Here is a 54,693-nt window from a genome sequence, read left to right on the forward strand (position 1 = left end):
TCGACACCCTCCCCAAACGACGTCGGCTCCCAAGACCACAACCGGGTCTTGGGAGCCGACGTCACGCGAGGGCCCGAATTAACCAACAGCATCCCTCGGGGTACCGGGCCCTCACGAAGCTCAGTACGTGTAGAAGCCCGAGCCGCTCTTGCGGCCCAGCCGGCCCGCGTCGACCATGCGCTGGAGCAGCGGGGGAGCGGCGTACAGCGGCTCCTTGTACTCCTCGTACATCGAGTACGCCACCGAGGCCACCGTGTCCAGGCCGATCAGGTCGGACAGCTTCAGCGGGCCCATCGGGTGGGCGCAGCCCATCTCCATGCCGTTGTCGATGTCCTCGCGGCTGGCGATGCCCGACTCGAACATCCGGATCGCGGAGAGCAGGTACGGGATCAGCAGCGCGTTCACCACGAAACCGGAGCGGTCCTGGGCGCGGATCGCGTGCTTGCCCAGCAGCTTCTCGGTGAAGGCCTGGGCGCGGCTCAGCGTGCCCTCGGAGGTGGTGAGCGCCGGGATCAGCTCGACCAGCTTCTGCACCGGGGCCGGGTTGAAGAAGTGGATGCCGATGACGTGGTCGGGCCGCGAGGTGGCGACCGCCAGCTTCACCAGCGGGATGGAGGAGGTGTTGGAGGCCAGGATCGCGTCCGGCCGGGTCACCACCTGGTCCAGGACCTGGAAGATCTCGGTCTTGACCTGCTCGTTCTCGACCACGGCCTCGATCACCAGATCACGGTCGGCGAACTCGCCGAGGTCCGTGGTGAAGCTCAGCCGGGCCTGCGTGGACTCCAGCTCCTCCGCGGAGATCTTGCCGCGCTCGGCCGCCTTCGACAGGGAGTTGAACAGCCGGGTGCGGCCGATCTCCAGGGCCTCGCCGGTGGTCTCGGCGACCTTGACGTCCAGTCCGGCACGGGCGCACACCTCGGCGATCCCCGCACCCATCTGACCGCAGCCCACCACTCCGACGCGTTCGATGTCGGTCACATCGGTCCTTTCGCTCCTGCTTATGGCCGTGGCAGGTCGCCGGGTCGCGGGTCCTGCTCCGTCCGTGCACGTTACTCCGAAGTATCGATGATCGATCGCGGGGGTGGGGCATCCTGGCCGCAGGACCGTATCCGACCAGGGGGTCGTCGGTGTTCCAGGGGAGGGCGCGATGGGGCGGGTGTCACGCAGGATGTTCGCGACGGCGGCGCTGGCCGCGCTGGCGACGGTGCCGCGGGCGTCCGCCGCGCCGCGGCCACGCGCGGCACCGTCCGCGGCGGCAGGTGAGATGCGGGGCATGTGGGTGGCCACCGTCACCAACCGGGACTGGCCCTCCCGGCCGGGGCTGAGCGCCGCGCGGCAGCGCGCCGAACTGCTCGACCACCTCGACACGGCCGTCCGTAACCGCCTCAACACGGTGATCTTCCAGGTACGGCCCACCGCCGACGCGCTGTGGCCCTCGCCGTACGAGCCGTGGTCGCAGTACCTCACCGGCACCCAGGGCACCCATCCCGGCTGGGACCCGCTCGGCACGGCCGTCGCGGAGGCCCACGCCCGGGGTCTGGAGCTGCACGCCTGGTTCAACCCGTACCGGGTGGCCCTGCACACCGACCCCGCCCGGCTCACCGCCTCCCACCCCGCCCGCCGGAACCCCGGCTGGACCGTCCCGTACGGCGGCAAGCTCTACTACAACCCTGGTCTGCCCGAGGTCCGCGCCTTCGTGCGGGAGGCGATGCTCGACGCGGTGCGCCGCTACCCCGTCGACGCGGTCCACTTCGACGACTACTTCTATCCGTATCCGGTGGCCGGGCAGACCTTCGACGACGACCTCGCCCACGACACCCACGGCGGGGACTTCCCGGACCGGGCGGCCTGGCGGCGGGACAACGTCGACCGGCTGGTGCGCGAGACGGCCGCCGGAATCAAGGAGATCCGCCCCGGCACCCGCTTCGGCATCAGCCCCTTCGGCGTGTGGCGCAACGCCGACGCGGACGAGCGGGGCTCCGACACGCACGCGGGCGTGCAGACGTACGACGATCTGCACGCCGACACCCGCCGGTGGGCGCGGGAGAACTGGATCGACTACGTCTGCCCGCAGCTCTACTGGAACATCGGCTTCGCCGCCGCCGACTACGCCGAGCTGCTGCGCTGGTGGGCCGAGGTCGTCCGGGACTCCGGGACCCGGCTGTACGCGGGGGAGGCCCTCTACAAGGCGGGCGACCCGGCCCAGCCCGCGGCCTGGCGGGACCCGGCCGAACTCTCCCGCCACCTCACGCTGGCCGCCGAGCACCCCGAGGTGCGCGGGCACGTCTTCTTCGCCGCCCGCGAGGTGGCGGCCGATCCGGTCGGGGCGATGGCGCGGGTGGTCGCCGACCACTACCGGCGGCCGGTCGCACCTCCGCGCTGACCGCAGGGGGTGCCGTCCGGACCTCGCCGAGCCGGGCGGAGCCCGGCGCGCACTCCCTCAGCGCCCCCGCTCGGCTCGACCGCATGGCGCCACCGATCCGAACGACGCCTCCTACCGCTGTCGCGTCGCCCTGTGCCGGATCTCGGTGTCGGGGCCGGGTGAGCACACGCCCTCGTGTCCGTCCTGGAAGCGGACGCGGTAGGGCGGGTTCCCTTCCTGGCCCATCACTTCGACGATCTCTCCGACCTTGTCGTGCTGGCCGACCACCCTGCCGTGCTGGACAAGCTGGTCACCCTCGGTTGCGCGCATCGGGGCCTCCTCTCAACCGCGTGCCCGCTGGGTGACGGCGATGCACACGAGCACAGCCGCAGCCGTCAGCGGAGCGGCCACCGTCAGCTGCTCGCTCAGCAGCAGCACCGACCACACCAGTGTGAGCAGCGGCTGGGCCAGCTGCAACTGGCTGGCCTTGGGGATGCCGATGGCCGCCATGCCCCGGTACCAGACGATCAGCCCGAGGAACTGCGAACCCGCCGCCACCCACAGCAGGCCGGCCACGCTGTGGGCGGTCGGTGTCACCGGCTCGACGGTCAGCGCGACCGCGGCGACGGGCAGGGTGAGCGGCAGGCACAGCATCAGCGCCCAGCCGATCACCTGCCAGCCCGGAATCGCCCGGGCCAGCCTGCCGCCCTCGGTGTAGCCGGCCGCGCACACCAGGAGCGCGGCGAAGAGGTACAGGTCGGCCGTGGTCAGCGCGCCGCCGCTCTGCTGCACGGTGAACGCCAGCACCGCCGCCGCGCCCGCGAGGGCCGCCGTCCAGAAGGTGCGTGAGGGGCGGGAGCCGACGCGCAGGGCGGACAGCAGTGCCGTGGTCAGCGGGAGCAGGCCGACCACGACGGCCGCGTGCGCGGTGGTCGAGGTCTGCAGGGCGAGGGTGGTCAGCATCGGGAAGCCGAGCACCACTCCGGCGCCGACCACCGCGAGTCCGGGCCAGTGCTTCCGGTCCGGCGGCGGCACGCGCAGCGCCAGCAGACAACCGCCGGCGACGAACGCCGCGAGCACACTGCGCACGGCCACCAGCGACCAGGGCCCGAACCCTTCGAGACCCCAGGCGGTGGCCGGGAAGGTGAGGGAGAAGGCGATCACGCCGAGGGCGGCCTGGAGGGTGCCGAAGCCGCGGCGGTCGCGGGGGGCGGTGACCGCTATCGGCGATGCGGCAGTAGCGCTACTCTGTGCTCTCATGCATGAGCGTAGCAGTGTCGGTGAACTGGCGGAGCATCTGCGAAGGGAGCTGGACCGCTACTCTCCCGGTGGAAAACTCCCGTCCAGCCGGGCCCTGGTGGAGCGGTACCGGGTGAGTCCGGTGACCGTCTCCCGGGCGCTGGCACAGCTCGCCGCCGAGGGACTGGTGGTCACCCGGCCCGGCGCCGGCGCCTTCCGCGCACAGCCCCGGGCCACGGCCGCGCCCGCCGGGGACACCTCCTGGCAGGAGGTCGCCCTCAGCGCCGACGGCGCCGCCGACCTCGTACCGCGCTCGGTGGACGCCTCCGGGGTGCTGGTCTCGCTGGCCGCGCCACCGCCCGGCGTGATCGAGTTCAACGGCGGCTATCTGCACCCCTCCCTGCAACCGGAGCGGGCCATGGCGGCGGCACTGTCCCGCGCCGGACGCAGACCGGGCGCCTGGGGACGGCCGCCCATGGAAGGGCTGCCCGAGCTGCGCGAGTGGTTCGCGCGCAGCATCGGCGGGCCGGTGACGGCGGCGGGCGTGCTGGTCACCTCGGGCGGGCAGTCCGCGCTGACCACCGCTCTGCGCGCACTCGCCCCGCCGGGCGCCCCCGTCCTCGTCGAGTCGCCCACCTACCCCGGCATGCTCGCCATCGCCCGCGCCGCCGGACTGCGCCCCGTGCCCGTCCCGGTGGACGCGGACGGCGTACGGCCCGCACTGCTCGCGGACGCGTTCCGCGCGACCGGCGCCCGCGTCTTCGTCTGCCAGCCGCTGTTCCAGAACCCCACCGGCGCCGTGCTCGCCCCCGGCCGGCGCGGCGAGGTGCTGCGCATCGCCCGCGAGGCGGGCGCCTTCGTGGTCGAGGACGACTTCGTACGGCGGCTGGTGCACGAGGACGCGGGCCCGCTGCCGCGCCCGCTGGCCGCCGACGACCCCGACGGGGTGGTGGTGCACGTCTGCTCGCTGACCAAGGCGACCTCGCCCAGCTTCCGGGTGAGCGCGCTCGCCGCGCACGGCCCGGTCCTGGAACGGCTGCGGGCCATCCAGATCGTCGACACCTTCTTCGTGCCCCGGCCCCTCCAGGAGGCCACGCTGGAACTCGTCGGCTCGCCCGCCTGGCCGCGCCATCTGCGCGCGATCTCGGCCGCGCTGCGGGCCCGCCGGGACGCGATGACCGCCGCGCTCCGCCTCCACCTGCCCGAACTCGCCCTGCCGCACATCCCGTCCGGCGGCTACCACCTGTGGCCGCGACTGCCCGCCGGCGCGGCGGAGTCCGCCCTGACCGCCGCCGCCCTGCGCGCCGGCGTCGCCGTCACCCCCGGCCGGCCCTACTTCAGCGCCGAACCCCCGGCCGGCCACCTCCGTCTGAGCTTCGCGGCGGTGGCCGGCACCGAGGAGATCACCGAGGGCGTACGGCGTCTGCGCACCGCCTGCGACGAGGTGCTGGGATAAGGGTTCGACGCCGTACGGCCCGACCTGCGAGCATCCGGCCATGACCGACTCCCCGCGCCTGCCCGAGGGCTACGAGATCACCACCGACCCCGCCCGCATCGACGCCGAGCGCGTGCACCGGTGGCTGTCCACCGACGCCTACTGGGCCCTGGGCCGCTCCCGTGAGAAGCAGGACCGGGCGATCGAGGGCTCGCTCAACTTCGGCGTCCACGACACCCTCTCGGGGGAGCAGGTGGCGTACGCCCGGGTCATCACCGACCGGGCGACCTTCGCCTGGCTGTGCGATGTGTACGTGGACCCGTCGGTGCGCGGCAAGGGCGTCGGTACGGCCCTGGTGGCGGCCGTGCGGGAGGAGCTGCGGCCCTGCGGGGTGAAGCGGATCATGCTGGCCACGCACGACGCGCACGAGGTCTACGCCAGGCTCGGGTTCCGGCCACTGGAGCGGCCCGACCAGTGGATGGCGCTCACCGAAGGATGACGGAGCTTTTCGGGGCACTTGTCCGCCCCGTCCTTACCAGCCAGTAAAGCCGGATGTACCTTGAGTGACGGCTCGGTGACACCTCTTGACCCGCGCACCCCGGCGACTCACGATCGCCGCATGGCACTTCGGGTCACGTTCGTCGCCGCCGCGGGGAGCTCCTCGGTGCTCGCCGAACGCTTCGAGGACGACCGGCCGCTGGACCAGGCCGGCTGGGGCGAGGTGCGACGGGTCGCGCACGAGCTGCTGCCGCTCGCCGCGGCCGATCTGCGCTACTGCTCCCCGGCCCCGCGCAGTCGCGCCACGGGGGAGGGTCTCGGATACGCGCCGCTGGTGCAACTCGCCCTGCGCGACTGTGACATGGGCCGCTGGCGGGGGCTGACGCTGGGGGAGGCGATGGCCCGGGAACCGGGGGCCGTGGACGCCTGGCTCGCCGACCCGCGGTCCACCCCGCACGGCGGGGAGTCACTGCTCGACTTCATCGGCCGCGTCGGCGGCTGGCTCGACACCCGGCCGGTCGAGGACGGCTGCCGGGTCGTCGCGGTGGCCGAGCCGTCGGTGATCCGCGCGGCCCTGGTGTACGTGCTCAAGGCCCCGCCGGCCACGTACTGGAACATCGACGTCCGCTCGCTGTCGGCGATCGGTGTCGCCGGCCGGGCGGGCCGCTGGAACCTGCGCCTCGAAGGGGTGCCGGCTCAGCCCACGCGCGCGTAGCCGGTGGTGAGCTCCAGGTCCTTGGCGGGACCGCGCACCCGCCAGACCGTCCGCCAGTGGTCCGCGTCCCGGACGGTGAACTCGCCCCGGTAGAGGTCGGCCGAGCAGGGGTGGTCGGCGACGTACCGTCCCGCGGTGAGGTCCAGGTCGTGGAAGGGGCGCCCGTCCGCGAACCGTACGTCCGCCGTGCCGCCCGGTCCGGGCAGGAAGCGCAGGGTCCGCTCGGCGGGCCGGGTGACGCCCCGCCAGGTGAAGTCGCCGGACTCGCTCTGCAGCAGACCGCCGCCCTCCAGCGGGCCGAAAACGACCGTCCCCTCGAAGCGCCCCTCCTCGCCGCTCACCAGATCCCGCACGGTCCGTTCCGCCCGCCAGTGGCCGCTCAGGTAGCCCAGTGCGTCGGGCACTGGCCAGAACTCGCCCATCCCGCCTCGTTCCCGCGTGGTGTCCGTTGCCGCACGCCCCATTGACGTGCTCCTGTCTCCTCCCTATCTTGCCGTTCGAAGTGCTGACCAATGGTCGATATATCGAACACTTCCTAGAGCCGCCCACTCCTAGAGAGAGCCGCCGAGTGTCCATGCCACGCACAGCACGCCACCGCGCCCGCCTCGGACTCGGACTCACCGCCACCGCGCTCCTGACGGCCACCGCCCTCGTCCCGGCCCCCGCGCACGCCGAGGCCGCCGCCGACTACACGATCACCGTCGACCCGGAGGCCGAGGGCGCGGAGATCGACGACACGATGTACGGCGTCTTCTTCGAGGACATCAACCGGGCCGCCGACGGCGGTCTGTACGCCGAACTCGTGCAGAACCGGTCCTTCGAGTACTCCACCGCCGACAACGGCTCCTACACACCCCTGACCTCCTGGTCGGTGGGCGGTACGGCCGAGGTGGTGAACGACTCCGGCAGGCTCAACGAGCGCAACCGCAACTACCTCTCCCTGACGGCCGGTTCGTCGGTCACGAACTCCGGCTACAACACCGGCATCCGGGTCGAGGAGGGCGAGCGGTACGACTTCTCGGTGTGGGCCCGCGCCGAGAGCGCCACCACCCTCACCGTCACGCTGAAGGACGCCGCCGGTGAGCTCGCGAGGGCCCGCAGGGTGGCCGTCGAGGGCGGCTGGGCGAAGTACGAGGTCACCTTCAAGGCGTCCCGCACCAGCAACCGCGGCCGGCTCGCCGTCGCCACCACGGACGCGGCGGCCCTCGACATGGTGTCGCTCTTCCCGCGCGACACCTACAGGAACCAGTCCAACGGCCTGCGCAAGGACCTCGCCGAGAAGATCGCCGCCCTGGAACCGGGCTTCGTCCGCTTCCCCGGCGGCTGCCTGGTCAACACCGGCTCCATGGAGGACTACAGCGAGGCCTCCGGCTGGCAGCGCAAGCGCTCCTACCAGTGGAAGGACACCGTAGGCCCGGTCGAGGAGCGCGCCACCAACGCCAACTTCTGGGGTTACAACCAGAGTTACGGTCTCGGTTACTACGAGTACTTCCGCTTCGCCGAGGACGTCGGCGCCATGCCGCTGCCCGTCGTCCCCGCCCTGGTCACCGGCTGCGGCCAGAACAAGGCCACCGACGACGAGGCGCTGCTGAAGCGGCACATCCAGGACACCCTCGACCTGATCGAGTTCGCCAACGGCCCGGCGGACTCCACCTGGGGCAAGGTGCGCGCCGGGATGGGACACCGGGAGCCCTTCGGCCTCACCCACATCGGGGTCGGCAACGAGGAGAACCTGCCGCGCGAGTTCTTCGCCCGCTTCCAGCAGTTCCGGGCCGCCGTCGAGGCGGAGTACCCGGACATCACCGTCGTCTCCAACTCCGGCCCCGACGACTCCGGCACGACCTTCGACACCGCCTGGCAGCTCAACCGCGAGGGCGAGGTCGACATGGTCGACGAGCACTACTACAACAGCCCGCAGTGGTTCCTGCAGAACAACGACCGCTACGACTCCTACGACCGGGGCGGCCCCAAGGTCTTCCTCGGTGAGTACGCCTCCCAGGGCAACGCCTGGAAGAACGGCCTCGCCGAAGCCGCCTTCATGACCGGCCTGGAGCGCAACGCCGACATCGTCAAGCTGGCCTCGTACGCGCCGCTGCTCGCCAACGAGGACTACGTCCAGTGGTCGCCGGACATGATCTGGTTCAACAACCACGCCTCCTGGGGCTCGGCCGACTACGAGGTCCAGAAGCTGTTCATGAACAACGTCGGCGACCGCGTGGTCCCGTCGGAGGCGAGCACCACCCCGGACGTCAGCGGCCCCATCACCGGAGCCGTCGGCCTGTCGACGTGGGCGACGAGCGCGGCGTACGACGACGTGAAGGTGACCTCCGCCGACGGCGGCACCCTGCTGAGCGACGACTTCTCGGGTGACGCCGCGCAGTGGACCCACAGCGGCGGCGGCAGCTGGAGCGTCCAGGACGGGCAGTACGCGCAGACCGACGAGGCAGCCGAGAACACCCTGGTCACGGCCGGTGACCCGGCCTGGCACGACTACGACCTGCATGTGAAGGCCACCAAGAAGGCCGGCAAGGAGGGCTTCCTCGTCGCCTTCGGCGTCAAGGACACCGGCAACTACTACTGGTGGAACCTCGGCGGCTGGAACAACACCCGGTCCGCCGTCGAGCGGGCCTCGGACGGCGGCAAGTCGACGCTGATCTCCAAGGCCGGCTCGATCGAGACGGGCCGCGCCTACGACATCGACGTCAAGGTGCGGGGCCGCCAGGTGACCCTCTACCTCGACGGCCAGGAGTGGGGAAGCTTCACCGACGACAAGCCGGCCGAGCCGTTCCGCCAGGTGGTCACCGAGGACGCCCGCACCGGCGACCTGATCGTCAAGGTCGTCAACGCCCGGCCGTCCGAGGCCCGCACGGCGATCGACCTCGGCGGCGCGAAGGTCTCCTCCAAGGCCCGTGTGACCACCCTGGCCGCCGACGCGGACGCGGTCAACACCGAGACGGACGCCCCGGTCACCCCGGTGACCTCCACCTTCAGGGGCGTCGACAGCGAGTTCACGTACACCTTCCCGGCGAACTCGGTGACGTTCCTGCGGATCGGGCAGCGGTGACCCCGGCCCGCCGGGAGACCGGCGGGCTAGGCTCTCGTACTCATGAGCGTCGTGAGGGTCTGGAAGGGGGTGCGGCGGGCCGACAGGTCCGTCGCACCCTTCGTCGTGGCGGGGAACGTCCTGGTGGGCGGTGTGCTCCTGTGGCTGGCGATCGGCGGGATCGGGAGCCCCGCCACCCGCGAGGAGGAGACCGCCGCACAGGACCTGGCGCTGCGGATCTTCGGCTGCTGGCTGCTGGGCGGAGTGGCGCTGTTCGCCGTGCTCGGCATGGTCCGCTCCCTGCTCGGCCACCTCGCCGCCCTGCTCCTCACCCCCCTCGTGATCGCCGTTGCCCTGATGGCCCTGGCCTGACCCCGCCGCCGACGGCCGCGGGACCGTTCCGGGACCGCATTGCATAAACGTGCATGGAAACGTATAGTCATGCCATCCAGGAGGAGGGTTTTCCATGGTGGTACGTGCTGCGGTGGCCGGAGCGAGCGGGTATGCGGGCGGTGAGCTGCTGCGTCTGCTCCTCGCGCACCCCGAGGTCGAGATCGGTGCCCTGACCGGCAACTCCAACGCCGGGCAGCGGCTGGGCGCGCTCCAGCCGCATCTGCTGCCGCTGGCCGACCGCGTACTGGAGCCGACCACGCCCGAGGTGCTCGCCGGGCACGACGTCGTCTTCCTCGCGCTGCCGCACGGCCAGTCCGCCGCCGTCGCCGAGCAGCTCGGCGAGGAGGTGCTCGTGGTCGACATGGGCGCCGACTTCCGGCTGCGGGACGCCGCCGACTGGGAGGCGTTCTACGGCTCCCCGCACGCCGGTACCTGGCCCTACGGCCTGCCCGAACTGCCGGGTGCCCGCGCCGCGCTGGAGGGGTCCAAGCGCGTCGCGGTGCCCGGCTGCTACCCGACCGCCGTCTCCCTCGCCCTCTTCCCGGCGTACGCCGCCGGTCTCGCCGAGCCCGAGGCGGTGATCGTCGCCGCCTCCGGCACCTCCGGCGCGGGCAAGGCGCCCAAGCCGCACCTGCTGGGCAGCGAGGTCATGGGCTCCATGTCGCCGTACGGCGTGGGCGGCGGGCACCGGCACACCCCCGAGATGATCCAGAACCTCGGCGCGGCGGCGGGCGAGCGGGTCTCCGTCTCCTTCACGCCGACCCTCGCGCCGATGCCCCGCGGCATCCTCGCCACCTGCACCGCGAAGGCGAAGCCCGGCGTCACCGCAGAGTCCGTGCGCGCCGCCTACGAGAAGGCCTTCGCCGACGAGCCCTTCGTCCACCTGCTGCCCGAGGGCCGGTGGCCCGCGACCGCGTCCGTCCACGGTTCCAACGCCGTTCAGATCCAGGTCGCGTACGACACCGCCGCCGGCCGGATCATCGCGATCAGCGCCATCGACAACCTGACCAAGGGCACCGCGGGCGGTGCCGTCCAGAGCATGAACATCGCCCTGGGCCTCGACGAGGCCACCGGGCTGACGACGATCGGAGTTGCGCCGTGAGTGTGACGGCAGCGAAGGGATTCACGGCGGCGGGCATCGCCGCCGGGATCAAGGAGAACGGCAACCCCGACCTGGCCCTCGTGGTCAACAACGGCCCCCGCCGCGCCGCCGCCGGCGTCTTCACCTCCAACCGCGTCAAGGCGGCGCCCGTGCTCTGGTCCGAGCAGGTGCTGAAGAGCGGGCAGTTGTCCGCCGTCGTCCTCAACTCCGGTGGCGCCAACGCCTGTACGGGACCGAAGGGCTTCCAGGACACCCACGCCACCGCCGAGAAGGCGGCCGAGGTGCTCGGCACCGGCGCGGGCGAGATCGCCGTCTGCTCGACGGGACTCATCGGCGTACTGCTCCCCATGGACAAGCTGCTCCCCGGCGTCGAGACCGCCGCCGGCCTGCTCTCCGAGCACGGCGGTGAGAAGGCCGCCATCGCCATCAAGACCACCGACACCGTCCACAAGACCTCCGTCGTCACCAAGGACGGCTGGACCGTCGGCGGCATGGCCAAGGGCGCCGGCATGCTCGCCCCCGGCCTCGCCACCATGCTCGTCGTCCTCACCACCGACGCCGACCTCGGCCCCGAGGTGCTCGACAAGGCCCTGCGGGACGCGACCCGGGTCACCTTCGACCGGGTCGACTCCGACGGCTGCATGTCCACCAACGACACCGTGCTGCTGCTCGCCTCCGGTGCCTCCGGGGCCACGCCCGGGTACGAGGAGTTCGCCGAGGCCGTACGGGCCGTCTGCGACGACCTCGGTCAGCAGCTCATCCGCGACGCCGAGGGCGCCAGCAAGGACATCAAGGTCGAGGTGATCAACGCGGCGACCGAGGACGACGCCGTCGAGGTGGGCCGCTCCATCGCCCGCAACAACCTCCTCAAGTGCGCCCTCCACGGCGAGGACCCCAACTGGGGCCGCGTCCTCTCCGCGATCGGCACCACGAAGGCCGCCTTCGAGCCCGACGAGCTCAACGTCGCCATCAACGGTGTCTGGGTCTGCAGGAACGGCGGCGTCGGCGAGGACCGCGACCAGGTCGACATGCGCTACCGCGAGGTCCACATCGTCGCCGACCTCGCCGCCGGGGACGCCACCGCCACCATCTGGACCAACGACCTCACCGCCGACTACGTCCACGAGAACAGCGCGTATTCCTCATGACCAACACCCGTAAGCACACCGCGCTGCCCAAGGCGCAGATCCTCATCGAGGCGCTGCCCTGGCTCACCCGCCACCACGGCAAGACGGTCGTCATCAAGTTCGGCGGCAACGCCATGGTCGACGAGGACCTGAAGGCCGCCTTCGCCCAGGACGTCGTCTTCCTGCGCCATGCCGGTCTCAAGCCCGTCGTCGTGCACGGCGGCGGCCCCCAGATCAGCCGCGCGCTCGACCGGCACGGCATCGTCAGCGAGTTCAAGGCCGGCCTGCGCGTCACCACCGAGGACGCCATGGACGTCGTACGCATGGTGCTCGCCGGACAGGTGCAGCGCGAGCTGGTCGGTCTGCTCAACCGGCACGGCCCGTTCGCCGTCGGCCTCACCGGCGAGGACGCGCACACCCTCACCGCCACCAAGCACCGGCCCGAGATCGACGGCGAGCTCGTCGACATCGGACGGGTCGGCGAGATCACCGACATCGACACCGGCGCGATCGAGGCCCTGCTCGCCGACGGCCGCATCCCGGTCGTCTCGTCGATCGCCCGCAGCCAGGACGACCACCATGTCTACAACGTCAATGCTGATACGGCGGCTGCGGCACTCGCTGCTGCACTGGGCGCCGAGACCCTCATGGTCCTCACGGACGTCGAAGGACTCTACGAGGACTGGCCGAACAGCGACGAGGTGATCAGCCGCCTCACCGCGTCCCAGCTCGAGAAACTCCTGCCGGAGCTGTCCTCCGGCATGGTGCCGAAGATGGAGGGCTGTCTGCACGCCGTACGCAACGGCGTGACCACCGCCCGCGTCATCGACGGCCGGGTCCAGCACTCGATCCTGCTGGAGATCTTCACGGACGAGGGCATCGGCACGATGGTCGTGCCCGACGAACAGGGGGAGTCGTGACCAACGCAGAACTCACCGCACGGTGGCAGGGCGCGCTGATGAACAACTACGGCACGCCGCGCCTGCCCCTCGTACGCGGCGAGGGCCCGAAGGTCTGGGACGCCGAGGGCACGGAGTACCTCGACTTCGTCGGCGGCATCGCGACCAACGCCCTCGGCCACGCCCACCCGGCGATCGTCGGGGCCGTCAGCCGGCAGATCGGCTCCCTCGGCCACATCTCCAACTTCTTCATGGCCGAGCCGACCGTCGCCCTCGCCGAGCGGCTCCTCCGGCTCTTCGGCCGGGACGGCAGGGTCTTCTTCTGCAACTCCGGCGCCGAGGCCAACGAGGCCGCCTTCAAGATCGGCCGGCTCACCGGGCGGACCCACGTCGTCGCCACCGAGGGCGCCTTCCACGGCCGTACGATGGGCGCCCTCGCGCTCACCGGACAGCCCGGCAAGCGGGAGCCGTTCCAGCCGCTGCCCGCCGACGTCACCCACGTGCCCTTCGGCGACGCGCAGGCACTGGCCGCCGCGGTCACCGAGGAGACGGCCCTGGTGATCATCGAGCCCATCCAGGGCGAACTCGGTGTCGTCGTCCCGCCCGCCGGCTACCTGAAGGCGGCCCGCGCCATCACCGCCGCCACCGGCGCGCTGCTCGTCCTCGACGAGGTGCAGACCGGCATCGGCCGTACCGGGCACTGGTTCGAGTACCAGGCCCACGAGGGCGTCCTGCCGGACGTCGTCACCCTCGCCAAGCAACTCGGCGGCGGCCTGCCGCTCGGCGCCACCGTCGCCTTCGGCCGCGCCGCCGACCTGCTCCGGCCCGGCCACCACGGCACGACCTTCGGCGGCAACCCGGTCGCCTGCGCCGCCGGACTCGCCGTTCTCGACACCATCGAGGACGAGGGACTGCTGGAGAACGTCAAGCGGCAGGGCGAGAAACTCCGCGACGGGATCGAGGGGTCCGGCCACGCCTTGATCGACCATGTCCGGGGCTCGGGCCTCCTCCTGGGTATCGTGCTCACCGAGCCGCTCGCGCCCCAGGTGCAACAGGCGGCTCAGGACGCCGGATTCCTCGTGAACGCGCCCGCCCCCGATGTCGTACGGCTGATGCCGCCGCTGAACCTCGGCGACGACGCGGTGGACGCCTTCCTCGGGGCGCTGCCCGGCATCCTGGACCAGGCCGGTACGGCGGGCGGGGAAGGACGATCCGGGGAATGAGACGACGATGAGCCAGGAGCAGGACCAGGGGCAGCAGGCCGGGCCCGCCGTGCCGCAGACGCGCACCGCACGCCACCGCCGGATCGTGGACATCCTCAACCGGCAGCCGGTGCGGTCGCAGAGCCAGCTCGCGAAGCTGCTCGCGGACGACGGGCTGAGCGTCACCCAGGCGACGCTGTCGCGGGACCTGGACGAGCTGAACGCGGTGAAGATCCGCAACAACGACGGTGACCTGATCTACGCGGTGCCGAGCGAGGGGGGGTTCCGCACCCCCCGGGCGCCGCTGGGGGAGTCCGCCAAGGAGGAGCGGATGCGGAGGCTGTCGCAGGAGCTGCTGATCTCCGCGGAGGCCTCCGCGAACCTGGTCGTCCTGCGGACCCCGCCCGGTGCGGCCCAGTTCCTGGCGTCGGCCATCGACCAGGCGGAACTCCACGACATCCTCGGCACGATCGCCGGCGACGACACGCTGCTGCTGATCAGCCGGGAACCGACGGGAGGTCAGGCCCTGGCGGACCACTTGCTCCGCCTGGCCCAGAACGGCCACTGATCGCTCCGCGGGTTTCCGGTACGCCCCCTGCGGGCCGTCTGCGGCCGGTCGCGCAGTTCCCCGCGCCCCTGGGGGAACTGCAGTACTCCCGACTGAGGGGCCCCGCAGCCACGTCCCCACCCCGCAGCCTCCGCCCCGTAGCCACGGCCCCGTGCCGTAGCCACGTCCCCACCCCGCAGCCACGGCCCCGTGCCGCAGCCGCGGGCAGTCGTGCCGCTGGGGCGGCACGGGTGGGCGCGGCGGCACCTCGCGAACGCGGTGAGTGAAACCGTTGCCTCAGCCGCAGCGCCGCTCACTCAGGAGCGCCGCTCACCCCAGCCACCCCGCCAGCCCCCCGGTGCACCGCACCTCGTCGCCCGCCGTGATCAGCAGCGCCTCGACGCCCGGGAGGGACTCCAGCCACCGCAGCCCCTCCCGCGACCCCATCGCGAACGCCGCCGTGGCCCAGCAGTCCGCCCACGTCAGGCGAGGGGCCACGACCGTCACCGCGACCAGGTCGGTCACCGCGGAGCGACCCGTGCGCGGGTCGACGATGTGATCGCCCCGCTCGGCCGTGCCGGACGTCGCCACAGCCAGTTCCGAGGCCCCGGCCGCGGAGACGACGGCGGCGAGACCGCCCGGACGCAACGGGTCCGACACCCCCACCCGCCACGGCCGCCCCGCCCCCGGCGCCCCCAGCAACTGGACGTCCCCGCCCCCGTTGACACTCACCCCCGTCACCCCCGCGACAGCGAGCCGCCGCGCCGCCCGCTCCGTGGCCCAGCCCTTCACCACGCCCGTCGGATCGAGCCGCCCCCGGTAACGCGGACTGAACCAGCCCTCACTCACCCGCTCCGCCTCCGCCGCCAGCTCCAGCACCTCGGCGACCTCGGCATCGCACTCCCCGACGCTCAGCTCACCCCGCGCCAGCCGGGAGACCTGGCTGTCGTCGCGGTACGTGCTGAACACCTCGTCGACCCGGTGCAGCCCCGCGACCGCCTCCTCCAGCGCCGCGCGCACCGCAGCGGGTTCCCCGCCGCGGACGTCGAGGGAGAAGACGGTCCCCATCGTCTCCTCCGCGTGACGCACCGCGGCGGGAGCCCCGGCCGGCTCGGCCACCGTGTCAGCCACCGGCCTTGTCCAGCGCCGACTGAAGCGACTGTTTGTACCCCGCGCTCGTGTACGTGGCCCCCGACACCGCGTCGATCCCCGCGTCGCCGGCCGCCACCGCCGCCTGGTTGAGCTTCGGCACCGCGTCGGAGTTGACCTGGTCGCTCTGCCCGCCCTCGGGCCTCCGCACCGCCTCCGCCTTGGTGATCTTCCCGCCGCTGACGGTGATCCGCACCTGTACCGGCCCGTACTGCGTCTGCGCCACGTCCCCGGTGACGGTCCGCGCCTGCGCGCTCCCGGCACCGTCCGATCCGGAAGACCCCGAGGACCCCGGGGACCCGGCCGCCCGCGCCTTGTCCAGCGCCGACTGCAACGACTTCTTGTACCCGGAACTCGTATAGGTCGCCCCCGACACCGCGTCGATCTCCGCGCTCTGCGCCGCGACGGCCGCCTGGTTGAGCCTGGGCACGGCGTTGGAGGTGATCTGGTCGCTCCGCCCGCCCTCGGGCGCCTGCACCGCCTCGGCCTTGGTGATCTTCCCGCCGCTCACCGTCAGCCGGACCTGCACCGCGCCGTACCGGGTCCGCGCCGCGTCACCGGTGACGGTGCCGTTCCCGATGGGCTGGGCGGCTCCGCCCTGCGGCGACTGGGCCGCCGCGGGCGGGACCGCGCCGCCGGCCGCGGCGGCCGAGCCGGGGTCGGACGCCGGCTTCAGCGACAGCAGCAGCACGATGCCGGACACGGTGGCGGCGGTCGCGAGCACGGCACGCCGGACGGGGTGACTCTTCTTCACCTGGAACCTCCGAGGAAGCCCTGGGCTTCAGCCCGGGGGTGATGCGGACGTCGGGTGAGCAGACCGAGGCGTGCGATTTCGCCCGGAAGGCGACAGACCGTCCTCAGGCCCGGGCAGGATGACTGTCGTGCGGTGCGAGAACCAGGCACACGCAACTCCTTTGTCTTAACGGGCAACCGGGCAGGTTCCGTCCCGGCTGGTGCCGAGAGCGTCAGACTCTTTCGTTCGCTGAGCGGATGAGCTGCTTGAGCCAGGAATCCCCTGCTCCGACTGGGGAGGGTTCAAATCTCGAACGACTCGTGATGGATACGCCGGGCGGGGACTCCCGCCTCGCGCAGCGCTTCGTACACCGACTGCGCGAACCCGGGCGGACCGCACATGAACACGTCGTGGCGGTCGACGTCCGGGATCTTCCGCCGCAGGCTCTCCGCCGAGATGTCCGGGCGCTCCCCGTCAGGGCTGTTCACCGCGTACATCAGCCGGGCGCCCCGCTCGTCGGCGATCTTCGCCAGCTCGCCCCACAGCGCCAGGTCCTGCGTGCTGTTGGCCCGGTACAGCAGCGTGATGTCACCGGAGGCGCCGGGCAGCGTCTCGAACAGCGCCCGCATCGGGGTGATCCCCACTCCGCCCGCCACCAGCAGCACCTTGCCCCGGCTGCGGCGCTGCGCGGTCAGCGCCCCGTAGGGGCCCTCCGCCCACACCTTCGTGCCGGGCTCCAGCTCACGCAGCCGTGAGGTGTGGTCGCCGATCGCCTTGACCGTGATCCGCAGCATGTCCGGGCGGGGCGCCGCCGACAGCGAGTACGGGTGGGAGCTGAACCGCATGCCCGGCGCCTTGAACCGCCAGCGGAAGAACTGCCCGGCCTCCGCGCCCATCCGGTGCAGCCTGCGCCCGCCGATCAGCACGGACACGATGCCCGGCGTCTCCTCGACGACCGCCTCGACCCGCATCCGGTGCCGCATGTTCAGCCGTACCGGGGTGATGATCCGGTACCACAGGACCAGCGCGGTCACGACGCCGTACAGCCCGTACCAGAAGGTCTTCGCGGTCGGCTCGACGGCGAACTCGTTGCCGGTGGTGATCTGGTGCCAGAACGTCAGGAAGACCGACGCGTACGTCAGCAGGTGCACGTGGTACCAGCCGTCGTACGGCAGCCGGCGCCGGACCGGGCCGATGGAGAGGAAGGCGATGACGAACAGCAGACCGGTGCCGATGGCGGCCTTGCCCATGTCCGGCAGCGTGTTGATGGAGGTGATGGTCTGCTGCACGATGTCGCCGAGGCTCCTGCCCGCCTGGCGGGCGTAGCCCCACATGATCAGGAAGACGTGCGCGATCACCAGGCTGACGGTGTAGCGGCCGCTCATCGCGTGCCAGCGGGCGACCCGGTCCGAACCCACCCGGCGCTCCAGCGCGGGCACCCGCGCCATCTGGAGCACCACCAGGGCCATCAGATAGCCGGCGAGCAGACCGGTGATCCGGCCCGCGGCGACGATCTTCCCGGTGGTGTCCGCGATGGACGGCGTGCTGGTCCACCACAACCACAGCACGGCCACCGCGCCCGCGCCGACGGCGAGCAGCAACGGCACGGCGGGGGAGCGGCGCGGACGGATGCGCCGCATCGTCTGGCGGCGGGCGGCACGGCCGCCGGCGAGCGTGGTGGTCACGGTTCCTCCGTGGGACTTGGCCCTTGGCCCACAGATACGTGCCGTCACGCAGGAGTGTTCAGAGGGAATTCGCGGTTCAGCAGCGGCGGTTCAGTAGCGAGTGATCGCCGTGCGCCCGCTCTCCGTCCCGATCGCGATGTGCGGTCCCCGCGCGGGATCGGCCCAGCGCAGGATCTTCCGCATCGCCGTCCTCGGCACGGACACGCATCCCGCCGTCGCCCCGCGCCCGTTGACGTGCAGGAAGATCCCGGCGCCCCGGCCGCGCACCGGGCGGTGGTAGTTGAAGCCGACGACGAGGGCATGGGCGTACTGCGCGCGGTAGCCGATCAGGTGCTCGGCCCGGGCGGCCCGGCAGTCGGCCGCGCGGGGTTCGGTCCAGCGGTTGTAGGAGCGCGAGTCGTTGTCCTGGCACCACCAGGAGTTCCGCCGCACCGGACGGTACGTGTACGCCGTCCCGCGCGGCGCCGCCTCGATGCCGAAGGCGTACGGCATCCCGTACAGCCCGGTCGGTGTCGTGTCCGTGCCCTGCCGCCGGGCTGTGCCCTCGGTGAGCCCGTTCGCCCCGAAGCGGGCCGGCGCGGAACCGGCCGCCACCCAGCGGCCGTCCTCGCGGTCCCACCAGGTGACCGTGCCGGTCGTGGAGCCGGTGCCCGGTGCCACCGCGGTGATCAGCTGGGTGCCGCCCCCGGTGTCCGCCATCCGGTCCGGCAGCGGCGCGGACGGCCGGCCGGCGCCGAGCAGGAGCAGGGACAGGGAGACGAGTACGGCGGCGGGGACGGCACCTGGGCGCATGGCTCAGACGGTAGAGGGGGGCAGCGGCAACGGCAGCCCGGGGAGTCCGTCCAGGCTGGTCGCGATGTACTCCTTCTTGGTGAAGTACGCGTCGAGCGAGGCGTCGTCCTCCCGCGCGAACCGCTTCGCGTGCAGGTCCCGTTCGCTCTCGTACGCCATGAAGGGCACCCCGTATCCGCAGGTGTCCCGGATCAGTTCGGCCGTCACGACGACGACGGCACGCAGGCCGTGGAGCGAGGGGTCGATGCCGGGGAAACGGGTGAGCAGTTCCCCGAAGCGGGGGTCGTCCCGGAAGACGGGCTCCCCGCGCCCGTGCACGCGCACGATGTTCGGCGGCCCCTGGAACGCGCACCACATCAGGGTGATCCGGCCGTTCTCCCGCAGATGGGCGATGGTCTCGGCGTTGGAGCCGGCGAAGTCGAGGTAGGCGACGGTGAGTTCGTCGAGGATCGCGAAGGACCCCTTGAGCCCCTTGGGCGAGAGGTTGACCGTGCCGTCGGCGGACAGGGGGGCGGTGGCGGTGAAGAAGACCGGCTGTTCCTCGATGAAGGTGCGGAGGCGGCCGTCTATGCGCTCATAGGTCTTTCCCATGTCCACCGATTATGGGACCAGATCTTTCGTTTGTCTAAGCAATTGGCGGCCGGCCGGGGAAATACCGTGGCCGCCCCGGCCGGCGCTTGTACGGGGCGGCCACAGCGCCTGTCACCTCACTCGGTGAGTGTGCAGGCGGCCAGGGAGTCCAGCCCGGAGGGGCGTTCGGCGGTGCGGCCGATGGCGGTGGCGATGCGGTTGATGGCGGCGACGCGCTTGTCCTCGAGGGGGCCGAGGATGGCGTTCCGGACGAAGTCGGGTCCGCCCTGTCCGACGGTGTCGACGAGGCGCTGGTCGGCTTCGGCGATCTGCTTGTCGAGGTCGCCGAGGTTGCGGTCGACCTCGGCCTGCGCGGAGGCGGGGATCGCGGGCAGTTCGGGGGCCACGTCCGGGCAGGAGATCGTGCCCGGTCCCGCCAGCGTCCGGGCGTCCGCGTCGCCGCCGTCCCCGGACGACTCACCGGCGAGTGCGGAGCCGGCGATCACCGCGCCGGACAGCGCCAGCGCGGCGGCGCCGCCGATGAAGCCGACGCGGCGCTTGTTGTACTTCGGAAGGGCCCTGGACATGCGGATGCCTCACTCGGGTCGGGGTGTCACGGGTGTCTGTCGTGCTGTCTCGATCGGTCCGACGCGGCGCCTGCGTCCGGCGACAAGTACGCGAAAGCGGTTTCCGATGTTCAACCCGGCCCCGGATTCGCGAGCAGATTGACGATTCATGCGGACTACTGCATACTCATGCATGTCAGCGAATGCACTGTAAGGAGAAACCCGTGACCGAGCGCGTCGTACTCGCCTACTCGGGCGGTCTGGACACCTCCGTCGCCATCGGCTGGATCGCCGAGGAGACGGGCGCCGAGGTCATCGCCGTTGCGGTCGACGTCGGCCAGGGCGGCGAGGACCTGGACGTCATCCGCAAGCGCGCCATCGCCTGCGGTGCCGTCGAGGCCGAGGTCGCGGACGCCAAGGACGAGTTCGCCGAGGAGTACTGCCTCCCGGCGATCAAGGCCAACGCCCTCTACATGGACCGCTACCCGCTGGTCTCCGCGCTGTCCCGCCCGACGATCGTCAAGCACCTCGTCGCCGCCGCGCAGAAGCACGGCGCCACCACCGTCGCCCACGGCTGCACCGGCAAGGGCAACGACCAGGTCCGCTTCGAGGCCGGCATCGTCGCCCTCGCCCCCGACCTGAAGTGCATCGCCCCGGTCCGCGACTACGCCATGACCCGCGACAAGGCCATCGCCTTCTGCGAGGCCAAGGGCCTGCCGATCGCGACCACCAAGAAGTCCCCGTACTCCATCGACCAGAACGTCTTCGGCCGCGCCGTCGAGACCGGCTTCCTCGAGGACATCTGGAACGCGCCGATCGAGGACGTGTACGAGTACACGCAGAACCCCGCCGTGGCGCGCGAGCCCGACGAGGTCGTCATCACCTTCAAGGAAGGCGTGCCGGTCGCCATCGACGGCAAGCCCGTCACCGTCCTCCAGGCGATCCAGCAGCTCAACGAGCGCGCCGGCGCCCAGGGCATCGGCCGGATCGACATGGTCGAGGACCGCCTCGTCGGCATCAAGTCCCGCGAGGTGTACGAGGCCCCCGGCGCGATCGCCCTGATCACCGCCCACCAGGAGCTGGAGAACGTCACCGTCGAGCGCGAGCTCGCCCGCTACAAGCGGCAGGTCGAGCAGCGCTGGGGCGAACTGGTCTACGACGGCCAGTGGTTCTCCCCGCTCAAGCGTGCCCTGGACGGCTTCATCACCGAGGCGAACCAGCACGTCAACGGTGACATCCGGATGACCCTGCACGGTGGCCGCGCCGTCGTCACCGGCCGGCGCTCGGAGTCGTCGCTGTACGACTTCAACCTGGCCACGTACGACACGGGCGACACGTTCGACCAGGCGGCGGCGAAGGGCTTCATCGACATCTACAGTCTGTCGGCGAAGATCGCCGCGAAGCGGGATCTGGCCTGACCGGTCAGGTTGTCGCTGTGGGCGCGGGGAGCTGCGGGCCCGTTGTGGCTGGTCGCGCCCACGCGGCGGAGCCGCATATCGACACCGCCCCGCGCCCCTTTCAGGGGCGCGTTACATCACCATCTTCGAGGAGCGCAGCTAGTGAGCAGCAACAGCGGTGACGTACGGCTCTGGGGCGGCCGTTTCGCCGACGGTCCCGCCGAGGCCCTGGCGAAGCTGTCCGCGTCCGTCCACTTCGACTGGCGGCTCGCGCCCTACGACATCGCCGGCTCGCGCGCCCACGCCCGCGTGCTGCACACGGCGGGGCTGCTCACCGAGGACGAGCTGACCCGGATGATCGCCGGCCTCGACCAGCTCGAAGCGGACGTCGCCGACGGCTCCTTCACCGGCACCATCGCCGACGAGGACGTGCACACCGCCCTGGAGCGCGGCCTGCTGGAGCGCCTCGGCCCCGACCTCGGCGGCAAGCTGCGCGCCGGCCGGTCCCGCAACGACCAGGTGGCCACCCTCTTCCGCATGTACCTGCGCGACCACGCCCGCGTCGTCGGCGGTCTGATCGCCGACCTCCAGGACGCGCTGACCGGCCTCGCCGAGGCCCACCCGGACGTGGCCATGCCCGGCCGCACCCACCTCCAGCACGCCCAGCCGGTGCTCTTCGCCCACCACGTCCTCGCCCACGTCCAGGCGCTGTCCCGGGACGCGGAGCGGCTGCGCCAGTGGGACGAGCGCACGGCGGTGTCGCCGTACGGCTCGGGCGCGCTCGCCGGTTCCTCCCTGGGCCTGGACCCGGAGGCCGTCGCCGAGGACCTCGGGTTCGAGCACGGCAGCGCGGCCAACTCCATCGACGGCACGGCCTCCCGCGACTTCGTCGCCGAGTTCGCCTTCATCACCGCGATGATCGGCGTGAACGTCTCCCGGATCGCCGAGGAGATCATCATCTGGAACACGAAGGAGTTCTCCTTCGTGACCCTGCACGACGCCTTCTCCACCGGCTCGTCGATCATGCCGCAGAAGAAGAACCCGGACATCGCCGAGCTGGCACGCGGCAAGTCGGGCCGCCTCATCGGCAACCTGACCGGCCTGATGGCCACCCTCAAGGCCCTGCCGCTCGCCTACAACCGCGACCTCCAGGAGGACAAGGAGCCGGTTTTCGACTCCATCGACCAGCTGGAGGTCCTGCTCCCCGCCTTCACCGGCATGATGGCCACGCTCACCGTGCACCGCGAGCGCATGGAGGAACTGGCCCCGGCCGGCTTCTCCCTCGCCACCGACATCGCCGAGTGGCTGGTCAAGCAGGGCGTGCCGTTCCGCGTCGCGCACGAGGTGGCCGGCGAGTGCGTCAAGGTCGCCGAGTCCGAGAACAAGGAACTGGACGAACTCACCGACGAACAGTTCGCCAAGATCTCCACCCACCTCACCCCGGACGTCCGCTCGGTCCTCAACGTCCCCGGCGCCCTCGCCTCCCGTGACGGCAGGGGCGGCACGGCCCCGAGCGCGGTCGCGGTCCAGCTGGCAGAGGTGAAGGCGAACGTGGCGGCCCAGCACGAGTGGGCGACGGCGAAGCAGCGGTAGGGCAGCATCCCTCAGGGGCGCGGGGCTGTACCGATGTGAGGCTCCGCCGCGTGGGCGCGACAAGCCGCGACGGCGCCGCACTCGCCGAACCACCGCACGACCCGAGCTCCGAGGCGCCCCAGTTGGCCGGGCGGAGTGACACCGCGGGTTACGTTGGTCGGGAACCGTACCGGTCCCGACCAACGGAGCCCGCGATGCCCTTCGCCCGACTGGCAACAGCGACAACCCCCACCTGCCACCTCGGCCTCGGCCTCGCCGCCATCGGCCGCCCCGGCTACATCAACCTCGGCCGGAACGCCGACCTCGGAGAAGACCGCGGCGTCGAGACGCTGCGCACCCGCAGCCACGAACTCCTCGACGCCGCCTACGCCCAGGGCGTCCGCTACTTCGACGCCGCCCGCTCCTACGGCCGCTCCGAGGAGTTCCTCGCCGACTGGCTGAAGAAGAGGACCGACGTCGACGACGTCGTCATCGGCAGCAAATGGGGTTACACCTACACCGCCGACTGGGCCACCGACGCCGAGCGGCACGAGGTCAAGGACCACTCCCTCACGGCGTACGAGCGTCAGCGCGCCGAGACCGAGGAACTGCTCGGCGACCGGCTCGACCTCTACCAGATCCACTCGGTGACCCCCGAGAGCCCCGCCCTCACCGACAAGGAGCTGCACGCCCGGCTCGCGGAGGCGGCCGGGCAGGGCCTCACCGTCGGCTTCTCCACCAGCGGCCCGGCCCAGGCGGACGCCATCCGCGCCGCCCTCGCCGTCACGGTCGACGGCGAGCCCCTCTTCCGTACCGTCCAGTCGACGTACAACGCCCTGGAGACCTCCGCCGGGCCCGCGCTCGCCGAGGCCCGTGACGCCGGGCTCACCGTGATCGTCAAGGAGGGCATGGCCAACGGCCGGCTCGCCGCCGCGAACGCCCCGGAGGCGCTGCGGACCGTCGCCGAGGAGACCGGGCTCGGCTGTGACGCCGTCGCCCTCGCGGTGGTCCTGCGGCAGCCGTGGGCCGGTGTGGTCCTCTCCGGCGCGGCCACCACCGCCCAGCTCGCCTCCAACCTGCACGCCGCCGCCGTCGACCTCACCGACGACCAGGTGTCCCGTCTCGCCGCCCTGGTCGAGGAGCCCCGGGCCTACTGGGAGCGGCGCGGAGAGCTGCCCTGGCACTGAGGCACCCAGCCGTTCATCACACGACAGCCATGAGACCCGTACGCCTCGAATGAGACATCAATGTCTCACGTGGGGTACGGTTGTCTCATGGCTGTCGATCGTGACCATGTGCTGCGCAGTGCCGCCGCCCTGCTGACCCGCAAATCCACCGCGACCATGGACGAGGTCGCCAAGGCCGCCGGGATCAGCCGCGCCACCCTGCACCGGCAGTTCGCCGGGCGGGACGCGCTGGTGCGGGCACTGGAGGCGCTCGGGATCGCCGAGTGCGAGGCCGCCCTGACCGCGGCCCGGCCCGACGAGGGGCCCGCCGCCGACGCCGTACGACGCCTGGTCGCCGGAATCGAACCGCACGCCCCCCTGCTCGCCTTCCTCTACACCGAGAACCAGCTGTTCGAGGGCGAGGAGCAGAACCAGGGCTGGGCCGCGATCGACGAGCGCGTCGCCGCGCTGTTCCGGCGCGGCCAGGCGAGCGGGGAGTTCCGCATCGACCTCACCCCGGCCTGGCTCACCGAGGCGCTCTACGGACTGCTCGCCTCCGCCGCCTGGGCGGTGGCCGAGGGCCGGGTCGCCCCCAAGGACTTCACCCACATGATCGTCGAGCTGCTGCTCGGCGGCGTACGGCGCCCGGACGCCCCGGCGCGAAGGAAGGAATCATGACCAGCGCCCTGCGGCCCGAGACCACGACCGGGACGGTGAAGCGGCCGGGCCGGTGGCTCGCGCTCTCCGTCCTGGTGCTCGCCGTGCTGCTGGTGGCCGTGGACGCGACCGTCCTCGGCCTCGCCACCCCGTACATCAGCGAGGACCTCGCCCCCACCGGCACCCAGCTGCTGTGGATCGGAGACGTCTACTCGTTCGTGATCGCCGGGCTGCTCGTCTCCATGGGCAGCCTCGGCGACCGCGTCGGCCGCAAGCGGATCCTGCTCTGCGGCGCCACCGCGTTCGGCGCGATATCCGTGCTCAACGCCTACGCGCACACGCCCGAGGCGCTGATCCTCGCGCGCGCCCTGCTCGGTGTCGCCGGCGCCACCCTGATGCCGGCCACCCTCGCCCTGATCCGCAACCTCTTCCACGACCCGCGCGAACGCAGCCTCGCCATCGGCGTCTGGGGCGCGACCGCCTCCGCGGGCACCGCCGTCGGGCCGGTCCTCGGCGGCTTCCTGCTCGAACACTTCTGGTGGGGCTCGGTCTTCCTGATCAACCTGCCCGTGATGGCCGTCCTGGTGGCCGTCGGCGTCAAGCTGCTCCCCGAGTCCCGCACCCCGGCCCCCGGCCCCTGGGACCTGGCCAGTGTCGTCCTGTCCCTGGTCGGCATGGTCGGCGTCGTGTACGCGGTGAAGGAGACCGCGAGCCACGGCTTCGCCCGGTCCGCCCTGGCCGCCGGACTGCTGGGCGCGGGCGCCCTGTACGGCTTCGTACGCCGCCAGCTCACCCTCCCGGTCCCGCTGCTGGACATGCGGCTGTTCCGCCACCGCGGGTTCAGCGGAGCCGTGCTCGCCGATCTGCTGACCATCCTCGGTCTGTCCGGGCTGGTTTTCTTCCTCTCGCAGTACCTGCAACTCGTGCAGGGCAGGCGTCCGTTGGAGGCGGGACTGGCCGAACTGCCCGCCGCGGTCGGCGCGGTGGCGGCCGGACTGCTCGCCGGCCGGGCCGCCCGGCGCTGGTCGGTGCGCTCGGTCGTCGCCGGGGGACTGGCGGCCATCGGTCTCGCCCTGGCCGCGCTGACGGTCATCGGACAGTCCACCGGATACCCCCTGCTCGGGGCGGCACTGCTGGTGGTCGGCCTGGGCGCCGGTTTCTCCTTCACGGTGACCGCCGACGTGATCCTCTCCAGCGTGCCCAAGGAGCAGGCGGGCGCCGCCTCCGCCGTCTCCGAGACGGCGTACGAACTCGGCGCGGCCCTCGGCATCGCCGTGCTCGGCTCCATAGTGACCGGCGTCTACCGCGGCTTCACGGGCCCGGCGGGCACCCCGGCGGAGGCCCACGAGTCCCTGGGCGGCGCGCTGGAAGCGGCGTCCCACCTGCCCGCCGGTATCGCCGAGCCGATGCTCGATGCGGCCCGCCAGTCCTTCGTGGACGGCCTCACCCTGGCAGCGGGCACAGGAGCAACAGTCCTGCTGGCAGCGGCGGCAGCATCATGGTTCATGCTCCGGGACCAACGGCTCTGAAGGAGTGGGGACCTTGGAGTCAACGGCTGAACGGCCAACCCAAAGGGGCGCGGGACTGTTTCAATATGCGGCTCCGCCGCGTGGGCGCGACCAGCCACAACGCACCCGCGCCCGAAAGGCGACCCAAGCCCGCCCCTCCCCCTGCAAAGCTCGCGCTACGCCGCCTTCGCCTTACTGGCGTACATGTCCACGTACTCCTGCCCGGACAGCCGCATGACCTCGGTCATCACCGAGTCGGTCACCGCCCGCAGCACATACCGGTCACGCCCCATCCCGTCGTACCGGGAGAACTCCATCGCCTCACCGAAACGAACCGTCACCTTGCCCGGCCGGGGCAGACCCGCACCCCCCGGCTGCAGCTTGTCCGTGCCGATCATCGCGAACGGCACGACCGGCGCGCCGGTCATCAGGGTGAGCCGGGCGATGCCGGTACGGCCCCGGTACAGCCGGCCGTCGGGGGAGCGGGTGCCCTCCGGGTAGATACCGAAGATCCGGCCCTCCTCCAGCACCCGGCGCCCGGTCATCAGCGCCGCCACCCCGCCCCGGCCGCCGTCGCGGTCGACCGGGACCATGCCGACGCCGGTGAAGAACCACGCCATCAGCCGCCCCTTGAGGCCCTTGCCGGTGACGTACTCGTCCTTGCCGATGAAGACGACCTGACGGTCGCAGACGAGCGGCAGGATCATCGAGTCGATGAACGTCAGGTGGTTGCCGGCCAGGATGACGGGACCGTCGCCCGGGATGTTCTCCGCGCCCTCCACCTGTGGGCGGAACATCAGGCGCATGATCGGACCGAGCACTGCCTTGATGAGCGCGAAGCGGGACAACGGGCCCTCCGGTGGGAAACGGACGTGGGTTCATGCCGTACGAGTCTGTGCAGGTGAGGACATTACTCGCGGCCCGGGGGGTTGCGCACATCGAGATCGCGGGAGTTCACCGAGGTCTTACTCACTCTTGACCCGGGTTCACCTGCGGTGGCCCTTCCGTAGCCGGTGAGCAACACGGCCGTCACACTGTGACGCAACTCGCCCGGGCCGGGCCCGGGACCGCACACCGCACGCGTGCCCCTCCCCGCCCGGCCCAACCGGACGAGCCGTCACATCCCCGCCGGAATACGACAGGCGTACGTCATTCGCATGAGGGGCGTACGTCACGCGACATCACCCGTGTGTTCGGCCCGGGGTCTCCCGTGCGTCATCCGCACGCACCTACGATCGCCCCGCACCGGACGAGCCGACACCAGGAGGACCCTCATGGCAACGCGGGAGTCGAACGAACAGACGGGCGGAACCGGACGGCGGGCCCTCCTCGGCGCGGCGGTGCTCGGCGCCTCCGGATCGGTCCTGGCCCTGGGCGGCACGGCGAGAGCCGCCGGCGCCCGGCACGGCGGCCGGGGGCTGAAGAGCCTGCCCGTCCCCACCATCGTGGGCCACCGCGGGGCCAGCGGTTACCGGCCCGAGCACACCCTCGGCGCCTACCAGCTCGCCCTCGACATGGGCGCGGACATCGTCGAGGCCGGCGACCTCGTCCCCACCAGGGACGGCCACCTCGTCTGCCGGCACGAACCGGAGATCGGCGGCACCACGGACGTCGCCGACCACCCCGAGTTCGCCGGCCGCCGGACCACCAAGACGCTGGACGGCGCCTCCGTCACCGGCTGGTTCACCGAGGACTTCACCCTCGCCGAGCTGAAGCGGCTGCGCGCCGTCGAGCGCATCCCCGCCAACCGCCCGCACAACACCCTCTACAACGGCCGTTGGGAGATCCCCACCTTCGAGGAGGTGCTGCGCTGGCAGGACGAGCAGACCCGCAGGCGCGGCAAGCAGGTCTGGATCTACCCCGAGCTCAAGCACCCCACCTACTTCCGCGGGCTGGGGCTGGACCTGGAGGAGCGAGTCGCCGAGCTGCTGCGCCGGCACGGCAAGGACGACAAGAACGCGCCGGTCATTCTCCAGTCCTTCGAGCCGACCAGCGTCGAGCGCCTGAACAAGCTGGTCGACAACCCCCTCGTCGTCCTCCTCTCCGGCGCCACCACCCGCCCCTGGGACTTCGTCGAGACGGGTGACCCGCGCACCGTCGCCGACCTCGTCACCCGCAGGGGCCTGCGCGAGATCGCCGGCTACGCCCAGGGCATCGGCCCCACCCTCGACCTGGTCATCCCGCGCGACGCGGCCGGCCGGCTCACCGAGCCGACCACGCTGGTGCGGGACGCCCACCGCGCGGGACTGATCCTGCACCCCTACACCCTGCGCAACGAGAACCCCTTCCTGCCCGCCGACTTCCGCGAGGGCACCGACCCCGACGCCTACGGCGACGTCTTCGGCGCCTACCGGACGTACTTCGCCACCGGCATCGACGGCGTCTTCACCGACAACCCGGACACCGGACTGCTGGCCCGCGAGGAATTCGTCAACGGCTGACCTGCTTTGCCCCGGTAGGGGGGATTTCGGGCCGCTCCGGGCAACCCTGCCCGGAGCGGCCGAGTCGTTGCGCGTATGACACACGAGCCGGTCATGGCGTACGAACTGGTCGCCTCCCTGCGTCCGCTGCTCACCGCGGAGGCCGCCGCCGAGGCGCCCGGCTCCGGGGCCGAACCGGGTGACCTGGAACAGGCGGTGTGGCTGCGCCTCCTGGAGCGTCTCGGCACCTGCGGTCCGCCGTCCGACCCTCCGGGCTGGATCCGCCGGGCCGTCCGTGCGGAGGCCCGCCGCGTCCGCCGCCGCGCCCGCCGGGAGGCGGCGTTGACCGGCGACCCCGCCGACACCGGCCACCACGGTCCCGAAGGTCTCGCGCTCGCCGCCGCCCGCCGCCGTGCCCTGCGGGACGCCGTGCGACGGCTGCCCGGCCGCTGCCCCGGGCTGATGGAGGCGCTGCTCTCCCCGCGCGACCCGACATACCGGGAGATCGCGGGGGAGTTGGGTATCTCACAGGGCAGTCTCGGTCCGGAACGTTCCAGATGCCTGGGATGTCTGCGTCGTTTGCTCACACAGGAGGTTGCGGCGCGCTGAGGACGGGGATAGGAGTGGGGGACGACAGGTGATCAGGTGAGCGGGAGGCATGCGCACATGGGCATGAGCGTGACCATCTCTGCGGCGGCCGAGCAGGACGCGGAGCAGATCTTCAGGTTGCAGTACCTGTGCTTCCAGAGCGAGGCGGCGCTCTACGGCAACTACCGCATCGACCCGCTCGTCCAGACCCTCGACTCGGTCCGCGAGGAGGTCGCCGCCGACTGCGTCTTCGTCGCCCGCCTCGGCGACGAGATCGTCGGCTCGGTGCACGGCAGGATCACCGAGGAGGGCGCCGCCGCGATCGGCAAGCTCTGCGTCCACCCCCGGCTCCAGGGACACGGCATCGGCGCGCGTCTCCTCCGGGCCGCGGAGTCCGCCCTGGCCGGCGAGCGCGGCGCCAGGACCTTCCGCCTGCACGCCGGGCACCGCAGCGAGAGCAACCTGCGGCTGTACAGCAAGGTCGGCTACCAGCGGGTGGGCACCTCCCAGGGCGCCGACGGCGTACCGATGATCGTCCTGGAGAAGCAGGCGCAGGCCTACGCGACGACCGCCTGATCAGGACGCGGGCCGCTGCCCCCGCTGCCCCGGCCGCGCCTTGCGCAGCCAGTACAGGGCGGTGAGGGGCAGCAGCACCGGGATGAAGAGGTAGCCCATCCCGTAGTCCGACCACACGGTGGCGTCGGGGAACGCGGACGGGTCCACCAGCGTCCAGGTCCCCACGGTCAGTACGCCCACGAGCTCGGCGGCGCAGCACACCAGCGCCGCCCTGCGGGCCGTCTCCCCGCCGCGCACCAGGGTGTAGGTGATGAAGCCGTAGACCACACCGGCCGCCGCCGACAGTGAGTAGGCGAGCGGCGCCCGGTCGAACTCGGCGGCGATCTGGTACGCGGAGCGCGACACCGCGCCGACGACCATCACCCCGTACAGCCACACCAGCAGCAGTCCGGGACCGCCGATCAGCCGCGCCCTGGCCGGCTTCTCCTGCGTCGCGGCCATCTCAGCCTCCCCAGATGTCATAGAGCCGCACCTCGAGCACGGCCAGCACGACACCGCTCGCGGCGACCGTCAGCGAACCCCAGCGGGAGCGCTCGCCCAGCGACATGAAGCCGGCCGCCGGGACGCACGCGAACGCGCCGAGCAGATACGCCACGAAGATCGTCGTGCCCTGCTCCGGCTTCCCGCCCCGGGCCAGCTGCGCGATCCCGACGACCAGCTGCGCCAGCGCCAGCAGCGTGACCACGGCCATCCCGATGAAGTGCCAGTCCTTCGTCGGCTGGTCACGGTAGGCGGCCCACCCGCACCAGGCGCCGAGCAGCAACGCGGCGACACCGGTCACCACCGTCAGGACATCAAGCATGGCAGTGACCCTATTACGCCGGAAAACCCCCGCCGTCCTCGCCCCCGGGAGCGCCGGGCCCGGTGTCCTCCGCGACCAGCCCGGCGGCGACCGCCCACCCGCGGATCCGCGCGTGCGCGCCCGCTTCGGACGCCGGTTCCGGCGTGTACACCGGGCCCGGGGCGGTCTCGATCAGGTGGGCCATCGTCCAGGCGAGCCCGTAGCAGTCGTCCGGCCCGAAGCAGCCGGCCAGGGCCTTCGCCTCGGCGAGGGTCAGCGGGCGCGGTACCGCCTCGAGCTGCCGCGCCCTGCGGTCGATCTCCTCTTCCTCCCCGTCCTCCTGGCCGGGCAGCGGTCCGTCCGCCACGAAGGCGCTCACCTCGGGTCTCATGCCGTGATGATCGCCACGGCCGGGGAATCCGGCAAGGTCCGGCGGGCCCGTAAGGTCGATGGCATGAGCATCCATGCGCAGGCCCTGCTGTTCGACAACGACGGAACCCTCGTCTCCTCCCTCGCCTCCGTGAACCGCTGCTGGACGCGGTGGGCCGTCGAGTACGGGATCACGGCCGAGGAGTTCGGGCGGGTCGAACTGCACGGGCGGCCGGCCGCGGAGATAGCCGCCGATCTGCTGCCCGCCCGTGTCGTGCCGGAGGCCGTCGCGCGGATCGAGGACCTGGAGGTCGAGGACGTACCCAACGGCGGCGTGGAACTGCTGCCGGGCACCGCGGACTTCCTCGCCGCGCTGCCCGCCGAGCGGTGGGCCGTCGTCACCTCCGCCACCCGGCGTCTGGCCGAGGCCCGCCTGGAGGCCGTCGGCATCCTGCCCAAGACCCTGGTCGCCGCCGACGACATCACCCGCGGCAAGCCCGACCCCGAGCCCTACCTCCTCGCCGCCCGCACCCTCGGCGTCGACCCCGCGCACTGCGTCGTCTTCGAGGACGCCCCCGCCGGACTCCAGGCCGGCCGCGCCGCCGGCATGACCACCGTGGCCTTGGCCACAACCCACCGGGCCCACGAGCTGACCGCCGACCTCGTCGTCGAGGACCTCTCGGCCCTGTCCGCACTGGTCACGGACGGGGGAGTGGAGATCTCCGTACGTCCCTGACGTGCGCGCACCGCTGTCCACGGCTGTCCAGAATACGGACAGCCGTGTCCGGTCAGGAGCAAACGTCTGCTTTACTGATCGCATGACCACGACGAGCGACCGCATCCCCGCGACCGAGGCGCCCACGACGCCCGGTGCTCGGTGTATGTGTCGCCGAATGTGCGCCTGACAGAGGGCCCCCGCACCACCTGAGCCTCGCGCCCCGAAGCGAGAGCCCGCTCATGTCCGCCCGCATGCCCCGCATGTGCGACTGAGTCACGCCCCCGCGCGCACGTTTCTCCACGGTCTCCACCGCCACGCCCCACCGAGATCCGTGCCGCCCGGCTGCTTTCGACCCTGAATGCCTCGTGCCCGGCGCCCACGACGCGCCGCGCACTCGACAGTGACGGATACCCACGTGATCACCACCTCGGGCCTCACCAAGGTCTACCGCTCACGCGGCCGCGAGGTCACCGCCCTCGACGGCGTCGACCTGCACGTCCGCGAAGGCGAGGTCTACGGCGTCATCGGCCAGTCCGGCGCCGGCAAGTCCTCCCTCATCCGCTGCGTCAACCTGCTGGAACGCCCCACCTCGGGCACCGTGACCGTGGCCGGCCAGGACCTCACCGCGCTCGCCGGCCGCGGCCCCCGGGCCGGCAGGGAACTGCGGCAGGCGCGCAGCCGTGTCGGCATGGTCTTCCAGCACTTCAACCTGCTCTCCTCGCGCACCGTGCAGGACAACGTCGAACTGCCCCTGGAGATCCTCGGGAAGTCGGGGAAGGAACGTTCCCGCAAGGCGCTGGAACTGCTCGACCTGGTCGGCCTCGGCGACAAGGCCAAGGCCTACCCCGCCCAGCTCTCCGGCGGCCAGAAGCAGCGCGTCGGCATCGCCCGCGCCCTCGCCGGCGACCCCAAGGTGCTGCTCTCCGACGAGGCCACCAGCGCCCTCGACCCGGAGACCACCCGTTCGATCCTGCAGCTCCTGCGCGACCTCAACCGGCAGCTCGGCCTCACCGTCCTGCTCATCACCCACGAGATGGACGTCGTGAAGTCGGTCTGCGACTCGGCCGCCCTCATGGAGAACGGCCGCGTCGTCGAGTCCGGTACGGTCACCGAACTCCTCGCCACCCCCGGCTCCGAACTGGCCTCCGCGCTGTTCCCGGTCGGCGGCGAGGCCTCCGGCGACGACCGCACCGTCCTCGACGTCACCTTCCACGGCGAGAGCGCGACCCAGCCGGTCATCTCCCAGCTCTCACGTACCTACAACATCGACATATCGATCCTCGGCGCCGCCATCGACACCGTCGGCGGCCTCCAGGTCGGCCGGATGCGCATCGAACTGCCCGGCCGCTACGAGGACAACGTCGTCCCCGTCGGCTTCCTGCGCGAACAGGGCCTCCAGATCGACGTCGTGAACCGGGAACAGCCCGCGCTGGTGAAGGAGGGGGCCAAGTGACCTGGACCCAGATGCAGCCGCTGCTCGAACAGGCGTGTACCGAGACGCTGATCATGGTCGGCTGGTCCACCCTGATCGCCGTCGTCGGCGGCCTCCCGCTGGGCATCCTGCTCGTCCTCACCGACAAGGGCGGGCTGCTCCAGAACACCCTGGTGAACAAGGTCATCGGGCAGATCGTGAACATCGGCCGCTCGCTGCCGTTCATCATCCTCATGGTCGCCCTGATGGACTTCACCCGCTCGATCACCGGCACCACCATCGGCAGCGAGGCCGCGATCGTGCCGCTCGCCATCGGCGGCATCCCCTTCTTCGCCCGCCTCGTCGAGATGGCCGTGCGCGAAGTGGACCACGGGCTCGTCGAGGCCGTGCAGGCCATGGGCGGCAACACCTGGACGATCGTCCGCAAGGTCCTCGTCCCCGAGGCGCTGCCCTCGCTGATCGCCAGCACCACCACCACGGTCATCGCCCTCATCGGCTACTCGGCCATGGCCGGCACCGTCGGCGGCGGCGGACTCGGCGACCTCGCCGTCCGCTACGGCTACCAGCGCTTCGAGACCGGCCTGATGTGGATCACCGTCGCGATCCTCGCCGTGGTCATCTCGCTCATCCAGTTCGCCGGCGACTACGCGGCCCGCGCCCTGCACCGCCGCGGCGGCCGCTCCGGCCCCTCGCCCAGGCTCCGGCTCCTGAAGGCCAAGGAGCCCGCCGCGGCCGACATCGGCAAGGTCGCGTAACCCCCGAAGACTCCCCGTAACACCCGACACGGGGCCGCACCACCCAAGGAAAGGCACTTTTCGTGCGTAACACCGCCAAGATCACCGCCGCCGTCCTCGCCACCGGAGCCCTCACCCTCGGGCTCACCGCCTGCGGCTCGGACAAGGACGCCGCCTCCGACACCTCCGGCCCGCTGGTCGTCGCCGCGAGCCCCGTGCCGCACGCCGAGATCCTGACCTTCGTCAAGGACAACCTCGCCGAGAAGGCCGGCCTCGACCTCGAGGTCAAGGAGTTCACCGACTACGTCACCCCGAACACGGCGACCGAGGACGGCTCCGTCGGCGCCAACTTCTTCCAGACCCAGCCGTACCTCGACGACTTCAACAAGAAGAACGGCACCCACATCGTGTCCGTCGTCGACGTGCACCTGGAGCCGCTCGGCCTCTACTCGAACAAGGTCGACAAGGCCGACGCGCTGAAGAGCGGCGCCACCGTCGCGATCCCCAACGACACCGTCAACGAGGGCCGCGCCCTGCAGCTGCTCGCCGCCAACGACCTGATCACCCTCAAGGACGGCGTCGGCACCGCGGCGACCCCCGCGGACATCACCGAGAACCCGAAGAACCTCACCTTCAAGGAGCTGGAGGCGGCCCAGACGCCCCGTTCCCTGGAGGACGTCGACGCGGCGGTCGTCAACGGCAACTACGCCATCGAGGCCGACCTCAAGCCCGCGGAGGACGCCCTCGTCCTGGAAGCCGCCGAGGGCAACCCGAACAACAACCTCCTCGCCGTCAAGGAGGGCCAGGAGGACGACCCGCGCGTGAAGAAGCTCGCCGAGCTCCTCACCTCCCCCGAGGTGAAGAAGTTCATCGAGGACAAGTACGACGGTTCCGTCCTCGCCTCCTTCTGATCCGGCCTCGCGCCACTCACGGGGTCCACTCCGCTACAAGGGGTGGACCCCGTGGTGCGGTTCGGTGCCTTCATGCTGCATGCTGGGCAGTTCAGCAGCACCCGACGGTCTCTCAGGTTACGGAGCGGCGCATGACGAGCACCTTCCCCAACATCTCCATCAGCACGGAGCGGTTGGTGCTGCGTCCCCTCGACACGGACGACGTCCCCGCCCTCGCCGAGATGATGAACGACGAACAGGTCGCCGCCTGGACCGACGTCCCCCGGCCCTTCACCGAGCAGGACGCCCGCACCTGGATCACCGGGCAGGCCCCCGCCGAACGCGCGGCCGGCCACGGACTCGACCTCGCCGTCACCGAGTTCCTCACCCAGCGCCTGGTCGGCGTCATCCGGCTCACCAGGACCAACTGGCACGTACGGTCGACCGAGATGTCCTACATCGTCGCCCCCTGGGCGCGCGGCGAGGGCTACGCCTCCGAGGCCGCGCTCGCCACCGCCCAGTGGCTCTTCGGCGACCAGAAGTTCGAACGCGTCGAACTGCGCACCGCCGCCGACAACACCGCCTCGCAGCAGGTCGCCCAGAAGATCGGCTGCATCAGCGAGGGGGTGCTGAGAGGCGCCTGCATAGCCCACGTCCGCGCCGAGGACGGCGGCTGGAGCGACGTACGCACCGACTTCATCGTATGGAGCCTGCTGCCCGAGGACATCGAGGGCGCGGACGGACAACTGGCCGACACCGGCGGATTCGCCCCGTACACGGACTGGAACTGACCTTCGCACGAGGCACCGGCGGCGCGGTCCCCGGTCGCACCAGGTAGTCTCACGGAGCCCGCCCCGTGGCGGGACAGCCGACGACGACCTGCGCAGACCCCAGGAGACTGACGACGATGGCCGACCGGGTCACGGTGATCGGCTGGGACGGTTCGCCGCTGACCGCGGCGGCCCGCGCCGCGCTGGGCGCCGCCACACTGGTGGCCGGTGCCGCCCACCATCTGGCACTCCCCGAGGTACCCCCCGGCGCCGAGCGCGTCCGGCTCGGCTCCGTCGCCCTCGCCGCCCGCCGCATCGCCGCCCACCGCGGCACCGCGGTCGTCCTCGCCGACGGCGACCCCGGCTTCTTCGGCGTCGTGCGGACCCTGCGCGCACCCGAGTTCGGCCTCGAGGTCGAGGTCGTCCCCGGCGTCTCCTCCGTCGCCGCCGCCTTCGCCCGCGCCGGAATGCCCTGGGACGACGCCCACGTGGTCGTCGCACACCCGCGCACCCTGCGACGCGCGGTGAATGTATGCCGGGCCCACACCAAGGTGGCGGTTCTCACCTCGCCCGGCGCCGGTCCCGCCGAGCTGGGCCTGCTCATGGAGGGCGTCCACCGCACCTTCGTGATCTGCGAGGAACTCGGCACCGAGCGCGAGCGGGTCAGCGTGGTCACCTCCGACAAGGCCGCCGACCACACCTGGCGCGACCCCAATGTCGTCATCGTCGTCGGCGGCCGGGCCGGTGCCGGTGAGTCCGGCGGCTGGCTCGCCGGACGCGACCCCTCCGCCGGCCCGCGCGGCTGGTCGCTGCCGGCCGAGGAGTACGGCGGCGACCTCGGCGAGGGCGAGCGGGAACCGTTGCGCATCTCCCAACTCGCCCGGCTCGGACCTCGGACCGGCGACCTCGTCTGGGACATCGGCTGCGGAAGCGGCGCCTTCGCCACCGAGGCCGCCCGCGCGGGCGCCGCCGTCATCGCCGTCGACAGCGACCCGCACGCCTGCACCCGCACCGAGTCCACCGCCCGCCGGTACGGGGTCCAGCTCCAGATCGTCCACGGCACCGCCCCGCACGTCCTGGAGAACCTCCCCGAGCCGGACGTCGTCCGGGTCGGCGGCGGGGGAGCGGCCGTCGTCTCCGCGGTCGCCGACCGCCGTCCGCAGCGCATCGTCACGCACGCCGCCACCCGCGACGGGGCCGAACTCATCGGCCGGAACCTCGCGGAACACGGCTACCAGGTGGAGTGCGCCCTGCTGCAGTCCGTCGAACTCGACACCAGGGCCTGGACGGAGAAGGAGCGGAGCGTCGCGTTCCTGCTCAGCGGGGTGCTGCCCGCGCGCGGCAACTGATCCGATAGCCGTCCCCGTGATCGGATTGTCCGACCGTGCGAGGTAGGCTGGCCGATCGTTGTACCGCACCCGGACACCCGGCGCTTCGTCGGCCAATGTCCGGAAAGCGCGCCCGTTTTGGGGTGGGTCGTGGTACGGCAGGAACCGGAGGACGCGCAACGTGGCGCAGTCCACAGCGGAACCGTCGCCGATCAAGCTGACGCGACGGCCGTACGGCCGTGAGAATGACGGTGAAGGGCTTTGTCGCCTTTTCCGGACGCGCCGTTCGTGCCGCTGGGGACGCACGCTCGTTCTTCAGTGTGGGGCGGTCGGTGCGCCGTTCCGGGTGAGCTGGTCGTAGGAGCACTAACCGATGGGCGAGGGGTACGCATGACCGACACCGGCCAGGTCCCGGGCGAGGGACTGCCGGAGAACGCAGGCATGGTGGAGCAGCCGGGCGTCCCCGCGCCCGACGCGTACACCTACCTCTCCGACAGTCCCGCCGAGGAAGAAGACCTGCTGCTGCCCGGCGCCCAGAGCGCCTGGGGCAACGAGATCGCCCCGCCCACGCCCGAGCCGGTCGTCGAGACCGTGCACCAGCCGGGCCCGCACGAGATGTCCGGCCGCGACAGCGGCTCGGTCGACCTCGGCGGCGTCCGGCTCCCCGAGCCGCCGCAGCCGGCGCCGCGCCGCCCGCTGCACCTCGGCCCGCCCATCCCCAACGTCAACGCCGGCCCGGTGCGCACCCTCGCCGACCGCGGTCCCGCCGACGTGCCGGCCCGCCAGGCCGGCCCGCCGTCCCTCGGCCCCGAGTACCTCGACGTGCCGCACGCGCGCGAGGCGGCGGTACCGCAGGCCGCGGCTCCCTGGGGCGCGCAGCCCACGGTGGGCGCGGGGGCGGTGGCCGCGGAAACGGTTGTTCCGGCTCCGGAACCGATGGGCGCGGCCCAGGCGGTCGTGACCCGCGTCGCCGCGGAGGCGGGGGCGGGGGCGGTGCAGCAGGACACCGGGGGTGCCGTTGCCGCCGTTGCGGCGAGCGCCCCGGTCGAGGGCGGGGAGCAGGGACCCGTTCCGGTCCCGGCCGCTGAGCACGGCCCGTCCGGCACGGCTGCCGCCGAGCCCGCGCAGGCTGCCCGGGCACCCGAGCCCGTACCCGAGCCCGCTGCTCCGGAACCGGAGGCGTCCCCGGTCGCCGGGCCCACGGCACCGGAGCACGCCCCGGCGGCCGAGGTGCCGCAGGCCGGTCAGGCACCGGTCGCCGTGCCGGACCCCGCTCAGGCCGCCGTTTCCGAGTACGCCCCGGGGGCGGACGCTTCCCACGGTGCTCAGGTACCGGGTCTCGACCCCGCGGTCGCGGAGGCCGCCGTGCCCGTGCAAGGGGCCGAGGCGCCGCAGGACGTCCAGGCCCCGGGTGCGGTGGCCACCGCACCGGACCACGCCCAGGAGGCTGAGGCACCGCAGGCTGTTCGGCAGCCCGGACCGGAGGCCGCCGCGCAGGAGGGCGAGGCGCCTCAGGCCGGTCGGGCGCCGGGTGCCGAGGCTGTCGAGGCGCAGGCTGGTGAGGCGGCTGAGGTTCCTCAGGCCGTTCAGGTGCAGGCTGCCGAGGCCGTCGTGCCGCAGGCTGGTGAGGCGGCTGAGGTTCCTCAGGCCGTCCAAGCGCAGGTGGCCGAGGCCGACCAGGCGCCGGGTGCCGGTGCTGCTGCGGCGCAGGCTGGTGAGGTGGCCGAGGTTTCCCAGGCTGTTCGGGTGCCGGGTGCCGAGGCCGTCGTGCCGCAGGTCGCCGAGGTGGCCGAGGCCGACCAGGCACCAGGTGCCGACGCTGTCGAGGCGCAGGCCGTCGAGGAGCCCGAGGACGACCAGGCCGTTCCGGTGCCGGGTGCGGAGGCTCTCGTTCCGGAGCATGTCGGGGTTTCCGGAGCCTCCCCGGAAGCCCCCGCGCCGGGCGCCGACACCGCCGTACCTCCCACTGCGGAAGCGGAGGACACCACCGCCGAAGCCGCTTCCGGAACGGCGTGCGACGAAGCCCTCGCGGAGGCCCCCACGCCCGAGGTCCCGGCCGCCGTCGCCCCAGAGGCGCCCCGTGCCGCCGACGCCGTCCCCGTGATCGGCGCGGGCGTGGTCCAGGGCCCCCAGCAGACCCCCACCACCCCCCTGACCGGTACCGTCCCCCCGGAGCCCGAGCCGGACCGGCCCGTGGACGGCACCGTGCCCACCACCCCGCACGTCGCGCCGACCCCGCCCCAGGGCGTGGCCGTCCCCGCCGGGGAACCCCGCGAGGCGGACGCCGAACCCGCGCAGAACCCGGACGACCTCGACACCCAGGGCGCCGGCGTGGGCGCGGAAACCGCGCGGCCCACCGGTCCGGCCGCCCCCGGCTACGACGACGCGGAGCGCGAGGCCGTACTGAAGGTCATGCGCGAACGCCGGGACATCCGCAACGGCTTCCGCAGTGACCCCATCCCGCACGAGGTGCTGCTCCGCGTCCTGGAGGCCGCCCACACCGCGCCCTCCGTCGGCCACTCGCAGCCCTGGGACTTCGTCGTCATCCGCTCCGCCGACACCCGGCGCAGCATGCACGAACTGGCCACGCGCCAGCGCGACGCCTACGCCAAGTCCCTCCCCAAGGGCCGGGCCAAGCAGTTCAAGGAACTGAAGATCGAGGCCATCCTCGACACGCCCGTGAACATCGTCGTCACCGCCGACCCCACCCGTGGCGGCCGGCACACCCTCGGCCGCCACACCCAGCCCCAGATGGCGCCGTACTCCTCCGCGCTCGCCGTCGAGAACCTCTGGCTCGCCGCCCGCGCCGAGGGCCTCGGCGTCGGCTGGGTCAGTTTCTTCGACGAGCGCGAGATGGTCCGCGCGCTGGGGCTCCCCGAGCACCTCGAGGTCGTCGCCTACCTGTGCGTGGGCTACGTCGACGAGTTCCCGGACGAGCCCGAGCTGATGCAGGCCGGCTGGTCCAAGCGCCGCCCGCTGTCCTGGGTCGTGCACGAGGAGACGTACGGCCGTCGCGCCCTGCCCGGAGAGGACCCCCACGACCTGCTCGCCGAGACCGTCGCACAGATCCGCCCGCTGGACGCCAAGGCGCTCGGCGAGGCGTGGGAGCGCCAGAAGCGCATGACCAAGCCGGCCGGGGCGCTCGGCATGCTGGAGATCATCTCCGCCCAGCTCTCCGGCCTGTCCCGCCAGTGCCCGCCGCCCATCCCGGAGCCCGCGGCCGTCGCGATCTTCGCCGGCGACCACGGGGTGCACGCCCAGGGCGTCACCCCCTGGCCGCAGGAGGTCACCGCCCAGATGGTGGCCAACTTCCTCGGCGGGGGAGCGGTCTGCAACGCCTTCGCCGCCCAGGTCGGCGCGGAGGTCTGCGTCGTCGACGTGGGCGTCTCCTCCGACCTCCCGGCCACCCCCGGTCTGCTGCCGCGCAAGATCCGCGCCGGTACGTCCGACATGACCACCGGGCCCGCGATGACCCGCGAGGAGGCCAAGAAGGCCATCGAGGTCGGCATCGAGACCGCCCGCGACCTGGTCGCGGCCGGCAACAAGGCCCTCCTCACCGGTGAGATGGGCATCGCGAACACCACCGCGTCCGCCGCCCTCATCTCCGTCTTCACCGGCGCCGACCCGGCGGAGGTCACCGGCCGCGGCACCGGCATCAACGACGAGACCCTCGCCCGCAAGACCGAGGTCGTCCGCCGCGCCCTCGAACTCCACCAGCCGGACCCGGCCGACCCCGTCGGCGTCCTCGCCGCCGTCGGCGGCTTCGAGCACGCCGCCATGGTCGGCCTGCTCCTCGGCGGCGCGTCGCTGCGTACGCCGGTGATCCTGGACGGCGTCAGCGCCGGTGCCGCTGCCCTGGTGGCCCGGGCCATCGCCCCCGAGGTCCTGGCCGCCTGCATCGCGGGCCACCGCAGCGCCGAGCCCGGCCACGTCGCCGCCCTCAACAAACTGGGCCTGCGTCCCCTGGTCGACCTGGACCTCCGCCTCGGCGAAGGCACGGGCGCCCTCCTGGCCCTCCCCCTGGTCCAGAGCACGGCACGGGCCATGCACGAGGTGGCGACCTTCGATTCGGCGGGCGTCACCGAGAAGTAGCCCGGACGGCTGTGGGCAGTCGTTCCTCCCCCAGTACCTTGAGGGTCTGGGTGGTGCCCCAGGCGGAACGGGTGGGCACAGCCGTCCACCCACCCACCCGCACGTGCGGGTGGGTGGGGGCAGCGCCCCCGGTCTCGGGGAGGGGCGGGCTGGGGAAAACACCTCACCCGCTCCGGCCCCCACCGGACGCGCGCATAAAATCCCCACGTCAGGCTCGCTCCAAAGCCGCAGCGTGCCCGCTGACCCACCGCTTGTCCGAGGAGCCTCACCTGATGGCCGAACACCCCCCCTACCCCGTAGGCCTCCGCCTCACCGGCCGCCGGGTCGTCGTACTCGGCGGCGGCCAGGTCGCCCAGCGCCGCCTCCCCGCCCTGATCGCGGCCGGCGCCGACATCCACCTCGTGTCGCCCGGGGCCACCCCCTCCGTGGAGGCCATGGCGGACGCCGGCGAGATCACCTGGCACCGCCGCCCCTACGCCGAGGGCGACCTCGCGCAGGCCTGGTACGCCCTCATCGCCACCAGCGACACCGACGCGAACACCCGCGCCTCCGCCGAGGCGGAAGCACACCGCGTGTGGTGCGTCCGCTCGGACGACGCCGACGCGGCCACGGCGTGGACCCCGGCCACCGGGTCCAGCGAGGGCGTCACCGTGGCCGTCCTCACGACGAGGGCACGCGGCCGCGATCCCCGCCACACCGCCGCCATCCGCGACGCCGTGGTCGAGGGCCTGCGCGACGGCACCCTCGTCGCCCCCCACCACCGCACCCGCACCCCGGGCGTCGCCCTCGTCGGCGGCGGCCCCGGCGACCCGGACCTGATCACCGTGCGAGGCCGCCGCCTGCTCGCCGAGGCCGACGTCGTCATCGCCGACCGGCTCGGCCCCCGCGACCTGCTCGCCGAACTCCCGCCGCATGTCGAGGTGATCGACGCGGCGAAGATCCCCTACGGCCGTTTCATGGCCCAGGAGGCCATCAACAACGCGCTGATCGAGCACGCCAAGCAGGGCAAGTCCGTGGTCCGGCTCAAGGGCGGCGACCCGTACGTCTTCGGCCGCGGCATGGAGGAACTCCAGGCGCTCGCCGAAGCGGGCATCCCCTGCACCGTCGTCCCCGGCATCTCCAGCTCCATCTCGGTCCCGGGCGCGGCCGGCATCCCCGTCACCCACCGGGGCGTAGCCCACGAGTTCACCGTGGTCAGCGGCCATGTCGCCCCCGACGACGCGCGCTCCCTGGTCGACTGGCCGTCCCTGGCGAGGCTGACCGGCACCCTCGTCGTCCTCATGGGCGTCGACAAGATCGGCCGGATCGCCGAGACCCTGGTGGCCCACGGCAAGTCCCCCGACACCCCGGTCGCCCTCGTCCAGGAGGGCACCACGGCCGCCCAGCGCCGGGTCGACGCCACCCTCGCCACGGTCGCCGGGACGGTCGTCGCCCAGGAGGTCAAGCCGCCGGCCGTCATCGTCATCGGCGAGGTCGTCGCCGTGGGCCCGCGCGGGACGGCGTGACATGGCCGAACCCATCACCGTCGACGACCCCGCCGACCCGCGGCTGCACGACTACACCGGCCTGACCGACGTCGAACTGCGCCGCCGCCGCGAACCCGCCGAGGGCCTGTTCATCGCCGAGGGCGAGAAGGTCATCAGACGCGCCGGGGAAGCCGGCTACGCGATGCGGTCGATGCTGCTGTCCGCGAAGTGGGTCGACGTCATGCGCGACGTCATCGACCGGGCCACCGCCCCGGTGTACGTCGTCGACCCCGCGCTCGCCGAACAGGTCACCGGCTACCACGTGCACCGCGGCGCGCTCGCCTCCATGCAGCGCACACCGCTGCCGTCGGCGCCGGACGTGCTGCGGACCGCCCGCCGCGTCGTCGTCATGGAGTCGGTCAACGACCACACCAACATCGGTGCGATCTTCCGCTCCGCGGCGGCCCTCGGCATGGACGCCGTCCTGCTCTCCCCGGACTGCGCCGACCCCCTCTACCGCCGCAGCGTCAAGGTCTCCATGGGCGCGGTCTTCTCCGTGCCGTACGCCCGTCTCGACACCTGGCCCAAGGGACTGGAGGCGGTGCGCGAGGCCGGGTTCGAGCTGCTCGCGCTCACCCCCGGGGAGAAGGCCCGGTCCCTGGACGAGGTGGCACCGCACCGTATGGACCGGGTGGCCCTGATGCTGGGCGCGGAAGGAGCCGGTCTCTCCGACCGGGCCCTGGCCGCCGCTGACCAATGGGTCCGCATCCCGATGTCGCACGGCGTCGACTCCCTCAACGTGGGAGCCGCCGCTGCCGTCGCCTTCTACGCGGTGGCCACCGGGCGTCCGCAGGAGTAGCGGCCCGGTCGGTGTGCCGTCGGCAGGCCCCTACCCGGGGCCCTGGCAGCCCTGCACCAGCGCGATACCCAGCGCGACCACCAGCGTCACGACGACGAACACGAACAGCCGCTGCCTGAGCAGTCGAGGATTGGCCGGCCGCAGACCGGTGCCCGTCGGCCGGGGCCCCGGCCGACGGGCACCGGTGCCGGTGCCGGACCGGGTGGTGTTCCGGGAGGCCGGTGTGGGGCGCGGTCCCTTGCGGGACGGAGCGCCTCCGCGCGGGGAGCTGTCGCGCGCGCCGCCGCTCCGGGAAGGGGGCACGCTCCGGCTGTTCCGTCCGGGAGACGAACCGCTGTTCCTGGGCGCGGGGCCGCGTCCGCGCGGTGGCGGGGTTCCCTGACCGCCCTGCCGGCGCCGCGCCCGCTCCGGGTAGGTGTCCGCGAGGCGTCCGGTGGGCCGCTCCGCCTCGGCACTGCGCGGGGCCGGCGGACGTACGTCGGCGAGGCCCTGGGCCTCCCGCGCGGCGATCTCCTTGAGCCGCAGCGACAGTTGGAGCGTGCTGGGCCGCTCCTCGGGGTCCTTCGCCAGGCACGCGCGGACGAGGGGGGCCAGGGCGTCCGGGACGCCGTGCAGCTGGGCCTCCTCGTGCACCACGCGGTACAGCATCACCTCGGAACTGCCGTGCCCGAAGGGCGAGTCGCCCATCGACGCGTACGCGAGCGTGGCACCGAGCGAGAACACGTCCGTGGCCGGGGTGACGGCCGCGCCGCGCACCTGCTCCGGGGCGAGGAAGCCGGGCGAACCGACCGCCGTGCCGACGTGCGTGAGCGTCGACGCGCCGGTCGCCCACGCGATGCCGAAGTCGATGATCCGCGGCCCCTTCGGGGACAGCAGGATGTTGGACGGCTTGAGGTCCCGGTGCACCACACCGGCCTCGTGCACGGCGACCAGCCCCTCGGAGAGGGCCGCGCCGACGGCGGCGACGTCGGCCGCGCCGAGCGCCCCCTCGTCGGCGACCTTGTCGTGCAGCGAGGGCCCCGGCACGTACTGCGTGGCGAACCAGGGACGGTCCGCGTCGAGGTCCGCGGCCACCAGCCGGGCCGTGCAGCCGCCGCGGATGCGGCGGGCCGCCGAGACCTCGCGCGCGAACCGGGAGCGGAACTCCTGGTCCTCGGCCAGGTCGGGCCGGATGACCTTCAGCGCGACCCGCTGCCCCTTCTTGTCGGAGCCCAGGTAGACCACGCCCATCCCACCCGCGCCGAGCCGTCGGTGGAGCCTGAAAGAGCCGACGACGCGCGGGTCCTCGCGCCTCAGGCGCATCATCGCCATGTTCATCCCCGCTGCCCGGTCCTGTGACGTGCCACAGCTTACGTTTCCACGGCCGTCCGTGCGCAGAGGCCGCGCCCTCTCGGGGCGGTGGATTGTCAGTGGGGGGTGGGAGACTCGAAGAGTGGTCAGGGAGCGCGCGGGCAAACCTGGTTCGCGCGGCTGGTGCTTCCAACCACCCGACGGTGAAGGGGGATTGATCGCGTGAAGGGTGACCGTGTGGAGATCGTCGTGGATGCGGGGGACACGACGCGTACGTACGAGGTGGTGGCGAGCAGGGCGGGGCGCCGGGTGGAGACGGCGGTGCGGCGGGGGGTCGTCGAAGTGAGCGAAGTCACCCGAAGCGGCACGGTCGTGCGGACCGCCCGATTCATGGCGAACCGGGTGCTCGCGCTGGTGGAACAGCCGGTGCCGCGGGAGGACGGCTCGGAGAAAGCGGGGCAGAGCGGGCGGTCCTTCGGGGATGTCCCCGAGGCGTAGGACCCCGTCTCCACCCAGGGGAGTACACCGTGGGGAAGGGCTCATCCTCCGGGAGGCCAGGCAATCGGTACGAGGGCATGACGCCGGGGGAGCGCCGCGCCCCTAGATTTGAGGTCAAGCGGCGGGTGCAGCACTCGTCCCCCGAGGTCAGACGCCCGCCGCTGTCAATGACAACAGAAACGGCCAGGAGAGGGACCATGGCGTACACGGCACCGCGGACACTGATCCGCACGCGGGAACGCGGCGAGGGGCGTCGCCATCCGCTGGTGGCGACGTTGATGGCCCTTCCTCTGGCGGTCCTGCTCCTCCTCGTCTTCGACGGGTGGGAGACAGTGGCCACACAGGCGTCGTCCGTGGGTGAGATGCTGGGGCGCTGAACAGCGACCCCAGGCCCGGAAGAGCGGTCCGGGCGGGGACATCCACCCATGAAACCCCGTGGGGACGGGGGTGCGGCGGACGGCAAAATGCCGGCGCAGCTGGGGAGCTGCGCCGGCATTGCTCTGCCCGCACGAATCCGGGGGTGCGCGTCCGATGCCCGCGCAGGCGCCGGGCCGCGCGAACACCCCGGCCCCCCCGACGCCGGGGCACCCGCAGGCGCCGGGCCACGCCGCCCTGGCAACCGCCCCGTACCCTCACCCCGTGACCACGGACCTCCTCCCCGCCCTGACAGCCCACGTCACGGCAACGGCCCACGCCGGCTCCCGCACCTGCCACTGCGCCACCGCCACCCTCGCCGCCCGCGAGGACGCCACCGTCGTACGACACGCCGGCACCGTCGCCAAGGCCCACGCCCCCGACGCCGACCCCGCCGAGCTGACCCTCCGTCTCACCGTGGCCACCCGGCTCCCCGGCATCCTCCTCCCCCCGCTCACCCCCACACCCACCGAGCTGCACGGACGACTCGTCACCCACTGGCCGTACGGCACTCCCGTGGACCCGGACGACCCGGACGCAGCCCCCTGGGAAGCCGCGGCCACCCTCCTCGCCCTGCTCCACCGCACCCCCGCCCCCACCGCAGTACCCCCCATGCGCGGCCCCGCCAAGGCCGCCCGCGCCATCGCCCTCCTCCACACCACCGCCCCCCACCACCCCGCCACCGCCCCCGTACTGCACGCCTGGGCCACCCTCCCTCCCTGGGCCCGCGGCGAGGCCCCCGTGCCGGACACCACCACCCTCTGCCACGGTGACCTCCACCTCGGCCAGCTCATACGCCACCCCGCGCACGACGGCCCCTGGCTGCTCATCGACGTCGACGACCTGGGCACCGGTGTACCGGCGTGGGACCTGGCCCGCCCGGCGGCCTGGTACGCCTGCGGACTGCTCGCCCCCGACGAGTGGCACCGCTTCCTGACCGCCTACCGTGCGGCCGGCGGCCCGGCCGTGCCGCCCGACGGCGACCTCTGGACCGCGCTGGACGTCCCGGCCCGCGCCCTCACGGCCCAGACCGCCGCCCGCGCCGTCACCAAGGCCGTCGCGGCCGGCCGGTTCCTGGACGAGGTGGAACAGGCACTGGTCGACGCCTGTGCGCGCATGGGCCCGGTCCGTCCTCCCGCACCGTCGAGTTGAGCCGAAGTTTCCCGAAGTAGGGTGCAACCGAGCCGCAGCCGGACAGAGTCTGTCCTGGCGATACGCGAAGCAGGAACGACCGGCTAGGAGTTGAACCGATCATGCAGTGTCCGAAGTGCCGTGCCCCGATGCACACCTACAACCGCAACGGTGTCCAGATCGAGCAGTGCAGCGGGTGCCGAGGCATCTTCCTCGACTACGGCGAGCTGGAGTCGCTGACCCGGCTGGAGTCCCAGTGGTCGCAGCCCGCGCCGCCGGCCCCGCCCGCCGCCCCGCAGGCCTACCCCGCCGCGCCGGCCCCCGCCTGGGGCGCCCCGCACGGCGGCCACCACGGTCACCACCGCCACAAGAGCTTCGGGCACATGCTCTTCTCCAGCTGACGGAGACACGACGAAGCCCCCGGTCGGAGGACCGGGGGCTTCGGGCGGTGTGGACGATACTGGGATTGAACCAGTGACCTCTTCCGTGTCAGGGAAGCGCTCTCCCGCTGAGCTAATCGTCCTCGGGGCCACGATCACTCCATGGAGCGAATCACGGGCACTGCGTGCGCGATACTGGGATTGAACCAGTGACCTCTTCCGTGTCAGGGAAGCGCTCTCCCGCTGAGCTAATCGCGCGGGGGATCCGGAGATCCAGGATCCGAAGATCCAAGTGGACGATACTGGGATTGAACCAGTGACCTCTTCCGTGTCAGGGAAGCGCTCTCCCGCTGAGCTAATCGTCCTTGGAGGTGGAGACGGGATTTGAACCCGTGTAGACGGCTTTGCAGGCCGTTGCCTCGCCTCTCGGCCACTCCACCAGGAGTGTAGGGGACCGGGAAGCCCCCTCTTCCTTCGAGCGGACGACGAGGCTCGAACTCGCGACCTCAACCTTGGCAAGGTTGCGCTCTACCAACTGAGCTACGTCCGCCTGTCGTTTCGGTCGGCTTGCGCGTCCCGGCGACGAACTGAACTCTAGCGGATTCCCGGGCCAGTACAAAAACCCGTTTGTGCAGCGTGCTGCGCTGCGCCTGCTCACGGACGTGCCCGGGCCGCCCGAACCGCGCCCGCCATAGACTCGACGCGTGCTGGACCTGCCCCCTCTCGCCCGCTTCGGCGACCGCGTCGCCACCGGACTCCTCGACGTCACCGACGATCCCGCCGCCCTGGACTCCGCGGGTTTCTGGGCCGTCGCCGCCGACTTCGAGGGCCGCCTGACCTGCGCCCGCTTCCGGGAGGTCCGGGAACAGCGGGTGCCCGCCCCCGTGCCGGGGGCCTGGCGGGGGCCGGCGGCCGGCGACTGGACGTCCTCGCTCGACCGGGGCGCGTACACGACGGCCGTACGCCGTATCCGCGAGCACATAGCCGCCGGCGAGGTCTACCAGGCGAACCTCTGCCGCGTCCTGTCCGCGCCCGTACCGTCCGGCGCCGACGTGGACGCCCTCACCGCCCTGCTCGCCCGGGGCAACCCGGCCCCGTACGCCGGAACGATTCGTCTGCCCGGCCACGGAGTGGAGATCGCCACCGCGTCGCCCGAACTGTTCCTGCGGCGGGAGGGGCGGGTCGTCGAGTCCGGGCCGATCAAGGGCACCGGGCGCACCGAGGCCGACCTGCTGGAGAAGGACTACGCCGAGAACGTGATGATCGTCGACCTGGTCCGCAACGACATCGGACAGGTCTGCGCCACCGGCACGGTGACCGTGCCCGACCTGTGCGCCGTCGAGAAGCACCCGGGTCTCGTCCACCTCGTGTCGACCGTGCGGGGCGAACTACGGGGCGGCGCGGGATGGCCCGAACTGCTCGGTGCCGCCTTCCCGCCCGGTTCCGTCACCGGCGCGCCCAAGTCCAGCGCGCTACGGATCATCGACGCGCTGGAGACGGCGCCCCGCGGCCCGTACTGCGGCGGCGTCGGCTGGGTCGACGCCGACCGCGGCACCGGCGTGCTCGCGGTGGGCATCCGCACCTTCTGGATCGACCGGACCGCGGGCGGCGGCGCCGTCCTGCGGTTCGGCACCGGTGCCGGGATCACCTGGGGTTCCGATCCCGAGGGGGAGTGGCGGGAGACCGAACTGAAGGCCTCCCGGCTGCTCGCGGTAGCGTCGGGGACGTACGAGACGATTGAAGGGACCCAGGGGTGAAGATCTGGCTCGACGGCGGGCTGCAGGACACCGAGTCCGCCCGTGTCTCCGTCTTCGACCACGGACTGACCGTGGGCGACGGCGTCTTCGAGACGGTGAAGGCCGTGGACGGCCGTCCGTTCGCGCTCACCCGGCATCTCGACCGGCTGACCCGGTCGGCCCGCGGGCTCGGGCTGCCCGCCCCCGACCTCGACGAGGTCCGCCGCGCCTGCGCCGCCGTCCTGGAGGCCAACCCGATGCCGCTCGGCCGGCTGCGCCTCACCTACACCGGCGGCCACGGTCCGCTCGGCTCCGACCGCGGCGAGCACGGCCCGACCCTCGTGGTCGCCCTCGGGGAGACCACCCGCCGCCCCGACTCCACCGCCGTCGTCACCGTCCCCTGGACCCGCAACGAACGCGGCGCGCTCACCGGCCTGAAGACCACCTCGTACGCCGAGAACGTCGTCGCCCTCGCCCGCGCCCGTGAGCGGGGCGCGTCCGAGGCGCTGTTCGGCAACACCGTCGGACAGCTCTGCGAGGGCACCGGGTCGAACGTCTTCGTCGTCCTCGACGGCGAGCTCCACACCCCGCCGCTCGCCTCCGGCTGCCTCGCCGGCATCACCCGCGCCCTCGCCGTCGAGTGGACCGGCGCCAAGGAGACCGACCTGCCGCTGGACGTGCTGGGGCGGGCCGAGGAGGTTTTCCTCACCTCCACCCTGCGTGACGTCCAGGCCGTGCACCGCGTCGACGACCGCGAACTGCCCGGCGCCCCCGGCCCGGTGACCGCCAAGGCCATGCGGATCTTCGACGAGCGCTCCGGGGACGACCTCGATCCGTGACGGACCCGAGAACCGGCTGGTCCGGGGTGCGGGCGGATGGGGCGGGCCCGCAGGGCCCTCGGACAAGGGCGGTGGTGGGCGACGGGAGGGCGGGTAGAACACCCTTGATGACCACCACCCTGCGGCCGGTCGAGCCGCTTCAGCAGAACCCCGACGGCACGCGTTCGCGCCGCTACCAGGTGTGCGTGAACAGCCGCCCCGTCGGGGCGGTTCTTCTCGGCACGCATCCCGTCTTCGGTGATGCCGTCGCCCGGATGACGGGCCTGCGCGTCGAGGAGCCGGACCGCCGGCGCGGCCGGGGTACGGTGGCCGCGCTCGCCGCGGAGGAGGTGGCGCGCGGCTGGGGGTGCCGCCGTATCGAGGCGACGGTCCCCGCCGACGCCCGGGCCGCCCTCGGGCTGGCCACGGCGCTCGGCTACGTCGTGCGCAACCGGACCATGGAGAAGGCCCTCGCGGAGACCCCGCCCGCGCTTCCGGAGGGCAGTGTGGCCCGGCCCATGACCGAGGACGAGTTCGGGCCCTGGTCGGCCAAGGGCCAGGAGGACTACGCGGGGGACTGGATCCGGCGCGGGGTGCCGGAGGCCGAGGCGCGGGCCAAGGCGGCGAACGACCACGCCGCGCTGCTGCCCGACGGCCACGCCACCGAGGACATGCTCTTCAGCGTCCTCGAACACGAGGGCACGCCCGTGGGCACCCTGTGGCTGTCGGTGCGCGGGGAACGGGCCTACGTCTTCGACGTCGAGGCCGACGCCGCCCACCGCGGCCGGGGACACGGACGCGCGCTCATGCTGCTCGCCGAGGCCCAGGCGGTCACCGCGGGCAACCGGACCATCGGCCTCAACGTGTTCGCCGGCAACACCCCGGCCGAGCGGCTCTACGACTCACTCGGCTACGGCACGACGCAGTACTCGATGTACAAGCCGCTTCTGTGACGGTGGGCGGCGTTCCCGGGGGACAGGGAGTGTCGTTCGGCTCTCCCCGGGGCGAGGGGTCTGGCACGCACTTCCCCGGAGGGGACCCTCGTCATCGCCCCCCCCGGGTCGGCCACAAGGCGCCGTCGCCTGAAGCCGGCCCGGCCCGGCCCGGCCCGGACGGCACCCCTGGGGCCTGTCCGGTGGCTCAAGTCGGAGGGGACCGAGGCCGCCTTGTAAGCCCCGCGTCTCCGGCGCGATCCGCCGGACAGACCCTGGTGCCCCGAGTCGGAAGTCCTCTGCTGGATGCGACGTTCGATCCAAGCGGCCCTCGCCTGCCGGCAGGGAGACCTGCCCCGGCCGGGCGGCCGGCGATCCACCAGGGAATCTCCGATTCGGGTCACTGGCCCTCCTGCTCGGCCAGCAGCCGGTCCGCGATCTCCTCGATGCGTTCGCGCAGACCCTCCTGGCTCCTGCCGCCGTCGAGGCGCTCACCGCCGATGACGTACGTCGGGGTGCCCGTCACCCCGATCGCCTTGCCCTCGGCCTGGTCCGCGTCCACGATCAGGATGTGCCGTCCGTCGATCAGCGCGGTGTCGAACTCCTCGGCGTCCAGGCCGAGTTCCCGGGCGATCCCGACGAGGAAGTCCTCTCCCCGGCGGTCCAGCTCCTCGACCCGTCCCAGCACGGCCTCGACGTACGGCCATCCCCGCCCCTGCTCCAGCGCCTCCTCGGCGGCCTGGGCGGCGGCGAAGGAGTGCTTGTGCTTCTCCAGCGGGAAGTGCCGCAGCCGCAGCTCCAGGCGGTCGCCGTAGCGGGCCCGCAGGGCACGGAGGTCGTCGAGGGCGCTTCGGCAGTCCGGACACTGCAGCTCGCACCAGACGTCGAGGACGGGGGCGGCGGGGCGGGCGGGGGAGGAGTCACTCATGGTCACAGTCTCCCAGCCGGGCCCCGGACCACCCAATCGGACGTCCGAAGGGCCGCCTTGCCTCTGTCCGGCGCATCTCTCCAGCCCGTCCGGTGCTACGTCCCAGCCCGTCCGGGGGAGTTCGAGAACGAGGCCCGTTCAGGGCCGAAGCGGGGGTCCGGAGACGGCAGCCCCTGGCCGGGGAGCACCGACGCCGGGTGCCAGGAACACACCGGTCACCGCACCCTGCGGCCACACCGGCAGTCGGACCTACGGAGGATCACCGACCCGGAGATGTCCCTGATGTCCGGCCGGAGCATGGCCCGACCGGGCCATGCGGGTGCAGGATGGAAGGGACGAGGCGTCACAGCGACCCCACCTGTCTGGAGGACCGGATGATTGCCGAGACCGTCTGTTCCGCCGTCTCCGCGGCAGGCCTGGGCATCGCGGCGGTCACGGCCTACCGCAAGCGCTTCCTCGCGGCCGCCCGCATCGCCGCCTACTCGCTCGTTCCCCTCGGTCTGGTGATGACCGGCGTCGTCGACTGGCTGGCCGACACCGCCTTCAGCCCTACGGCATGGGCCGGCTTCGGAGTGCTCGGCCTGTCCTGGGTGCTGTTCGCGACCACCCGCACCGTGGAGCGCCGACGCGGCGGCACCCGTAAGGAGCGCAAGGCCGCGCGGGCCGCGGCACGACCCGAGGCGGTGGCACCCGGGGCCTCCGCGCCCTCCCTGGGCCAGGGGTCCCGCCCGGCGGCCCGCCCCGCTCCCGCCTCCCGTGGCGAGGACGACTTCAGCGACATCGAGGCCATCCTCAAGAAGCACGGCATATGACAGTGGCGCACCACGGGTGAATGCGCGCGACCGGCAGAAACGTCACAGTGGGTCCGCGAGCGCCCGGAAGTGATCACAACCCGAACCGTAGATCGCGGAATCGGCGATCAACACTCACTCCGTGAGTGTTGATCGCGTCGGGCGCTCCCGATGCGTCATCATCGCCGCGAGATGCTGGACACGACACAGAGCGATGCCGCGCGGCAGCAGGACGAGCCGCGTGGATGCCTCTTCGCCCTTTCCCAGCCACCGCTGATGATCTTCCTGGCGGTGATCGGGTGTCTGTTGCTCATGGCCGCCCTGCACGACCTGCTGTGGCTGTGAGCCGTACCCGCGGTACCCGGCGTCACCCGTCGGGACCGCGTCGGCACGGCATCGAGCCGCTTCGTGCGCGTGGGCGTCAGCCCGCCGCCTCCTTGCGCCGCGCCCGGTAGGCGGCCACATGCAGACGGTTGCCGCAGGTGCGGCTGTCGCAGTAGCGGCGCGAACGGTTGCGGGAGAGATCGACGAAGGCGTGCCGGCAGTCCGGGGCCTCACAGCGCCGCAGCCGCTCCTGCTCCCCGGCGACCACGAAGAACGCCAGCGCCATCCCGCAGTCGGCGGCCAGGTGGTCGGCCACGGAGGCGCCGGGCGCGAAGTAGTGGACGTGCCAGTCGTAGCCGTCGTGGTCGGTGAGCCGGGGCGTGGTGCCCGCGGCCGCGATCAGCTCGTTGATCAGCGTGGCGGCCGCGCGGGCGTCCGGAGCGGCGAAGACCGCCGCGAACCGGCCGCGGATCTTGCGCACCGCGGCCAGGTCGAACTCCGTGAGCACCCCGACCTCGCTGACCTCGTGCTGCCGCACGAACTCCTCGAGAGCCGCGACGTCCGGCAGCCCCTCCGGTGTCGTGTCGTCCTCCGGCGCGGAGTTCACCAGGTCCACCACGGTGTCGAGCGCGCACCGGGTGTCGTGGGTGATCAGCACAGTTCGCTCCCTGGCCTGGGGGTCGGGCGGGCGCCCGCCGATGCTGGCCGATGGTAGTGGCTCCGGCGCGCCCCGTACCTCCCCGCTCCGCACATGGCTTCGAATGCAACGCGCGGAGACCGGCCGTCGTTCCCGATCACCCGTTCGGCCGGCACCGGCTCGGCGTGCGCACAGCACGACGGCGCCGCCCGCGGAACCCCGCGGTGTCGGCGCTGTCGTGTGTGAGCCGTATGCGGCTGCCCGTATGCGGCTGTCCGGGCCCGAGCCGTCTCCCCGAGTCGACGGCGCCGGGCGGCTTCGCGAGCCTCGCCTAGCTTTCCGCCAGGATGTGCGAGAGCTCCTGGTCGAGATCGAAGTGCCGGTGTTCCGTGCCGGGAGGCACGGCGGCGTCGGTGCGCTTCAGGAAGGACTCCAGAGCCCTTGCCGGGGCCTCGAGCAGGGCCTCCCCCTCCGGCGAGCTCAGGGCGATGCAGACGACGCCCTGACCGTGGCTGCGCGACGGCCAGACGCGGACGTCGCCGGTGCCCGTGGGGCGGTGAAGTCCCTCGGCCAGGAGGTCGCGGGCGAACACCCACTCGACGGTTTCCTCGGCTCCGGTGTGGAAGGTGGCGTGCACGGCGTAGGGGTCGGCCGTGTCGTACCGCAGGCCTGCGGGGACAGGCAGGGAGGACTCGCTCGACACAACGAGGCGCAGGTGCAGCTCGCAGCTGACCGTGGTGTTCATAAGCGCCAGGGCCTTTCGCTCAGTGTGCGCTCGGGGATTCGCACGTCGGCCAAATCGACATGCCACCTACGGTGCCGTTGTAAACCCCTCTGAGTGTTTTGCGTGGGATTACGTAACTCTTCCGGCCGAAAGATCGTTCGCGCCCTGCGTCCATTCCGGTGATGTGTTCGGCTCGGGTAGTGTTTGGATGCATGAACACGGGGAGTGACAAGTCTGTCGAGGCCGCGGTGGCGGCCCACGGGGTGACGGTGGACGAGAGCGAGAACCGGGACGAGCGAGGGCTCGGATCGCGCGCACCGGAGTTCGTCAAGGCGCGCCGGGCGCTGCACTTCAGCTGGCAGGTCGGCGTCTTCGTGGTCGGCCTCGCGGTCGTGGCGGCCGGTGCCGCGATGCTGGTGCTGCCGGGACCGGGCTGGGTCGTGATCTTCGGGGGCATGGCGATCTGGGCGACCGAGTTCGTCTGGGCCCAGCTGGTGCTGCGCTGGACCAAGCGCAAGGTCACCGAGGCGGCCCAGCGGGCCCTGGACCCCAAGGTGCGGCGCCGGAACATCATCCTGACCTCGCTCGGCCTGGTGATCGTGGCCGCGCTGGCCGGTGTCTACCTGTGGAAGTTCGGTCTCGTGATGCCCTGGAAGATCGAGGAGCAGTGAGGTGCGGCGGGGGGCGGGTGTACCGCTCCCCGCTGGTCA

The 54,693-nt window shown here is 72.3% G+C and carries 56 protein-coding genes and 5 tRNA genes; 38 read left to right on the top strand and 23 right to left on the bottom strand.

The features are described from left to right. Positions 1–120 precede the first annotated feature (120 nt). Positions 121–978, bottom strand: a complete 858-nt coding sequence (locus tag ACIA6T_RS21830) for a 3-hydroxybutyryl-CoA dehydrogenase (protein WP_385049299.1) — start codon at positions 976–978, stop codon at positions 121–123. A 190-nt stretch (positions 979–1,168) separates the two neighbouring features. Here ACIA6T_RS21830 and ACIA6T_RS21835 point away from each other — a divergent pair, with 190 nt between their 5' ends. Next, on the top strand, positions 1,169–2,383 hold the full coding sequence (locus tag ACIA6T_RS21835; RefSeq protein WP_399448291.1) for a glycoside hydrolase family 10 protein: 1,215 nt from the start codon (positions 1,169–1,171) through the stop codon (positions 2,381–2,383). 111 nt (positions 2,384–2,494) lie between these two features. Here the strand turns inward: ACIA6T_RS21835 and ACIA6T_RS21840 are convergent, their stop codons facing one another. Together ACIA6T_RS21840 and ACIA6T_RS21845 are read right to left on the bottom strand one after the other, a co-directional pair. After that, the gene (locus tag ACIA6T_RS21840) at positions 2,495–2,692 is read right to left on the bottom strand and encodes a DUF1918 domain-containing protein (RefSeq protein ID WP_085575587.1); all 198 of its coding nucleotides are present in this window, start codon (positions 2,690–2,692) and stop codon (positions 2,495–2,497) included. Between the two features lie 12 nt (positions 2,693–2,704). After that, a complete protein-coding gene (locus ACIA6T_RS21845; RefSeq protein ID WP_399448131.1) occupies positions 2,705–3,622 on the bottom strand; it encodes a DMT family transporter in 918 nt (305 codons plus the stop codon). On the opposite strand from ACIA6T_RS21845, the gene ACIA6T_RS21850 reads away from it, so the two are divergent. The 3 genes from ACIA6T_RS21850 (at position 3,621) to ACIA6T_RS21860 (ending at position 6,249) form a co-directional block, all read left to right on the top strand. Next, the gene (locus tag ACIA6T_RS21850) at positions 3,621–5,057 is read left to right on the top strand and encodes a PLP-dependent aminotransferase family protein (RefSeq protein WP_399448132.1); all 1,437 of its coding nucleotides are present in this window, start codon (positions 3,621–3,623) and stop codon (positions 5,055–5,057) included. The two genes, ACIA6T_RS21845 and ACIA6T_RS21850, sit on opposite strands and share 2 nt — an antisense overlap. A gap of 40 nt (positions 5,058–5,097) precedes the next feature. Further along, entirely contained in the window at positions 5,098–5,535 is a 438-nt protein-coding gene (locus ACIA6T_RS21855; protein ID WP_399448133.1) for a GNAT family N-acetyltransferase, read from the top strand. A gap of 120 nt (positions 5,536–5,655) precedes the next feature. Beyond that, positions 5,656–6,249, top strand: a complete 594-nt coding sequence (locus ACIA6T_RS21860) for a histidine phosphatase family protein (RefSeq protein WP_399448134.1) — start codon at positions 5,656–5,658, stop codon at positions 6,247–6,249. Here ACIA6T_RS21860 and ACIA6T_RS21865 read toward each other — a convergent pair. Then, entirely contained in the window at positions 6,231–6,671 is a 441-nt protein-coding gene (locus ACIA6T_RS21865; RefSeq protein WP_399448292.1) for a DUF6314 family protein, read from the bottom strand. The genes ACIA6T_RS21860 and ACIA6T_RS21865 overlap by 19 nt on opposite strands. A 152-nt stretch (positions 6,672–6,823) precedes the next feature. Between ACIA6T_RS21865 and ACIA6T_RS21870 the strand changes: the two genes are divergently transcribed. The 7 genes from ACIA6T_RS21870 (at position 6,824) to ACIA6T_RS21900 (ending at position 14,583) form a co-directional block, all read left to right on the top strand. Then, the gene (locus ACIA6T_RS21870) at positions 6,824–9,313 is read left to right on the top strand and encodes an alpha-L-arabinofuranosidase C-terminal domain-containing protein (protein ID WP_399448136.1); all 2,490 of its coding nucleotides are present in this window, start codon (positions 6,824–6,826) and stop codon (positions 9,311–9,313) included. 42 nt (positions 9,314–9,355) lie between these two features. Then, positions 9,356–9,664 (top strand): hypothetical protein, encoded by a 309-nt coding sequence (locus ACIA6T_RS21875; RefSeq protein ID WP_399448137.1) that lies wholly within the window; start codon positions 9,356–9,358, stop codon positions 9,662–9,664. Positions 9,665–9,758: 94 nt separating this feature from the next. Next, positions 9,759–10,787 (top strand): N-acetyl-gamma-glutamyl-phosphate reductase, encoded by a 1,029-nt coding sequence (gene argC / locus ACIA6T_RS21880; protein WP_399448138.1) that lies wholly within the window; start codon positions 9,759–9,761, stop codon positions 10,785–10,787. Continuing rightward, complete coding sequence (gene argJ / locus ACIA6T_RS21885) at positions 10,784–11,935, top strand: bifunctional glutamate N-acetyltransferase/amino-acid acetyltransferase ArgJ (protein WP_399448139.1); 1,152 nt, start codon at positions 10,784–10,786, stop codon at positions 11,933–11,935. The genes argC and argJ overlap by 4 nt, the downstream gene beginning before the upstream one ends. Beyond that, positions 11,932–12,834, top strand: coding sequence for an acetylglutamate kinase (gene argB, locus ACIA6T_RS21890; protein WP_399448140.1), 903 nt, complete (start codon positions 11,932–11,934; stop codon positions 12,832–12,834). The genes argJ and argB overlap by 4 nt, the downstream gene beginning before the upstream one ends. Continuing rightward, a complete protein-coding gene (locus ACIA6T_RS21895; RefSeq protein ID WP_399448141.1) occupies positions 12,831–14,036 on the top strand; it encodes an acetylornithine transaminase in 1,206 nt (401 codons plus the stop codon). The genes argB and ACIA6T_RS21895 overlap by 4 nt, the downstream gene beginning before the upstream one ends. A 7-nt stretch (positions 14,037–14,043) precedes the next feature. Further along, positions 14,044–14,583, top strand: coding sequence for an arginine repressor (locus tag ACIA6T_RS21900; protein ID WP_073933707.1), 540 nt, complete (start codon positions 14,044–14,046; stop codon positions 14,581–14,583). A gap of 309 nt (positions 14,584–14,892) precedes the next feature. On the opposite strand, the gene ACIA6T_RS21905 is transcribed toward ACIA6T_RS21900, so the two are convergent. The 6 genes from ACIA6T_RS21905 to ACIA6T_RS21930 form a co-directional block, all read right to left on the bottom strand. Further along, entirely contained in the window at positions 14,893–15,630 is a 738-nt protein-coding gene (locus ACIA6T_RS21905; protein WP_399448293.1) for an FAD:protein FMN transferase, read from the bottom strand. Between the two features lie 55 nt (positions 15,631–15,685). Beyond that, entirely contained in the window at positions 15,686–16,465 is a 780-nt protein-coding gene (locus ACIA6T_RS21910) for an FMN-binding protein (RefSeq protein WP_399448142.1), read from the bottom strand. A gap of 281 nt (positions 16,466–16,746) precedes the next feature. Beyond that, the gene (locus tag ACIA6T_RS21915; protein ID WP_399448143.1) at positions 16,747–18,129 is read right to left on the bottom strand and encodes a ferric reductase-like transmembrane domain-containing protein; all 1,383 of its coding nucleotides are present in this window, start codon (positions 18,127–18,129) and stop codon (positions 16,747–16,749) included. A gap of 90 nt (positions 18,130–18,219) precedes the next feature. Then, positions 18,220–18,921, bottom strand: coding sequence for a L,D-transpeptidase family protein (locus tag ACIA6T_RS21920; RefSeq protein ID WP_399448144.1), 702 nt, complete (start codon positions 18,919–18,921; stop codon positions 18,220–18,222). A gap of 3 nt (positions 18,922–18,924) precedes the next feature. Further along, positions 18,925–19,512: a pyridoxamine 5'-phosphate oxidase family protein gene (locus ACIA6T_RS21925; RefSeq protein ID WP_399448145.1), complete on the bottom strand. Its 588-nt coding sequence runs from the start codon at positions 19,510–19,512 to the stop codon at positions 18,925–18,927. A 116-nt stretch (positions 19,513–19,628) separates the two neighbouring features. After that, positions 19,629–20,078, bottom strand: coding sequence for a hypothetical protein (locus ACIA6T_RS21930; protein ID WP_399448146.1), 450 nt, complete (start codon positions 20,076–20,078; stop codon positions 19,629–19,631). A gap of 203 nt (positions 20,079–20,281) precedes the next feature. On the opposite strand from ACIA6T_RS21930, the gene ACIA6T_RS21935 reads away from it, so the two are divergent. From ACIA6T_RS21935 to ACIA6T_RS21955, 5 genes are all read left to right on the top strand, one after another. Continuing rightward, positions 20,282–21,475: an argininosuccinate synthase gene (locus ACIA6T_RS21935; RefSeq protein ID WP_399448147.1), complete on the top strand. Its 1,194-nt coding sequence runs from the start codon at positions 20,282–20,284 to the stop codon at positions 21,473–21,475. 141 nt (positions 21,476–21,616) lie between these two features. Continuing rightward, entirely contained in the window at positions 21,617–23,047 is a 1,431-nt protein-coding gene (argH, locus tag ACIA6T_RS21940) for an argininosuccinate lyase (RefSeq protein WP_399448148.1), read from the top strand. Positions 23,048–23,241: 194 nt separating this feature from the next. Beyond that, entirely contained in the window at positions 23,242–24,213 is a 972-nt protein-coding gene (locus tag ACIA6T_RS21945; RefSeq protein WP_399448149.1) for an aldo/keto reductase, read from the top strand. 87 nt (positions 24,214–24,300) lie between these two features. Further along, positions 24,301–24,870: a TetR/AcrR family transcriptional regulator gene (locus tag ACIA6T_RS21950; RefSeq protein WP_399448150.1), complete on the top strand. Its 570-nt coding sequence runs from the start codon at positions 24,301–24,303 to the stop codon at positions 24,868–24,870. Further along, positions 24,867–26,378 (top strand): MFS transporter, encoded by a 1,512-nt coding sequence (locus tag ACIA6T_RS21955; RefSeq protein ID WP_399448151.1) that lies wholly within the window; start codon positions 24,867–24,869, stop codon positions 26,376–26,378. Before ACIA6T_RS21950 ends, ACIA6T_RS21955 begins: the two co-directional genes overlap by 4 nt. Before the next feature lie 155 nt (positions 26,379–26,533). Here the strand turns inward: ACIA6T_RS21955 and ACIA6T_RS21960 are convergent, their stop codons facing one another. Further along, the gene (locus ACIA6T_RS21960; RefSeq protein ID WP_399448152.1) at positions 26,534–27,205 is read right to left on the bottom strand and encodes a lysophospholipid acyltransferase family protein; all 672 of its coding nucleotides are present in this window, start codon (positions 27,203–27,205) and stop codon (positions 26,534–26,536) included. A 426-nt stretch (positions 27,206–27,631) separates the two neighbouring features. On the opposite strand from ACIA6T_RS21960, the gene ACIA6T_RS21965 reads away from it, so the two are divergent. The 3 genes from ACIA6T_RS21965 (at position 27,632) to ACIA6T_RS21975 (ending at position 29,941) form a co-directional block, all read left to right on the top strand. Further along, the gene (locus ACIA6T_RS21965; RefSeq protein WP_399448153.1) at positions 27,632–28,798 is read left to right on the top strand and encodes a glycerophosphodiester phosphodiesterase; all 1,167 of its coding nucleotides are present in this window, start codon (positions 27,632–27,634) and stop codon (positions 28,796–28,798) included. A 75-nt stretch (positions 28,799–28,873) separates the two neighbouring features. Further along, on the top strand, positions 28,874–29,386 hold the full coding sequence (locus ACIA6T_RS21970; protein WP_399448154.1) for a sigma-70 family RNA polymerase sigma factor: 513 nt from the start codon (positions 28,874–28,876) through the stop codon (positions 29,384–29,386). Between the two features lie 57 nt (positions 29,387–29,443). Then, entirely contained in the window at positions 29,444–29,941 is a 498-nt protein-coding gene (locus ACIA6T_RS21975) for a GNAT family N-acetyltransferase (RefSeq protein WP_381226138.1), read from the top strand. Here the strand turns inward: ACIA6T_RS21975 and ACIA6T_RS21980 are convergent, their stop codons facing one another. The 3 genes from ACIA6T_RS21980 to ACIA6T_RS21990 are packed head-to-tail and all read right to left on the bottom strand — an operon-like array spanning position 29,942 to position 31,113. Continuing rightward, entirely contained in the window at positions 29,942–30,382 is a 441-nt protein-coding gene (locus ACIA6T_RS21980) for a hypothetical protein (protein ID WP_399448155.1), read from the bottom strand. It abuts the gene before it with no gap. 1 nt (position 30,383) lies between these two features. Beyond that, positions 30,384–30,743 carry a hypothetical protein gene (locus ACIA6T_RS21985; protein ID WP_399448156.1) on the bottom strand — a complete coding sequence of 120 codons (360 nt, stop codon included), beginning with the start codon at positions 30,741–30,743 and terminating at the stop codon, positions 30,384–30,386. A gap of 13 nt (positions 30,744–30,756) precedes the next feature. Beyond that, a complete protein-coding gene (locus ACIA6T_RS21990) occupies positions 30,757–31,113 on the bottom strand; it encodes a hypothetical protein (protein WP_399448157.1) in 357 nt (118 codons plus the stop codon). 63 nt (positions 31,114–31,176) lie between these two features. On the opposite strand from ACIA6T_RS21990, the gene ACIA6T_RS21995 reads away from it, so the two are divergent. The 9 genes from ACIA6T_RS21995 (at position 31,177) to ACIA6T_RS22035 (ending at position 43,380) form a co-directional block, all read left to right on the top strand. Then, positions 31,177–31,827: an HAD family hydrolase gene (locus ACIA6T_RS21995; protein ID WP_399448158.1), complete on the top strand. Its 651-nt coding sequence runs from the start codon at positions 31,177–31,179 to the stop codon at positions 31,825–31,827. Between the two features lie 397 nt (positions 31,828–32,224). Next, positions 32,225–33,262, top strand: a complete 1,038-nt coding sequence (locus ACIA6T_RS22000; protein ID WP_399448160.1) for a methionine ABC transporter ATP-binding protein — start codon at positions 32,225–32,227, stop codon at positions 33,260–33,262. Then, positions 33,259–33,996: a methionine ABC transporter permease gene (locus ACIA6T_RS22005; RefSeq protein WP_399448161.1), complete on the top strand. Its 738-nt coding sequence runs from the start codon at positions 33,259–33,261 to the stop codon at positions 33,994–33,996. The genes ACIA6T_RS22000 and ACIA6T_RS22005 overlap by 4 nt, the downstream gene beginning before the upstream one ends. Positions 33,997–34,058: 62 nt before the next feature. Further along, the gene (locus ACIA6T_RS22010; protein ID WP_399448162.1) at positions 34,059–34,886 is read left to right on the top strand and encodes a MetQ/NlpA family ABC transporter substrate-binding protein; all 828 of its coding nucleotides are present in this window, start codon (positions 34,059–34,061) and stop codon (positions 34,884–34,886) included. A 131-nt stretch (positions 34,887–35,017) separates the two neighbouring features. After that, entirely contained in the window at positions 35,018–35,656 is a 639-nt protein-coding gene (locus tag ACIA6T_RS22015; protein ID WP_399448163.1) for a GNAT family N-acetyltransferase, read from the top strand. A gap of 116 nt (positions 35,657–35,772) precedes the next feature. Continuing rightward, positions 35,773–36,984, top strand: coding sequence for a precorrin-6y C5,15-methyltransferase (decarboxylating) subunit CbiE (cbiE, locus tag ACIA6T_RS22020; protein WP_399448164.1), 1,212 nt, complete (start codon positions 35,773–35,775; stop codon positions 36,982–36,984). Positions 36,985–37,353: 369 nt separating this feature from the next. Next, on the top strand, positions 37,354–41,055 hold the full coding sequence (gene cobT / locus ACIA6T_RS22025; RefSeq protein WP_399448165.1) for a nicotinate-nucleotide--dimethylbenzimidazole phosphoribosyltransferase: 3,702 nt from the start codon (positions 37,354–37,356) through the stop codon (positions 41,053–41,055). Positions 41,056–41,327: 272 nt separating this feature from the next. Further along, positions 41,328–42,560, top strand: coding sequence for a uroporphyrinogen-III C-methyltransferase (cobA, locus tag ACIA6T_RS22030; RefSeq protein WP_399448166.1), 1,233 nt, complete (start codon positions 41,328–41,330; stop codon positions 42,558–42,560). A 1-nt stretch (position 42,561) separates the two neighbouring features. Next, positions 42,562–43,380 (top strand): TrmH family RNA methyltransferase, encoded by an 819-nt coding sequence (locus ACIA6T_RS22035; RefSeq protein ID WP_399448167.1) that lies wholly within the window; start codon positions 42,562–42,564, stop codon positions 43,378–43,380. A 30-nt stretch (positions 43,381–43,410) separates the two neighbouring features. Here ACIA6T_RS22035 and ACIA6T_RS22040 read toward each other — a convergent pair whose 3' ends face one another. Next, positions 43,411–44,697: a protein kinase gene (locus ACIA6T_RS22040; protein WP_399448168.1), complete on the bottom strand. Its 1,287-nt coding sequence runs from the start codon at positions 44,695–44,697 to the stop codon at positions 43,411–43,413. 195 nt (positions 44,698–44,892) lie between these two features. On the opposite strand from ACIA6T_RS22040, the gene ACIA6T_RS22045 reads away from it, so the two are divergent. From ACIA6T_RS22045 to ACIA6T_RS22060, 4 genes are all read left to right on the top strand, one after another. Next, positions 44,893–45,168: a hypothetical protein gene (locus ACIA6T_RS22045; RefSeq protein ID WP_073933733.1), complete on the top strand. Its 276-nt coding sequence runs from the start codon at positions 44,893–44,895 to the stop codon at positions 45,166–45,168. 197 nt (positions 45,169–45,365) lie between these two features. Next, a complete protein-coding gene (locus ACIA6T_RS22050) occupies positions 45,366–45,545 on the top strand; it encodes a hypothetical protein (RefSeq protein ID WP_030867596.1) in 180 nt (59 codons plus the stop codon). A gap of 262 nt (positions 45,546–45,807) precedes the next feature. Then, the gene (locus ACIA6T_RS22055) at positions 45,808–46,734 is read left to right on the top strand and encodes a phosphotransferase family protein (protein ID WP_399448169.1); all 927 of its coding nucleotides are present in this window, start codon (positions 45,808–45,810) and stop codon (positions 46,732–46,734) included. Between the two features lie 101 nt (positions 46,735–46,835). Further along, the gene (locus ACIA6T_RS22060; RefSeq protein WP_073933736.1) at positions 46,836–47,114 is read left to right on the top strand and encodes a zf-TFIIB domain-containing protein; all 279 of its coding nucleotides are present in this window, start codon (positions 46,836–46,838) and stop codon (positions 47,112–47,114) included. Between the two features lie 50 nt (positions 47,115–47,164). Here the strand turns inward: ACIA6T_RS22060 and ACIA6T_RS22065 are convergent. The 5 genes from ACIA6T_RS22065 to ACIA6T_RS22085 all read right to left on the bottom strand — a co-directional run bounded on the left by ACIA6T_RS22065 (position 47,165) and on the right by ACIA6T_RS22085 (position 47,643). After that, positions 47,165–47,236: transfer RNA gene (locus tag ACIA6T_RS22065), tRNA-Val, on the bottom strand. A 43-nt stretch (positions 47,237–47,279) separates the two neighbouring features. Further along, positions 47,280–47,351, bottom strand: a tRNA-Val gene (locus ACIA6T_RS22070). Positions 47,352–47,386: 35 nt separating this feature from the next. Further along, positions 47,387–47,458: transfer RNA gene (locus ACIA6T_RS22075), tRNA-Val, on the bottom strand. Between the two features lies 1 nt (position 47,459). After that, a tRNA-Cys gene (locus ACIA6T_RS22080) sits at positions 47,460–47,533 on the bottom strand. 37 nt (positions 47,534–47,570) lie between these two features. Continuing rightward, positions 47,571–47,643, bottom strand: a tRNA-Gly gene (locus ACIA6T_RS22085). 154 nt (positions 47,644–47,797) lie between these two features. Here ACIA6T_RS22085 and ACIA6T_RS22090 point away from each other — a divergent pair. From ACIA6T_RS22090 to ACIA6T_RS22100, 3 genes are all read left to right on the top strand, one after another. Then, on the top strand, positions 47,798–48,850 hold the full coding sequence (locus tag ACIA6T_RS22090) for a chorismate-binding protein (RefSeq protein ID WP_399448170.1): 1,053 nt from the start codon (positions 47,798–47,800) through the stop codon (positions 48,848–48,850). After that, complete coding sequence (locus ACIA6T_RS22095) at positions 48,847–49,668, top strand: aminotransferase class IV (RefSeq protein WP_399448171.1); 822 nt, start codon at positions 48,847–48,849, stop codon at positions 49,666–49,668. Before ACIA6T_RS22090 ends, ACIA6T_RS22095 begins: the two co-directional genes overlap by 4 nt. Before the next feature lie 107 nt (positions 49,669–49,775). Next, complete coding sequence (locus ACIA6T_RS22100; RefSeq protein ID WP_399448172.1) at positions 49,776–50,600, top strand: GNAT family N-acetyltransferase; 825 nt, start codon at positions 49,776–49,778, stop codon at positions 50,598–50,600. 379 nt (positions 50,601–50,979) lie between these two features. Here the strand turns inward: ACIA6T_RS22100 and ACIA6T_RS22105 are convergent, their stop codons facing one another. Further along, positions 50,980–51,507 (bottom strand): DsbA family protein, encoded by a 528-nt coding sequence (locus ACIA6T_RS22105; RefSeq protein WP_399448173.1) that lies wholly within the window; start codon positions 51,505–51,507, stop codon positions 50,980–50,982. A 374-nt stretch (positions 51,508–51,881) separates the two neighbouring features. Here ACIA6T_RS22105 and ACIA6T_RS22110 point away from each other — a divergent pair, with 374 nt between their 5' ends. Beyond that, positions 51,882–52,319 (top strand): hypothetical protein, encoded by a 438-nt coding sequence (locus ACIA6T_RS22110; protein WP_399448174.1) that lies wholly within the window; start codon positions 51,882–51,884, stop codon positions 52,317–52,319. Positions 52,320–52,490: 171 nt separating this feature from the next. Continuing rightward, positions 52,491–52,643 carry a hypothetical protein gene (locus tag ACIA6T_RS22115; protein WP_399448175.1) on the top strand — a complete coding sequence of 51 codons (153 nt, stop codon included), beginning with the start codon at positions 52,491–52,493 and terminating at the stop codon, positions 52,641–52,643. A 76-nt stretch (positions 52,644–52,719) separates the two neighbouring features. On the opposite strand, the gene ACIA6T_RS22120 is transcribed toward ACIA6T_RS22115, so the two are convergent. Together ACIA6T_RS22120 and ACIA6T_RS22125 are read right to left on the bottom strand one after the other, a co-directional pair. Then, positions 52,720–53,280, bottom strand: a complete 561-nt coding sequence (locus ACIA6T_RS22120; protein ID WP_073933740.1) for a CGNR zinc finger domain-containing protein — start codon at positions 53,278–53,280, stop codon at positions 52,720–52,722. Between the two features lie 310 nt (positions 53,281–53,590). Beyond that, complete coding sequence (locus ACIA6T_RS22125; RefSeq protein ID WP_004002642.1) at positions 53,591–54,004, bottom strand: SsgA family sporulation/cell division regulator; 414 nt, start codon at positions 54,002–54,004, stop codon at positions 53,591–53,593. Positions 54,005–54,195: 191 nt separating this feature from the next. Between ACIA6T_RS22125 and ACIA6T_RS22130 the strand changes: the two genes are divergently transcribed. After that, positions 54,196–54,654 carry a TIGR02611 family protein gene (locus tag ACIA6T_RS22130; RefSeq protein ID WP_399448176.1) on the top strand — a complete coding sequence of 153 codons (459 nt, stop codon included), beginning with the start codon at positions 54,196–54,198 and terminating at the stop codon, positions 54,652–54,654. The last annotated feature ends 39 nt before the right edge of the window (positions 54,655–54,693 follow it).

It is taken from the genome of Streptomyces sp. NPDC051740 (genome assembly GCF_044453165.1).
Taxonomy (GTDB): domain Bacteria; phylum Actinomycetota; class Actinomycetes; order Streptomycetales; family Streptomycetaceae; genus Streptomyces; species Streptomyces atrovirens.

Excerpts from the sequence above, each read along its gene's own strand:
- ACIA6T_RS22060 (WP_073933736.1), top strand. The coding sequence starts at position 46,836 with ATGCAGTGTCCGAAGTGCCGTGCCCCGATGCACACCTACAACCGCAAC.
- ACIA6T_RS22050 (WP_030867596.1), top strand. The coding sequence starts at position 45,366 with ATGGCGTACACGGCACCGCGGACACTGATCCGCACGCGGGAACGCGGC.
- ACIA6T_RS22035 (WP_399448167.1), top strand. The coding sequence starts at position 42,562 with ATGGCCGAACCCATCACCGTCGACGACCCCGCCGACCCGCGGCTGCAC.
- ACIA6T_RS21905 (WP_399448293.1), bottom strand. The coding sequence starts at position 15,630 with ATGGGGACCGTCTTCTCCCTCGACGTCCGCGGCGGGGAACCCGCTGCG.
- cobT (WP_399448165.1), top strand. The coding sequence starts at position 37,354 with ATGACCGACACCGGCCAGGTCCCGGGCGAGGGACTGCCGGAGAACGCA.
- ACIA6T_RS21865 (WP_399448292.1), bottom strand. The coding sequence starts at position 6,671 with ATGGGCGAGTTCTGGCCAGTGCCCGACGCACTGGGCTACCTGAGCGGC.
- ACIA6T_RS21945 (WP_399448149.1), top strand. The coding sequence starts at position 23,242 with ATGCCCTTCGCCCGACTGGCAACAGCGACAACCCCCACCTGCCACCTC.
- ACIA6T_RS22040 (WP_399448168.1), bottom strand. The coding sequence starts at position 44,697 with ATGAACATGGCGATGATGCGCCTGAGGCGCGAGGACCCGCGCGTCGTC.
- cbiE (WP_399448164.1), top strand. The coding sequence starts at position 35,773 with ATGGCCGACCGGGTCACGGTGATCGGCTGGGACGGTTCGCCGCTGACC.
- ACIA6T_RS21855 (WP_399448133.1), top strand. The coding sequence starts at position 5,098 with ATGACCGACTCCCCGCGCCTGCCCGAGGGCTACGAGATCACCACCGAC.
- ACIA6T_RS21995 (WP_399448158.1), top strand. The coding sequence starts at position 31,177 with ATGAGCATCCATGCGCAGGCCCTGCTGTTCGACAACGACGGAACCCTC.
- ACIA6T_RS22125 (WP_004002642.1), bottom strand. The coding sequence starts at position 54,004 with ATGAACACCACGGTCAGCTGCGAGCTGCACCTGCGCCTCGTTGTGTCG.
- ACIA6T_RS21950 (WP_399448150.1), top strand. The coding sequence starts at position 24,301 with ATGGCTGTCGATCGTGACCATGTGCTGCGCAGTGCCGCCGCCCTGCTG.
- ACIA6T_RS22100 (WP_399448172.1), top strand. The coding sequence starts at position 49,776 with ATGACCACCACCCTGCGGCCGGTCGAGCCGCTTCAGCAGAACCCCGAC.
- ACIA6T_RS22105 (WP_399448173.1), bottom strand. The coding sequence starts at position 51,507 with ATGAGTGACTCCTCCCCCGCCCGCCCCGCCGCCCCCGTCCTCGACGTC.
- ACIA6T_RS21990 (WP_399448157.1), bottom strand. The coding sequence starts at position 31,113 with ATGAGACCCGAGGTGAGCGCCTTCGTGGCGGACGGACCGCTGCCCGGC.
- ACIA6T_RS22115 (WP_399448175.1), top strand. The coding sequence starts at position 52,491 with ATGCTGGACACGACACAGAGCGATGCCGCGCGGCAGCAGGACGAGCCG.
- ACIA6T_RS21850 (WP_399448132.1), top strand. The coding sequence starts at position 3,621 with ATGCATGAGCGTAGCAGTGTCGGTGAACTGGCGGAGCATCTGCGAAGG.
- argB (WP_399448140.1), top strand. The coding sequence starts at position 11,932 with ATGACCAACACCCGTAAGCACACCGCGCTGCCCAAGGCGCAGATCCTC.
- ACIA6T_RS21930 (WP_399448146.1), bottom strand. The coding sequence starts at position 20,078 with ATGTCCAGGGCCCTTCCGAAGTACAACAAGCGCCGCGTCGGCTTCATC.
- ACIA6T_RS21875 (WP_399448137.1), top strand. The coding sequence starts at position 9,356 with ATGAGCGTCGTGAGGGTCTGGAAGGGGGTGCGGCGGGCCGACAGGTCC.
- ACIA6T_RS22130 (WP_399448176.1), top strand. The coding sequence starts at position 54,196 with ATGAACACGGGGAGTGACAAGTCTGTCGAGGCCGCGGTGGCGGCCCAC.
- ACIA6T_RS21845 (WP_399448131.1), bottom strand. The coding sequence starts at position 3,622 with ATGAGAGCACAGAGTAGCGCTACTGCCGCATCGCCGATAGCGGTCACC.
- ACIA6T_RS22110 (WP_399448174.1), top strand. The coding sequence starts at position 51,882 with ATGATTGCCGAGACCGTCTGTTCCGCCGTCTCCGCGGCAGGCCTGGGC.
- cobA (WP_399448166.1), top strand. The coding sequence starts at position 41,328 with ATGGCCGAACACCCCCCCTACCCCGTAGGCCTCCGCCTCACCGGCCGC.
- ACIA6T_RS21920 (WP_399448144.1), bottom strand. The coding sequence starts at position 18,921 with ATGCGCCCAGGTGCCGTCCCCGCCGCCGTACTCGTCTCCCTGTCCCTG.
- argC (WP_399448138.1), top strand. The coding sequence starts at position 9,759 with ATGGTGGTACGTGCTGCGGTGGCCGGAGCGAGCGGGTATGCGGGCGGT.
- ACIA6T_RS21840 (WP_085575587.1), bottom strand. The coding sequence starts at position 2,692 with ATGCGCGCAACCGAGGGTGACCAGCTTGTCCAGCACGGCAGGGTGGTC.
- ACIA6T_RS21975 (WP_381226138.1), top strand. The coding sequence starts at position 29,444 with ATGGGCATGAGCGTGACCATCTCTGCGGCGGCCGAGCAGGACGCGGAG.
- ACIA6T_RS22015 (WP_399448163.1), top strand. The coding sequence starts at position 35,018 with ATGACGAGCACCTTCCCCAACATCTCCATCAGCACGGAGCGGTTGGTG.
- ACIA6T_RS21985 (WP_399448156.1), bottom strand. The coding sequence starts at position 30,743 with ATGCTTGATGTCCTGACGGTGGTGACCGGTGTCGCCGCGTTGCTGCTC.
- ACIA6T_RS21980 (WP_399448155.1), bottom strand. The coding sequence starts at position 30,382 with ATGGCCGCGACGCAGGAGAAGCCGGCCAGGGCGCGGCTGATCGGCGGT.
- ACIA6T_RS21970 (WP_399448154.1), top strand. The coding sequence starts at position 28,874 with ATGACACACGAGCCGGTCATGGCGTACGAACTGGTCGCCTCCCTGCGT.
- ACIA6T_RS21955 (WP_399448151.1), top strand. The coding sequence starts at position 24,867 with ATGACCAGCGCCCTGCGGCCCGAGACCACGACCGGGACGGTGAAGCGG.
- ACIA6T_RS21965 (WP_399448153.1), top strand. The coding sequence starts at position 27,632 with ATGGCAACGCGGGAGTCGAACGAACAGACGGGCGGAACCGGACGGCGG.
- ACIA6T_RS21835 (WP_399448291.1), top strand. The coding sequence starts at position 1,169 with ATGTTCGCGACGGCGGCGCTGGCCGCGCTGGCGACGGTGCCGCGGGCG.
- ACIA6T_RS21925 (WP_399448145.1), bottom strand. The coding sequence starts at position 19,512 with ATGGGAAAGACCTATGAGCGCATAGACGGCCGCCTCCGCACCTTCATC.
- ACIA6T_RS21860 (WP_399448134.1), top strand. The coding sequence starts at position 5,656 with ATGGCACTTCGGGTCACGTTCGTCGCCGCCGCGGGGAGCTCCTCGGTG.
- ACIA6T_RS21900 (WP_073933707.1), top strand. The coding sequence starts at position 14,044 with ATGAGCCAGGAGCAGGACCAGGGGCAGCAGGCCGGGCCCGCCGTGCCG.
- ACIA6T_RS21870 (WP_399448136.1), top strand. The coding sequence starts at position 6,824 with ATGCCACGCACAGCACGCCACCGCGCCCGCCTCGGACTCGGACTCACC.